We start from the raw sequence: 57,671 nt of genomic DNA, 5'->3' as shown, positions 1-57,671 counted from the left end.
CGAGGAAAATTATCGTGTTTCTGTACTTCATCAGCGTGAATGTGAAGTTGAAGATTCATTGCCTGTTGATCCAGTTAACGAACTAACTTGTGCTTATCACAAGTTGCTCACTGAAATGAGCCCTGCTGAAGCGAAAGAATTGCTTGCAAAGCTTGAGTTTCATCCTGTATTTACCGCGCACCCAACCGAAGCTCGTCGTAAAGCCGTTGCAGGTAAGATTCGCAGAATTTCGCAATTATTAAGCGAACATCATCGTTTAGGTGGATCTGATAAGCGCGAAAATTATCGTCGTCTCTATAACGAAATTGATGCGCTTCTTCGTACTTCTCCGATTGCTTTAAAGAAGCCGACTCCGGTTGAAGAAGCGGATACTATTCTTGACATTTTTGACGCCACTTTGTTTGACACGATTCCAGTCGTGTATCGTCGATTTGACGATTGGCTGCTTGGTAAGAAGGCTGGATTAGTTCCTCCGCGTTGCCCTGCATTCTTCCATCCAGGAAGCTGGATTGGTTCAGATCGAGATGGCAATCCTAATGTGACAGCTAAAGTGAGCCGTCAAGTCGCTCGAAAGTTTAGCGATCACGTGCTTGCAGCTTTGGAGAATCGCACGCGCGAAGTTGGCAAGTGCTTAACTATGGAAACTCGCACAACTCCTCCAAGCGTGGAGTTGCTTGAATTATGGAATCGTCAGCGCGAAATGAGCGAACAGCTTACAGAAAACGCTTCAGACGTTTCTAATAGTGAGCCACATCGTGCAGTAATGTTGGTAATGGCTGACCGTTTGCATCGCACTATTAGCCGCGATACGGATTTGATGTATCATTCTTGCGAAGATTTCATTGAGGATTTGCAAATTGTGCAACGCTCTTTGGCAGAAGGCGGAGATCCTCGTGCTGCATATGGTCCTTTGCAGGATTTGATTTGGCAAGCGCAAACCTTTGGATTCCACATGGTTGAAATGGAATTCCGTCAGCATTCTCTCGTGCATTCTCGCGCTTTGGAAGATATTCGCGAACATGGATTGCATGGCGAACGCGGTCCGCTTCAGCCAATGACTCGTGAAGTACTCGATACGTTCCGCGCTTTGGGTGCAATTCAAAAGCGCAACGGAATGCGTGCTGCTCGACGCTACATTATTTCCTTCGCAAAATCTGCTCAGCATGTGCGCGATGTATTTGAGCTTAATCGTCTTGCATTCGCTCACCCACAGGATGCGCCAACAATCGACGTCATTCCACTGTTTGAGCAGCTTGAAGATTTGCAGAATTCCGTAAATGTGCTTGAGGAGATTATTAAAATTCCTGAAGTGCAAGCTCGTCTTAAGGCTACTGGTCGCAAGATGGAAGTTATGCTTGGATATTCGGATTCTTCCAAGGATGCTGGCCCTACTTCCGCAACGCTTGCTTTGCATTCCGCTCAGGAGCGAATTGCTCAATGGGCTAAGAAGCATGATATTGATTTGACACTGTTCCACGGCCGCGGTGGTGCTGTTGGTCGCGGTGGCGGTCCTGCAAACCGTGCAGTGCTTGCTCAGCCTGTTGGCTCCGTCAACTGCCGTTTCAAGCTTACTGAGCAGGGCGAAGTTATTTTCGCACGATATGGCAATCCAATTCTTGCTATTCGTCACGTTGAATCCGTTGCTTCTGCAACTTTGCTTCAGTCTTCGCCAAGTGTTGAGAAAACTAACACTGATATGACGAAGAAGTATGCAGATATGGCTGCAAAACTTGATGTTGCAGCTCATGAGCGCTTCCTCGACTTGCTGCAAACGAATGACTTTACTCCATGGTTCTCTACGGTTACGCCGCTTAGCGAAATTGGCTTGCTCCCAATTGGTTCTCGTCCTGCCAAGCGTGGTTTGGGTGCGAAGTCGTTGGACGATTTGCGAACAATCCCGTGGGTGTTCTCCTGGGCTCAGGCTCGCATTAACTTAGCAGCATGGTACGGTTTGGGCACGGCTTGTGAAAAGTTTGGTGACTTGGAAACTTTGCGCAGAGCTTACGAAGAGTGGCCGCTGTTCAGTACTTTTATTGACAATATTGAGATGTCTTTGGCTAAGACAGATGAGCGTATTGCTCGCATGTACTTAAGCCTTGGAGATCGTGAAGATTTGAGCGATAAAGTACTTTCAGAAATGCAGCTTACTCGCAAGTGGGTTTTGCAAATTGTTGACGACAAGTGGCCTTTGCAGCACCGTCACGTGCTTGGCCAGGCTATTCGTGTGCGCTCGCCTTATGTTGACGCGCTGTCTGTAATCCAGTCGCTTGCATTGCACAAGCTTCGCAACAAGGTAGACAAAGAAGAGCTTAGCGAAAGCCAGCAGGCAGAGTTCATCTACCTTATTCTTTGCACTGTTTCTGGTGTTGCTGCAGGCTTGCAGAATACTGGATGATTTTATAAGTTTATATGATTAAGAAAAGCCTTCGTGCTGCTTTATTAGCTGTGCGTTGGCTTTTCTTTTTATAATCATATTTTATAAATTTTGTTAGCTTTTATAGCATATTTTCTATTTAACACAGTAACGATAGAATATGTTTTATAAGTCGAAGTGTTTTTCAAAATTTGTTGATAGCTTGTATTTGTCATCTTTGCGCAAGCGCATCAATACAAGGAGGTAATAATGCACGAGACAGTCAAAGAAGATCTTTTAAAAGAAGATTCACTTTTGGCTACATCTGTGTGGAGCGCGATGCTAGCTGGTAATCGTAAGTTTGCAGAAGGCTCATTAAATTGCCATGGACTTAGTGAAGAAACGAGATTATCTCTTATTGAAGGTCAGCATCCTGGAGCTGTTGTTCTTTCCTGTGCTGACTCGCGCGTGGCTCCAGAATTTGTGTTTGGTGCTGGTTTAGGTGATATTTTTTCTGTCCGCACTGCAGGCGAAGTGCTTGATGATGCTGTAATTGCATCTTTAGAATACGCTGTAAGCGATTTGGGAGTAAAAGTGCTTGTTGTTCTTGGACACGAGCATTGCGGTGCTGTACAAGCCGTTTTGCCGAATGTGCAAAAGCTGGTTTCTAAATACGGCGAAGATGAAACAAGCGAAATAATTGAGTCTAGCGGGTCAATATTGCTTCGTTCTTTAGGGCCGGCTGCGCTCGCAGGTATTGAAGAAGACTTGAGCACGGACGATATTGAGCGCATTCACGTGTCTAATATGTTGGCTGAAATTTGCGATAAATCTCAAATTATTCGTGAAGCCGCTTTTAACGATAACCTTATGCTAGTTGGCGCTAGGTATAGAATGAGTGATGGTTTAGTAGAGGTTCTTTCATGCTAAGTAGCATGTAGTCGCATTTTTAACAGAATTATTAATACGTTGTTAGGTTACAGATATGAATCAATCATCTAAAGATACGCTTGATGCAAATTCTGCAAATTCTGCAAATTCCGCTAATTCTGCGAACTATCTTTTCTTGCTTGTCGGAGCTCCTTTAGTAGCTTTTATTATTGCAGCTGCTCCTGCTTTACAAGGGCAACATCCTTGGTTTCTCATTGATACAACAATTCGAGGTGTTTCCGGCTTGTTGCTACAAGCTATACCTTTTACGCTCATAGGTGTGCTTGTTTCTGCTGCAGTAGAAACTTGGGTAACTGCTGATTTTATTGAGAAACATGTTCCAAAATCTACAGCAAATGGTTTCTTGGCTGCCATATTAGCCGGCGTCTGTATGCCGGTTTGTGATTGTGTAGTCGTTCCAACGTTTTCTCGTTTAGTTGCAAGAAAACTACCATTGCCGTGCGCCATAACTTTTCTATGTGTAGTTCCTGTTGTAAATCCAGTATCTGTATTGGCAACATTTTATGCGTTTTCTGACGCTCCAGCTGTTGCTATTATGCGTATTGCGCTAGGTGTTGGTATTGCATTACTGGTTGGATTAACTTTTGTTATATTTCCTTCGAAAATCAATATTTTGCGTAAGAAAATTTTAGTAGAAAACGAATCTTCTTTACATTGTTCTTGCGAATTGAATAACGAAAGTGATCTCACAAAAAGTAATATTGAAAAGCATAGTATTTCTGCGCAAATTCGCAAATATGTGCAGCATATACATCAGGATTTAATAAAATTAATTCCAATTATTGTATGTGGAACTATAGTTGCTTCTGTAATTCGCGCATGGCTCGGAGCTGATCCTGCTTCTCGCGTGCAAGTGAGTAATGTTTTCATTGCTATTCCTGTAATGATGGCTATTGCGTACGCAAGCTCTCTATGCTCCAGCTCAGATGCTGTAATTGCAAGAAGTTTAGCAACATCATTGCCTATGTCGTCGGTGCTAGTATTTCTGCTGTTTGGTCCTATGCTTGATTTAAAGAATACGCTTATGCTCGTTGAGGATTGCCGTGGTAAATTTGTGTGGCGCTTAACATTAACTATTGCTTTTGCGTGCTTCCTAGCGTCATTATTAGCTCACTGGGCTTGGGGGTTCATCGCATGAAAAAGCAAAAATGTGTTGAGCATAATGCTTGTAAAAAAATCACTTTAGCTCAATTGGTAGAAGCTATTTTATTGCTATTTTTTGCAGTCATAATTGCGGAAGTTACTTTAAGCGGTAGATATACGCTTTTTACTACGCCTAGAGCATATTATTATTTGTTAATTACTGCTATTTTGCTATTTATTTTGTCTATATGTGCTGCGATTGGATGGTTTTCTGTTTCTTCGCGCGATGTTTGGCGTATGTTTGTAGCTTTCGTTGTTCCTGCGCTACTTATTATTGTTCCTTTGCGTTACGCTCAAAATATTAGTGTAGATGGATTCGACCAGTATGCTGGCGGTCGTGCTATTGCTATTCGTAGCCAAAATTATCCTTTGCCAGGATTGTATGAAAAATCTCATGAGATAACAGTTGATGATGATGATTTCGGCTCCTGGTATGACGAAATCGATCATAATGCTGCAAAATATGATGGATACGCGATTACTCTTACAGGTTTTGTCAGCAGAGATTCTACGTTGAATGCAAATCAATTTAGGGTATCTCGTCAGCTTATGTCATGCTGTATTCTCGACATGTCTCCGTTTGGATTAGTTGCCGAAAAATCAAATATTGGCGAAATTCAAGATCATGAATGGGTGCGTGTTCGTGCACGCGTTTCTAGAGGCAATATTGGCATTCCTGGATATCAGCATCCTGGAGTTGTGCTGCACGTTATATCAATGCAAACAGCTCAAGCTCCAACTGGATATTTTTATCGCCCATAAATAATTTATCTTCGTTAATGGTGATAATTATTTTAGAATTGTTGATATCGCATAGAAGTAAACTAAGATAACAAGTATGGCGATTGGTTTTAATATTCTACTCATTATGATTTTTTTGCTATTTGGTTCCGTATTTGCGGCAACCGAATTAGCTTTAGTGAGCTTGAGAAGTTCGCAAATTGATCGCATGGAATTGCAGGATGCGCGTGGTGCTAGAGTTGCAAAAATTGCCCGCGATCCTAACACTTTTCTATCTGCTCTACAAATTGGAGTAACTCTTTCTGGCTTTCTTTCTGCATCGTTTGGTGAGTCTGCTTTAGCTCCGTATGTTGTGCCGGTTGTATGTTCATGGGGTGTTTCTTCGCACGTTGCTGGTCCACTTACAACAATCTTTCTAACTCTTGTTATTTCTTACTGTTCTATTGTTATTTCTGAATTAGTTCCAAAACGTATTGCTATGCAGCGTGCTGAGCAGATTGCGCGAGCGGTTGTGCCGGCGGTTGATGTTTTCTCAAAGATTTGCAAGCCTTTAATTTGGCTTATTGGAAAGAATACTAACGGTTTTGTGCGCATTCTTGGCTTTGATCCTAATGAGAAGGAAAGCGAAGTTTCTGACGAAGAATTGCGTGTTCTTGTCAATAGCAATAAACGTTTAAGTCAGGATGAGCGTACTATTTTGGATGATGTGTTTGATGCGTCTGAAACTATTGTTGCTGAAGTAATGCGTCCTCGTGCTGATGTTGAGTTTTTGGATGGTTCATTGAGCCTTGAAGAAGCTGCCGCGAAAATTCGTGAGCTTCCGTATTCTCGCTACCCTGTTATTGGCAAAGATTTTGATGATGTTATAGGTTTTGTGCATGTTCGTGATTTGCTAGATGTGCGTGATCCAAATGCAAAAACTGTTGCAGATGTAACTCGCGAAGGAATTAGTCTTCCTGGAACTTCCAAACTATTGCCGAGCCTGGAACTTCTTCGTAAACGTGGTATTCATTTGGCTGTTGTCATCGATGAATATGGTGGAACTGACGGTATTGTTACGCTTGAGGACATGACAGAAGAGCTAGTTGGAGATATTCGCGATGAATATGATTTGCCTGGTGAAACTGAGCAAAATAATGTGAATAAAACAACTGCTTTTGTAAATGGTGTTGCAAAAATTGATGGCGGTATGACCATTGAAGATTTTGCTGACATTACCGGCATTGAGCTTGAGGACGGTCCGTATGAGACTGTTGCAGGCTACTTTTTAGCGCATACTGGTTCAATGGGAAGTGTTGGAGCTGTTTTGCATGATGCGGATGGTTACGATATGACTGTGACTGCGGTTGATGGTAGGCGTATTGCGACGATTGAAGTGCGTCGCCGCGCGTAGTTTAAGCCATAGCAGTAGAATAATAACGGTATTAACAAACCTAAGGAAGGATAGAACATGGCTTTGTTGCATATTTTGCCAGGTCTCGACGAAGCGGCCAGTGAAAAGGCTGTTGCCATTTTACAGAATCGTTTAAGCCACGAGCAGGAAGCTGCTTTGGTGCTCAAGCATGCGCATTGGAATGTTACTGGTCCAGATTTTATTGCAGTGCACGAAATGCTTGATCCACAGGTTGCTGAAGTTTTGGCGCAGGCGGATGAAACTGCTGAGCGAATTGCAACTTTGGGCGGCTCTCCACTTGGCCGCGCAGACGATGTTGTTGCTGCTCGCACATGGAAGCGTTTTGCTTTGACTGGTCGCAAGTCTACAAAGGAGTATTTGCAAGCGCTTATTGAGTACTATAACGATATGATTGCAGACGATCGCAAGGCTATCGCGGAACTTGATGAGCTTGATTTAGTTAGCTCAAATATTATTCAAGATCATGTTCAACAGTTGGAAAAGTTCCAGTGGTTCATGCGTAGCCATCTTGATTAATTATTCTCTGTTTAATTTTTTTGATTCAAACCGCAACACGCTGTTTTCTTTTTATGGCGTGTTGCGGTTTGACATTTTCTGTGTCTGTGCTAATGTAACTACTTGTATGTTTTAGGCATACGAGTTGGGCCCGTAGCTCAGGTGGTTAGAGCGCATCCCTGATAAGGATGAGGTCGGAGGTTCAAGTCCTCCCGGGCCCACGATAGAATGACATCATTCTTTCGAATGGGGCTATGGCGCAGCTGGTAGCGCATCTGCTTTGCAAGCAGAGGGTCAGGAGTTCGAGTCTCCTTAGCTCCACGAACAGGGTTCTGATTGATTTTTCAATCAGAACTTTTTGTTTATCAATTTCTTTCTTGTCGCGTGCCCATTCAATTTTTGGGGAATAACCCAATTTTTTACTGATTACCCCTAATAAAATTAGGGTGACACCCTGATATTTGTCAGTGTTGTAAAAAATATAAAAATGTTTAAATAGTTGAATCTCTTCCCAGAGATTGCGGCATATATTTTGCTGTGGAACTATACACAATATATTGTTAACTTGAAAGGTATTAAAGAGAGATGAAAACCATAAAGGTTTTCATTTTAGACGGAAGGATGTAAAAAATGATTTATAAGATAAAACAAAATATTGCTGATATTTCTGCTGGCGTAGTTTCTTTATTAGTAGCTTCATTTGTTAAAGGTCAAGGTTGGAATATTCAAAATATTATGATTTGGCTTGCAACATTCGTAGCAACATATATCACACTACGTCTATTATTTATGCTTTTCAAAATTGTAAGAACTCTTTTCACTAAAGAACAGTAAATTTTAGGGTTATAGGCCGAATCTATGGCAAATAAATTGGCCTATAACCTAAATTTTAAAAAGATATGAAGCATAAACTTATTAATTTAATAATTCAAATAGTACAATTAGTAATTGTTGGAACTCATTATGGTGCTTTTTTGGAAGCATAATATTTACATGAGAATGCTTCTCATCAAGGCCTATTGGTATACTAATCACATATAAATAAACATGAATATCTTTACGCCGTGTATTGAGTGCAGCTAAATCAAATCTGCTCTCAATGGGTTAACAAGGCGTGAAATCGTGTGTTAGCAGCGTCTTAAGCGGTTAACCTGATCAGCGTAAGGAAAGTGTATGCGTAAACTTTTAGCATATTGCCGTCGTGCACCTCAATTAACAGTCGTAATTCTTGCTTTTCCGTTTATTGCGGCTTTGTACTCGTATAATTTGCCTATATTAACTACTTTCTGTGAGCAAATATCTAATCTTTCGCAGCAAATCTTTGATTTCTTAAATCTTGGTTGCGATATTTCCATAAGTCTTAGTATCGGGAAAACTATTATCGCTATTCTCGTTTTGTATACCAGCCTTATTTCTTTGCGCAACATGATTAAAAATTTATTGCGCGGAACTTTAGGCATTGATTTGCTAGCTTTTGTTGCATTACTTGCAACGCTTTGTATTGGTGAGTTTTGGGCAAGCTATTTGATTGTTGTAATGGTTTGGACGGGAGAGGCAATTGAAGATTTTGCGCATATGAAAGCCCAGCGCAATCTGTCTCTTTTAGTAAGCGCAGCTCCAAAAACTGCTCATCTTATGACTTTGCCAGGTATTGAGCATGAAATGGATAATAATCAAGCAAATGATGAATCATACGAACCGCCATGTTTGAGTGAAAATCAGTGCAAGCCTAGCTCGTGTGTTCTGTGCCGGCATGCTGAATTCAGAAAAGTGGATGCCGCTAATTCTAAGCAATCTAATATTAGCGAGCAAAATTGCGACTATAAACACAATATTTGTCCATTTTTGCAAGCGTCTACAGACGGCGAAATCTCCTCAAATTTGCAGCGTTACAAAACGGTTCCAGTTGATGAATTAAATATTGGAAACGTAATTATTGTGCTTCCTGGCGAAACTGTGCCAGTTGATGGTGAGCTGTTAAGCGGTTCTGCAATTTTAGACACAAGTGCTATTAACGGAGAATCCGTTCCTAGAGAAGTCTATGCGGGAGCTGCAGTGCTTTCAGGCTGTGTAAACGGTGGAGTTGTGCTTATTATGCGCGTAACAAAGCTGTCTAAAAACTCGCAGTATCAGAAAATCATGCAGCTTGTTGAGTCTGCTAGGTCTTCTAAAGCTGCAGTAGTTAGATTTGCAGACATGTTATCTGTGCCATTTACTGTTTTGTCTTTTGTAATTGCTGGTTTTGCTTGGGGCTTTTCTGGAGATGCTCTTAGATTTGCGCAAGTGCTAGTTTTGGCAACTCCTTGCCCGCTGCTTATTGCGGTGCCGGTTGCGTGCATGGCTGGAACTGGGCGTTTAGCGAAACTTGGAATTGTTGTTAAAAGTCAGGATGTGCTTGAGCAATTAAGTCGTGTAACAGATGTATTTTTTGACAAAACTGGCACGTTGACTGTAAAACAGCCGCAAGTTGTAAACGTAGACGTAATCGATACTACGCAGAAGGCTGATCGTATTGTAATGCTCGCAGGTGTTCTAGAGACGTATTCTCAGCACATACTTGCAGGTGGTATTGCTAAAGCGGGAGCAAGCTTGTGGGAAAATGCTCACCCATCGTCGGTTCCGCAGCTTCCTAGCGTGCGAGAATACCCTGTAGTGCACAGTGTTAAAGAAACTGCAGGTCAGGGTATTCAGGGCGTTGTAGACGGTATTTTAGTACGTGTAGGCAGACGCAAGTACGTTACAGAGCAAAACGCGAATCAAACTATAGGCAAATCTCTTGCAGCAGACGAAATGGCAACCTACGTGTCTTTTGACGGCGTGCTGGTAGGAAGAATCGTATTAAAAGACGTGCCGCGCGATAACGCGAAATCAACCATTGACGCATTGTGTACACTTGGTGCACGCTCAATATCTATTCTTACTGGCGATAGTTTGCAAGCTGCAACAACAATTGGTAAAAGTGTTGGAATTGAAACAATATATGCAGATTTACTTCCGCAAGATAAATTAGCGCATGTAAAAAAACATAATTACAATGCGTATAAAAATAAGCAAAATTCAACTGTAACAATGATGGTTGGAGATGGTGTAAACGATGCTCCAGTGCTTGCAGCTGCCGATATTGGCGTAGCAGTAACGGATGGCACAGATACGGCAGCATCTGAATGCGCACAGGTAGTTATTATGAACAATGATATTTCTTCTGTTGCAAGCGCAATAAGAGTAGCAAAACATACTAAACGCGTTATGGTTCAGTCAGTATTGATGGGCATTGGATTAGCAATTATAAGTATGATTTTTGCGGCTTTCGGTTTTATTCCAGCAGTTATTGGCGCAATGATGCAAGAAGCAATTGATGTTGTTGCTATTATGTGGGCTTTAACAGCATTGCGCGAACGAAAATAAAAATATTTTTTGGCAATATTTTTACGATATTCATTACGACATCTTTAATAATATTCGTTTGAGTATGTTGTAAGACGAAGTAATGCGCTAGTCTAATTATGAAAGCATACGAGTTAGCTGCAAACGGTAACGGCTCAAGCTTGTACGTAACTTATTTCTGGCGAAGAATTACATATAAACGCTTTACAGTTACGCTGCTGAGTGATTGAGGCAACCTATGCTTGTAGGCCGCGCTAAATAGCGCGAAAACGGCGAAAAGTGCCGTATAATACAGTTCAATATGGGGATAATAATGGAAAAAAATAACTTAAACGAAAATGTTTCACAAGAAACATCTCAACTGCGTATTGCTGTAATAGGAGCAGGCCCTGCAGGAGTGTACTCTTCCGATATCTTCTTACGTCAGATTGCAAAGCGTGGAGAAGAATTGGGATTAGGCTCTAGCGCTCGCATTGATCTTTTTGAAAAATTGCCAGTGCCTTTCGGCTTAGTGCGTTACGGAGTAGCTCCTGACCATCCAAGTATCAAATTTATTGCGGATGCGCTTGAAAAGACGCTTGATAATCCAAATATTCATCTTTATGCAAATGTTGAATTTGGTAAAGATATTGCATTAGAAGATTTACTTCATAGATATGATGCTGTGTTATTTGCAACGGGTGCTGTGAAAGATAGGCCTCTTCGAGGAGTTCCAGGTGCCGATTTAGACGGAGTGTACGGAGCTGCAAAATTCGTAGAATGGTACGATGGATACCCAACTAGCAATCGAGAATGGCCGCTTGAAGCCAAGGAAGTAGCTGTTATTGGTGGCGGAAATGTGGCAATGGATGTTGCTCGTGAGCTTTTACGAGATCCTGATTATTTGCGCGCTCATACGGATATTCCAGATGACGTGTATGAGGGATTGCAAAAAAATAAAACCCAAACCTTGCATTTATTTATTCGTCGTGGAGTTGCCCAAGCAAAATTCTCTGTTCAAGAATTGCGCGAAATGGAAAAGTTATCCGGAGTGCAAATTGTTATTAATGAGGATGATTTTGAACTTGACGATGAGACTATTGAAGTAGCCGGTAACGATAAGCTCACGCGTCAAATGGTTGAGGAGCTTTTCGCTATTCGCGATATGGCTGAAGATATGGAAGATGGCGGAAACGTTGATTTTGAGGGGAAGCCAGCCAACAAACGCTATATTATCCACTTCAACTGTGCGCCGGTAGAAATTCTTGGTGAAGATGGACATGTGAAGGCAATACGAGTTGAGCGCACGACTACAAGCGCCGATGGCAAAATGACTCGTACTGGAGAGTTCGAGGAATACGCCGTTCAAGCTGTATACCATGCCATTGGCTACCATCCTGCAGAAGTTGCAGGTATTGCTTACGACGAAAAGCGTACTTTGCTTGCAAATATTGATGGGCGCTTAGTGGAGTCTGTAGAAAATGGCGAAGTTCGTGAGCGATTGTATGCAACTGGCTGGGCTAAGCGTGGGCCGGTAGGATTAATCGGCTCTACAAAATCTGATGCTCTTTTGATTGTTAATAATATGCTTGAAGATTTATCTAAAGCTGGCAATGCTAGGCGAATCGCACCTGATCGCGATGAAAATTCTATAGATAAATTATTGGCAGAAAAGGGCATTAAACCAATTGATTACGCCGGTTGGAAGCGAGTTGACTCTTATGAGCGTGAACTTGGAGCCAATGAGCAGAGAACTCGAAAGAAAGTTGTTTCAGCTTCTGAACTTGTAAATATTGCTTTAGGTAGCAAATAATGCCCTAAATAAACTGAAAATATTACTTAGTATTTAAGTTTGTAGTTAGTAAATACGCAGTATATATTCAGAAAAATTTAAGTTCGCATTATTAAGATAGCTCATATGTTGAAAGGCTTGAGAATACACTATGGCAGCTTAAAAGCCGCACTATTTTTTGTTGTTGTGTGGCTTTTTCTTGCCTTATGTTGGGTTCTTACTGGCTCGCATCTGTCTTCACTAATATGGTTCATTATTCCTGGTATTGCATTTAGTGTTTTTGCTTATTGGTGCTCAAGTAAGCTTGCGATTATTGCTATGCATGCTACAGAGGTTAGTGAAGAAGAAGAGCCTGTGCTTTACGCAATGGTTAGAGATTTATCTGCTCGAATTGGTAAACCTATGCCGCGAGTAATGGTTTCTCCCTACGAAAGTCCTAATGCTTTTGCAACTGGTAGAAGTGAGCGTCATGCGAGTATATGTTGTACTCGTGGTTTGATTAATATTCTTAACGAGCGCGAGTTACGTAGTGTTATTGGTCATGAATTAACTCATATTTATAATCATGATATTCTCGCTTCTTCGCTGGCTACTGCTACAGCAACAGTATTAACGTACGTTGGTTCTTGGCTTGTTTATGTCGGTGATACATATCGTCGTGATATTCGCAAGTATTGCAAATTTATTGGTAAATTTTTGAATATTTTATTCGCTCCTATTGCTTCTGTTATTATCAATGCAATTATTCCTGGTTCGCGTGAATTTGACGCAGATAAGGGAAGTAGTGAAATTACTGGAGATTTTGCTGCGCTTGCTTCCGCACTTAATAAAATTACTTACGGCATGCAGCTTCACGAGATGAAATCTACTGCTGGATTGCAGGCTGTTGCTTCTTTGATGATTATTTGTCCGTGGAATAATAACGCTCCTGCGCTTGTGCGTTTGTGTACTGCGCGTCCTACTGTTCAGGATAGGATTGGGCGTTTAATGAGCATTGCTGCATGAATATTTTGTTTGTTGAACTTGCTTGTCTTGTTTATTGAGTTCATAAACTGATTCCTAAATATTGAAGCGGTAAGCTGTGCATGATACCCTTAGATGGTTGTTGAAACTAGTTTGCTTTTAGTTACAGCATGCGGATGTAGTTCATCGGTAGAATGGAAGCTTCCCAAGCTTCAGAGGCGGGTTCGACTCCCGTCATCCGCTCCATTCAGATTGTAAAATTGTATAAGTTGTAGTTTTTGTACATTGGATGTATAAAAACTACAACTTACGCGTTAGTTAAACTTTCTTTTTCTTGCAATTGTCACAATTGTGCTAGCAAACAGCATTAATGCAACGCTAAATACAATTGGAATTATTTGTATTCCAGTACGAGGGAGTGCATTATTGGCTATTGTGGATTGTTTGTGTAAATGAGGGTCTTTCTTTACTAAAGTATTCGTCCACGCAACTTGTTTACCGTTTTCGTCAATAAGGACAATCGTATGATTGCCTTTATATTCTTCTGGGATAACTACGTCGAATACAATTCTGCCATATTCATTAATGTGAACTGTTACATATTTCATTCCATTTGCGCTATAAAGAAGTTTAGGGTTGGAATATATGTAGGCATAAGCTTTTACTGCTTTTTCTAGTTGTAATCTGCGCATGAATTCTGATGTTGCATTTACTGTAACAGTGATATGGTTATTTTTTCCCGCATAAGCAATGTTATTATTCCCGACGGTGAGAGTGTTGCACAACGCTGGAAGTAAATCTGCAATACTCTTTGGTGCTGATGGAATCTGTTGCTGTAATGTGTGTGATTCTGAGTTTGCGTTAAGCTCTATGTGGTTTTCGCGCATAGAATCGTTACTAACTGCAGGAGTTTGTAGAGTTTTGGAAGGATGTGTTGGTTCGGGAAATCCCATGCTTGGAATTTCCTTATGGTCTTGATCGAACTTATTAGTCTGTGGGGTTGTGCTATTTGCAGACTTATCAGGTTCGCCATTGCTAGAGTGTTCACTGTTGTCAGAATGAGATTCTGGTGTTGGTGGAACAGGTTGTGACTCTGGTTTAGGCGCAGGCGTTGGTTCCGGTGTTGGTGGTACAGGTGTCGGAGGTACGGGAGTTGGTGTTGGAGTTGGTGTCACTGGCGTCGCTGGTGTTAGCTCGGTCCATGGTGTTGATTTCTTTGCAGGAATTAACTCGGACCACGTAATACTCTTTTTAGCTGGGTTTAGTGGTGTTGCTGGAATGATTTCTACAATGTGAGCTTTAAGAGTTACTTTCTGTTTTGCTTTGTTTGCAAAGGTTATTTCTACAATAAATGTTGTTTCTCCAGTGTTTGTTGTGTTTGGTTGTTTTACAACTTGTACTGTGCTGTTTTCTGGTAAGTTTTTTAAGTATGGTTTGAAGTCGAAATTATCGGGGATTTTATTGTCTTTTTTGACTTCTATTTTCTTGCCGGATTCAGCAGTAACATTTGGAAGTTCCTCGATATTAGCCAATCGTTTATGAATAGTTATTGGAATTATAATAGTTTCTAATATTCTACCAGATAGTACGAGTAGTATTTTCCCTTCGTAGTTGCCGCATTGAGAAGTGTCAATTTTGTCGTATTCTGTAATGTCTGTAATGGTAGAGCCTTGCGGTATATCGTTAGGATTAAGAAGATGCTTTATTGTTGTGCCTTTTGGCAATGGATCATTTTCCATAATGTCAATATTCGTAATTTTAGGTTCGAAAGCTTGTTCGTCAGTTTTAATAACTGGCTCGTTAACTAATCCGTCGAGTGCATCAATTTTGCGACCGGTTCCCTCAATTTTATTGCGTTCGCCAACTGTGAATCCTGGGAAAGTATTCATTCTAGGCTCAAAGTAGCTTCTGGATCCATGACCGGCTCCAGAACTTCCTACGCTTATTGCACCTTCGAAATTTCCTATTCCGCCTATTACTGTATCATTATCAACTTTATAATGAATGGCATAACCTTCTTTAGTTAGTTTATCGCCAAAATTAGATGTTTCCCAAAGCCATTTGTTGAATATATTTCCTTTAATCCTTGGGGCGTTAAAAGTATAAGCTTTAATGTTAAAAGTGGCACCACTGCTTTTAGCTCGAATTAAGGCTCTTTGTGCTAAGTATCCGCCTAAAGAGTGACCTGTAACATATAAATTGCTTACAGTGTTCTTTTGTTTATATTCATCAATTAATTTATCTATATCAGCAGCTTGGCCTGGGTTTGAGCCAGTTCCAAGCAATACGTCATTCCATACGTCAGCGCTGCCTTCAGTTCCGCGGATTCCAAGAACTTGCACGCCGTTTTGCTCAATAAATGGATACGCAGGATTTACATTTTCAAACAATATGGCATCAAATCCACCCCTATAATGGTATGTTTCCTTGACTTTCCAGAATGGCGCGAGCTCGTTGTGCATAAGGCGGTACTCATTGCGATTTTTGTAAATGTCAGTGAGTGGTTTTGAATAGTCAAGTACTTTTTTGACATAATCGTCATCCCTGTACACAAGTTCCATAAACAGCGCCATGTCTCGGGGACTAATATCCCACCTGCGAGGATTGTTATCGTTTTTGTCGTCTAAGCCATCGCCGTCGGTGTCCTTAATAAGCGGATGTGAATTATATCCGTAATATGTTCTTCCGTCTTTCACGTAAGTGTAAAGTTCTTCGCTGTTCTTCAGACCGTCGCCGTCGCTATCTGCATTTGGATCTAGCTCGGGCTTGTGATATAGCAATGAGTCAATCTGATTATTTTCCAAACGAATTCGACCAGTAGAAATGTCGTGAGCGGTTTGTGCGGTAAGAGGTATGTGCACTGGTGACGTTTCTTCTGCCGCTGCGGTTGTTGCTAACGAAGGTATGTAAACCAGCGATGAAATGATCAAACCAAAAGTTAATACAATTCCACTAATTGTGTGAATGGTACTTACTTTTCTCATACTGCTATTCCTTACTTTTTTGTACAGACTTCTACTTTATTTTGAAAATATTTTTGCGAGCAGCGCAACAGATTTAGCTCAACTTGTTGATTCTATCAGTTTTAACAACTTTATAAAATTGTATCTAGTTGAATCAGATAATTTTAATAAGTACCAAAAGTTAATACTTAAGCTTATGCGGTGTAATAGAAAAGAATTTCATTAGATTAATTGATATAGAAAAAGCGCTGAGCTACTTGTGATATTAATGAATCATTGGTAAATCAGCGCTTAGCTTATTGTTAATAAATTACACGAGATAGCTATCTATTGCTGGTGCTAATTAATAATCATTAATTAGCAATAATTAGAACGTGCGAACATCGTAGAAGTTGTTAAGTTCTTCCATCCAACGTCCAGTGCCAGAAATATCTCCTCTAGTACCTACGGTGAAACCTGGGAAATTGTTCATACGAGCCTCAAGATAGCTTCGAGAGCTATGTCCTTGCGCAGAATTGCCGACGCTTATAGCTCCAGCAAAATTGCCAACAGAACGAATAACCTTGTCGTTGTCTACTTTGTAATGAACAGCGTAACCTTCTCGAGTGAGCTTATTGCCAGTATTGGCGGCGGTACGTAACCAACGGTTGAAAATATTTCCCCAAATTTGTGGTGAATTGAATGTGTAAATTTTCTTAATCCAGTTGTAGCCTTTGCCTTTAGCGCGAATTAAAGCACGCTGTGCAAGATATCCTCCGAGGGAATGTCCGGTAATATACAAATTGCTAACAGTATTTTCGCGACCATAACGCTCAATCAACTGCTCAACATCTTTAGCTTGATCTGGGTTATGACCTACAGCTATTGCAAAATCATCATCGTAATCATTAAATTGGGAAGTTCCACGAATTGCTAGTACTTGAACAGTGCCTTGTTCTAAGAATGGGTATGGACTTACATTTTCAAACAAAATAGCATCAAATCCTCCCCTTTTGTGGTATGTTTCCTTGACTTTCCAGAATGGTGCAAGCTCGTTGTGCATAAGGCGGTACTCATTGCGATTTTTGTAAATGTTGTGAAGCGGTTTAGTGTAATCGAGTACCTTATTTATGTAATTATCATCTCGATAAGAAAGTTCAGAGAATAAAGCCATGTCTCGGGGACTAATATCCCACCTGCGAGGATTGCTGTCTTGATTATCTGGAATACCATCGCCATCGGTATCGTTCATCATAGGGTGAGAATTGTACCCATAATAAGTCTTACCGTCTTTAGTGTAAGTGTAAATTTCCTGACTATTAGTTAAGCCGTCACCATCTAAATCAGCTTGTGGATCAAGAGGCTTCTTGTGATATAAAGACATATCCAAAGCCCCAGGTAAATCTAAGCCTATAGTTCCATTTGCGATTTGTTTAGCTGTTTCAGCAGTAAGTGGAGTTTTTGCATAATTATCTGCGGTTGTTGCCATTGCTGGCATTGCGAAAGCAGATAGGCTCAAGAGCATGCATAGGCTAGTTAAAAACCCTGTTACTGCATTGCGTTTCATAGTATCCTCCCATATTTTGTTTAGTTTTGTAGTCAACAAATGTATAGGACGACTGTTTACGATTTGTAGCACCTCTTTGTTAACTACGTGCGTTATATAAATTAATCGAAATTTATTTTGCCGCCACAATTGCTATTCTACACAGTTCATCAATTGTATAGTCTACATAAACAAAAGTCCATACTTCTAAATAAATGTTGTTGCTCCTTTTTTGTTTACTAAAATCATTGACGATGTGTATAAGAGTCATAGAAAACATCTATATAACTAGAATTATCAATAGCCATAATCTATTCTTAATAATGAAAATAAAAGCGCAACGAAGGCGCAAATGACCTATTTAGGAGAATGATATGAGTTTAATGAACACACATATTCTTCCATTCAAAGTAAATGGTTATAAGAATGGCGAATTTGTTGAAGTAAGTGATACTGATGTTCTTGGCAAATGGGCAATTTTCTTCTTCTATCCAGCTGATTTTTCATTCGTATGCCCAACTGAATTGGAAGATCTTGCAAACCACTATGAGGAATTGCAAAAGCTAGGCGTTGAAGTTTACTCAGTCTCTACGGATACACATTTTGTACACAAAGCATGGCATGACGATTCTGAAGCAATTGCAAAAGTAAAGTACACTATGTTGGGTGATCCTTCCGGAGCTCTTTCGCGTAATTTTGACGCTTGGAATCAAGAATCCGGTTTAGCTCACCGAGCTACATTCCTCGTGAATCCGCAAGGTGTGATTCAGTTCTTTGAGATGACCGCAGACGGAATTGGTCGTAACGCCGACGAGCTGCTTCGTAAAGTTAAAGCAGCACAGTATATTGCAGCGCACCCAGGCGAAGTTTGCCCAGCAAAATGGGAGCAGGGCGAAGAAACCTTGGAACCTTCTATCGATTTAGTCGGCAAAATCTGATTTTTGCAATTAAATATTAAAGAATATTTTTTTAAAGAATCATCTCAATGCGTAGGGAGCTACGTTCATAGTTTCCTACGCATTTCTCTTATTTTTGCTTGTGACTAAAATTGCGGAAGGAAGTAAACTATGTCTTTGTTGAATGCATCATTAACTGCTCAGCTTTCAGAATTACTAAAAAAGATGGTATCTAAAATAGAAATCATTTCTTACGTTGATAATTCTGAAACATCTCAAAAAGTTAAATCCTTACTGGAAGAAGTATCTCAGCAAAGTGACAAAATCAGTATTTCTGAAGTAAATAATAATGAAATTAGCAATGTAAAGCGTAAACCAAGCTTTGAATTGCGTAGAAAACTAGATAATCCAGTAAATGGAGAATCTACTGTATCGGTTAGTTTTGCGGGATTGCCTTTAGGGCACGAATTCAGCTCTTTAGTACTAGCACTTCTACAAGTAAGCGGCTATGCGCCAAAAATTAGTGATGAGCAACGCGATGCAATACTAAAGCTTGGTTCACACAATGTGACAACATACATGTCGGTAACTTGCCTGAATTGCCCAGAAGTTGTGCAATCGCTTAATACCATTTCTGTTATTAACCCTAAAATTCAGCATACTGTAGTTGAAGGTAGCGCTTTCCGTGAAGAAGTAGATAAACTCGGTGTAATGAGCGTGCCAGCAGTTTTTGAAAATGGCAAACTTGTTTCCTCCGGACGGGCAGGAATTGACGAACTTGTATCTGTGCTTGCATCACAAGAAAAATCTGTTGAGCAAAATGAGAATGGCAATAATGGTAATAGCGTTTCTTCGGCAAATGTTGCGCTCGCAGAAAAAATGAATTCGCAAAATCCATACGATATTGTTATTGCTGGCGGCGGTCCTGCTGCTTCTGCTGCCGCAATTTACACTGCTCGTAAGGGTTTGCGTACGGCTATGATTATGGATCATCGTGGCGGACAGGTTGTAGAAACTGAAAGTATTGAAAATCATATTTCCCAAACGCATACGACTGGTTCTCAACTAGCAGCAGATTTAACTAAGCATATTTCTCAATACGATATTGACGTATTTACTCCTGATTGGGCAGACTCGCTCGATTTATCTAAGGAACCATATGGGTTACATACTATTCATGCGCGTTCTGGCGGATCTTTGAAAGCGCGTGCAGTGATTATTGCAACTGGCGCGACTTGGCGTACGTTGGGCGTTCCTGGAGAAGATGAGTATAGGAATAGAGGCGTATCATTCTGCCCTCATTGCGACGGCCCACTTTTCAAAGATAAGAATGTTGTCGTTGTTGGCGGCGGAAATTCTGGTGTTGAAGCTGCTATTGATTTAGCAGGAGTTGCAAAACATGTGACGGTGGTTGAGTTCATGGATGTGCTTAAAGCTGATCAAGTATTGCTTAATACTTTGCATAAATTACCTAACGCTGAAGTTATTACGAGTGCTGCCGTAAGTAGTATTGAAGGTAATGGTAGTAAAGTTACTGCAATACGTTACATAGATCGCAATAAAGCAGACGATGATGAAAACAGAGAACATATTGTTGAAACCGATGGGGTTTTTGTGCAAATTGGTTTAGCTCCGAATACTCGTTGGCTTGTAAATAATATTTCTCTCAATAATCGAGGAGAAATTATTACGAATCGCGCTGGATGCACTGATACTCCGGGTGTTTTTGCTGCTGGAGATTGTTCAGACGAACCGTATAAGCAGATTGTTACAGCGTATGGTTCTGGAGCCAATGCTGCGTTATCTGCATTTGACTATCTTATCCGCAGCCCGCAAAATAAATAATTTATAAAATTTATTATGCAATAAATAATGGGGGGCGTCTTATGAATATTAGAGCGTTAGAATATCTAATAGCTTTTGCACAAGAAGGAAGCTTTACCAAGGCGGCTGTTCGTATGCGCGTCTCTCAGCCTACTCTTTCAACGCAAATTAAAAAACTTGAAGAGACTTTAGACGTAGAACTTATTGAGCGCACTCCCGGGAAACAAATCTTAACTCCTGCTGGGAGGGAAGTGGTTTATTACGCTAAACGTATTCAGGCAGATATGTCACGTATTCGACAAGCTGCAAGACGCTCAGAAGATCCATGGTCATCTACAGTAGTTTTGGGTGTGTTCCCAACGTTAGGACCATACTTACTTCCAAGAATTATGCCTGCACTCAGGCGTTTAAAACCAAAACTTACTATTCGTTTTATAGAAGAAAAATCAGCGAAACTTATTGATTTGCTAGATAGTGGTCAAGTCGACGCAGTTATATTAAGCGAAAGTTTGAATGCGCCTTCAATAAAAGTGTGTCATGTTTTTGACGAAGATTTTCTTCTTGCGACTTCTACAAATTCTTTGCTAGGACACGAGAGTAAACCAATTGAACTTTCAGATTTGTCTACTCAGAAAGTGCTTTTACTAGAAGATGGGCATTGTATGCGTAGAAGCATGCTCGATGTATGCCAAAAAGTGGGGGCGAAACAATCAGAATTTAGGGCAACGTCGTTAGAAACTTTGCGATATATGGTTGTAGGTAGCAAAGATGTGACATTATTGCCGCGTCTTGCAACTGTACCTCCAATTGTGCAACCAGTTGGTTTGATGTTGCGTGAGTTTAAGAATCCTAAACCTTATCGATCGTTATATTTGAATTGGCGCGCAGCTTCTCCAGTAGACAAAATTATGGAAGGATTGTGCACAATAATTAGTTCAGCATGCTCTGATTTGCATAAAAAATAAGTGGGATATTCTGCTTAAAAATAAAAATAGGCACTTCTGTATGCTATGTTAGCTACAGAAGTGCCATGTTCTTCTTCTCTTACTTTTTATTCTCACTTTATTTTGAGAATTATCTGCCTCGTTTTATTTGCTGTGTTTTATTTGTTGCTAAATTAATGATTTATAATTCAATTCCAAGATAGCGTGCTACTTGATTCACATCCTTATCTCCACGGCCGGAAACTGTTACTAAAACAATGTCATCCTTACTCATCTTTGGAACCATCTTCATAGCTTGTGCTATTGCATGTGAGCTTTCCAAAGCTGGGATGATTCCTTCAACTCTAGAAAGTGCGCGAAAAGCTTGAACTGCTTCATCATCAGTGATTGCGTAGTATTCTGCGCGACCAGAATCCTTTAAATATGAGTGTTCTGGGCCGACTCCAGGGTAATCCAATCCCGCAGAAATAGAGTAGGCTGGAAGCTCGTTACCGTCATCATCCATAAGAACATAAGTTTTCATGCCATCCGTAATGCCAACTTTTCCATTCGTCATAGTAGCAGCATTTTGAGGAGTATCAGCGCCTTTACCTGCGCCTTCAGCACCAATCAATCGTACAGACAGATCATCAATATATGCTGCAAAAGAACCAATTGCATTAGAACCGCCACCAATGCAAGCAATTACAGCATTCGGCAATCTGCCTTCCTTTTCTAGGATTTGCCTTCTCGACTCTTTGCTAATAACGCTTTGAAAATCGCGAACCATTTGTGGATAAGGGTAAGGTCCCACTGCGGAGCCAACGATGTAGAAGGTATCATCCAAGTGCTGTGCATAATCCATAAATGCTGCAGTTACAGCATCTTTTAAAGTTTTTGTGCCTTCTTGAACAGCATGAACTTTTGCACCGAGCAAAGTCATTCTAAAAACGTTAAGTTTTTGGCGTTCGCAATCAAGTGCGCCCATAAAAATTTCGCATTCCATACCGAATCGTGCTGCTGCAGCAGCAGTGGCAACGCCATGCTGACCGGCTCCGGTTTCAGCGATAATGCGCTTTTTACCCATGCGCTGAGCGAGTAAAATTTGTCCGAGAACATTATTCATTTTGTGAGCGCCGAGATGGTTTAAATCTTCGCGCTTTAAATATACTTTTGCGCCGCCTAAATATTTTGTGAAAGATTCAGCATAGTATAAAGGTGTTTCGCGACCGTCGTAATCTTTTAATAATCCAGCTAATTCATTGCGGAACTCTGGATCGTCTTTGTATTGTAAGTAAGCTGCTGCTACTGCGTCGAGTGCTGGACGAATCATATCTGGTACGTACTGTCCGCCAAATTCACCGTAATACATGTTTTGTTCAACTGCGTTTACCATAATTGTGCCCTTCTTGTGCGTGCCGAGGAAATCGGCATTAAGTTTGTTCTTTATTATTTTTATGTTGATTATTTTGTAAATTTGAAGGGCGTGTGCTCAGATAACAAAAAAGCTGGATGGCAGCTTATATGCCATTCAGCTCAAATAATGTTGATGATGAATCCGGCATAGCCCCGTTGATTGTTTAAAATCAGCAAGCCCACACCGATATGTGAACTCGCTTTTAACTACGCCAGCTGCGCCAGAAACGAGTATTCATGTTCATCAACCTCCAATCTTGTTGCACAAGTTTAGCCTTAGCTGTGACAATGTCAACCTTTTAGTGTTAATTCGGCGTTTCGTGCAGAAAAAATTTAACCCCGGCGTCTATGCGCCGGGGAAACAAAGGAGAGAAGAAAAGAATAAGTTTTAGGTGCTCTACACCTGTCTTTTTGTCGACAATATTATACAATCACACTATTCTGAGCAGAACAGTAACGCTAACTGATAATTACCTGAGAATTATCTACTTTTCTTCTAAATCTTGCTATTTTAGGAACTACTTTTCTAAAAACGGAATCATTTTTCTAAAAATATTATTCGCTTAAATCAGCACGATAGAAATGCTCATACGAACGTGACGGAGTTGGACCGCGCTGACCTTGATAGTGCGATCCGTTAACGGCTGAACCGTATGGGTTTTCACATGGTGAGCTTAACTGGAAGAAACACATTTGACCAATCTTCATGCCAGGCCAAAGTTTAACTGGCAAAGTGCTAACGTTTGAAAGCTCCAAAGTAATATGACCTTCGAAACCTGGATCGATGAAGCCAGCTGTGGAATGTGTCAAAATACCAAGGCGACCAAGCGAGCTCTTGCCTTCCAAGCGCGCAGCAATAGTTGCGTCAAGCTTTACATATTCCCATGTAGCTCCTAGAGCAAACTCACCAGGATGCAAAATCCAAGGCTCATTAGGAGCTACCTCGAACTGTTCTGTAAGTTCACCCTGATTTTCTGCAGGATCAACATACGTGTAAGCATGGTTGTTAAATAAGCGGAAAAATCGGTCAAGACGTACGTCAATTGACGCTGGCTGTACCATTTCCGGAGTCCACGGGGTCAAATCAATATGACCCTCATCATGAGCTTTGAGAATGTCGCGATCAGACAACAGCATGACGTCAAATCTCCTTGTGATGTATCAACACATAAACAACTTCATTGTTCGCACGAAATATTTTGTTGCTTATTTTGTACGAAAATTGCAATACAGACAATTGTAGCGCGTGCCGCGGTCTGTGATTATGATGCAAGCTATTTCCTGAAAACAAATAAATATTCATGAGCAATCAGCAAAAAATTTTATAGAAAATAAAAACACAAAACGCGGCACAGAAACGTAGGTTATGTAAAAAACTACGTACTGTACCGCGTATTTGCAAAACAGCTTAATAATGTATTTTATTAAGCGGCAATAGTTAAGGCGTTCGCTGCTTTACGTTTTGCAATGAAACGAAGCACGCATTTACGCAATTCGGAAGCAATTAACACGACCATTGAAAGACCAAGGCACTCAAACCATTCCGTTACACTCAAAGGAACAGTGCCAAATGGCTCATTCAAGAACGGTATGTAAATTACAGCCAACTGAAGCACAATAGAAACTGCTATAGCACCCCAAAGCCAACGATTTGCAAATAAGCCTACAAATACGCTTTGTGAGTCTGAACGAGATGCTAACGCATTCAGCATTTGCGCAAACACAAGAATTGTAAAGCCCATTGTGCGAGCGTGAGTAAGCTGAGCAGCGTGATCCATAATTCCAACAGAACGGTCTGTAAAGAATCCGCCTGCCAAATGCATATCCATACCGATTAACGTAATAGCAGCCATGATTATGCCGATAAATACAATATCTCCCCACATTCGTCGGTCAATAACGCTATCGGTAAGCTTTCGAGGCTTTCGATCCATTACGTCGTCAGTTTGCGGATCAACGCCCATCGCGAGTGCAGGAGCTGCATCCGTAAGCAAGTTAATCCACAAAAGCTGAGTTGCAAGCAAAGGCAAAGTTACACCAACAGAGTTTGGCTGTGTAATTCCCAGTGCGCCAGCGAAAACAACGCCGCCGAAAACAGTACAAACTTCGCCAACGTTAGAACTGAGCAAGTATCGCAAGAATTTACGAATATTGTCGAAAATTCCGCGACCTTCGCGCACTGCTGCAACAATTGTAGAGAAGTTATCGTCAGCCAAAATCATCTTGGCAGACTCTTTAGTTACTTCTGTACCAGTAATGCCCATAGCAACGCCAATATCGGCAGACTTTACGGCTGGAGCATCGTTTACGCCGTCACCAGTCATAGCAACAATGTTTCCTTGACGTTGGAGCGAAGAAACGATAGCTAACTTGTGCTCAGGGGCTACTCGCGCGTACACGCTAGTTTTACTGATAGCTTCATCAAAAGCAATATTATCGTCGTTGCGTGAAAGCAATTCGTCAAGTTCGTCGCCTGTAAGTGCATGCTCATCTTTTCCAATAATTCCAAGATCTCGAGCAATACGCGTAGCCGTAAGAGGATGGTCGCCTGTAATCATAACAGTACGGATTCCAGCGCGATGAGCTTGAGCTACACTATCTCGAACTTCAATTCGCGGAGGATCAATAATTCCAACCATACCATTCCAAATCAAATCAGATTCTAGTACGTCACTTTGTTCCGCAACGTCCGCGATTTGACCTGCAGCGTTAGAAACCATGCCATCAACTTTTGAAAGACTATCGACTCCAAGCGGCCTATAAGCCATTCCAAGCGTGCGGTAGGCTTCTCCAGAAAGACGTTCAACAGTTGCTAAAATATCTTCGCGATCGCCGTCAGTAAGCGGACGCACGGCACCAGCTACTGCAATACGCGTGCAATAAGAAAGCAACACGTCCGGAGCGCCCTTAGCGCAAACAATCAGATTTCCAGAATCTGAACCATCTTTAACAACAACAGACATACGTTTGCGTTCAGAAGTAAAAGGTACTTCCGCAACTCGAGTCAAATGAGCGTAACGTTTGTCCGCTTTTGTTTTACGAGCTGCTACTACTAGCGAAACTTCTGTAGGGTCTCCCACGGGCTGCCAACTTTTAGTAGTTTCGTCATAATGCAAATCGCCGTCGTTAGCCAAACATCCGGAGCCTAACGCGCCTAATACTTCTGTAGCAAGATTTTGTGGTACTGCTAAATCTGCGTCCGCAGAACCAATTAATATCATGCGTCCTTCAGGCTTGTAACCGCTTCCTGTAAGCTGAACTTCGCCGCTAGGTGTTACTACGCGTTCAACAGTCATCTCGTTTCGAGTTAAGGTGCCTGTTTTATCGGAGCAAATAACAGAAGCAGAACCAAGTGTTTCCACGGATGAAAGCTTTTTTACAACAGCATGATGCTTCACCATTCGTTGCACGCCAAGCGCAAGAACTACTGTCAAAATCGCAGCTAAACCTTCTGGAACAGCAGCAACAGCTAGGGAAACAGAAAGCAGCAGAGAATCAATAATATCTTGAATACTGTGGAAGCCTTCAATCAGCCACATGGAAGCAAGAACAACAGCTGCAATAATGCACACCGCAATTCCAAGAACTTTAGAAACGTGTACCATTTCTTTCTCGAGAGGTGTTGCTTCGTCATCTGATTTTGAAAGCATATCCGCGATTTTGCCAACTTGTGTGCGCATACCTGTAGAGGTGACTACAGCGCGACCGGTTCCTTGCGTAACAGCAGTTCCGTTGAAAACCATATTTGTGCGATCGCCTAAAGCTTTTGCAGACGAAAGCGTATTCGGACGTTTGCTTACTGCAACAGATTCGCCTGTAAGACTTGCCTCAGCTACGCGTAATGAAGCCGCTGCTATAAGTCGACCGTCTGCAGACACGGCATCTCCTTCGCCAAGCACTAAGATATCGCCTGGCACAACTTCTGCAGTATTAATGCGCACCACGCTACCATCGCGCAAAACTGAAGTTTGCGGAGCACTCATTCTAGCTAAAGCTTCGACTGCTTCTTCTGCTCGCGACTCTTGAATGTAGCCAAGCACTGCGTTTGCAATCAAAATAATGATAATTACGATTGAATCAAACGGCAGAATCTCTCCACCGCTGTTTCCTTTATGTTGTGCGCGCTCAACAAACCACGCAATTGCAGAAATAATAGTTGCTGCAATAAGCAAGTAAACGAGCGGATCTTTAAATTGATCAAGGAACCGTTTCCATGCTGGAATTTTAGGAGCAGCAGCAAGTGCATTTGGGCCGAATTGATTAAGTCTTTTTGCAGCTTCCTCAGAGCTTAAACCGCATGTAATATCTACGTTAAGTGATTTAGCTACTTGCTGAACATCGCACAATGATGGATCTTTGCTATTAGCTGAAGAGTCAGCTGTTTTATTGGATTGATCAAGAGCGTGATCAACCATATCTTCCCCCTTGGGAGTGCCGCGGAGTAGTCAATAATCGCAATGCTAACGCTATTTTTAGCGCTTCGTATTGTAACTATTGCGCGGTTGTGGAATATTGCAATAGTTTGCAACAATTAAGTACCGTTCTATTATGCCATACAACGCGCCGAGCTTAGAATCAGCAGACTTTGCCAGCTTCAGAAAGCTATTAAACAATGCCTTGGGGGCATGTGAGAATAGGAGTATGACTACGAAAAAAGGGCCGACCAAGGGGTCGGGTGGAAAACATCGCAATGCTTTGCGCGGAAAAGGTCCTACTCCGAAGGCTGAAGATCGCGTGTATCACAAAGCTTATTTTGCTAAGAAAGCTGCTATTAAGCGCACATTTGCAGATCCGCGTTTGGCTGCGCGCCGCAGAGTGGATAAGCTTGGTAGCGATTCAGATGAGTTGGTAATTGGTCGCAATGCTGCTTTAGAGGCGTTAAGAGTTGGAGTTCCAAGCACTCAATTGTATGTGGCTAATCGCATTGAGCATGACGATCGCACGCGCGAAATCGTGAAGTTAGCAGGCATGCAGGGTTTGCGTTTGCTTGAAGCGGATCGCCTTGAAATGGATCGTATTGCGCATAGTACGAATCATCAGGGCATTATTTTGAAAGTTCAGCCTTACCAGTATCACTCTTTGCAAGAATTGGTTGAACGAGCGGAAAAGAAGGCGCGCGCAATGGAAGCTGCTGATTCAGATTCTGCTCGCATTAATGCTCGACCATTGTTTATTGCTTTGGATGGCGTTACGGATCCTCAAAATTTGGGTGCTGTTATTCGTTCTGCAGCAGCTTTCGGTGCTAATGGTGTGATTTTGCCTGAGCGCAGAAGTGCTTCCGTAACTGCTGCTGCTTGGAAGGTTTCTGCTGGTGCTGCAGCTCATTTGCCAGTTGCTAGAGTTGTTAATTTAAATAAGGCAATTCAAGGTTTGCGAGAGCGCGGATGGTATGCAATTGGTCTTGATGGCGGCGGCGATAAGCTTGTTGGAGAAACTGGCTTTGAAACTGATCCGTTAGTTGTTGTGCTCGGCTCTGAAGGTAAGGGCATGAGTCGCCTTACGAGAGAAGCGTGCGATGCTATTGCTGGAATCCCAATTTCTAGCGCGGTTGAATCTCTTAACGCTTCTGTTGCAGCAGGCATCAGTTTGTACGCTGTTGCTAACGCTCGTCGTTTGGCTGCATTGAATCAAAACTGAAATTTTCAAACTTTAAAATCACGCTTGCACTGTATTGTTACGGTGTTAGCGTGATTTTATTTGGTTGGGGCTTTGGATTTGCTGAAGTTTAGTACTTACGCAATTTTGAAAGAAATAATTAAATAGAAATATGCATATTAGCGAAAATACTATAGAAGAAAATAAAACACTTATGAACGAAAATACTGTTACAAATACAGGTACAAATACGAACACAAGTACGTCAAAAACAAAAAAAACTTTAAATGTGACAAAAACTTTAAAAACAACAAATAAATTATGGTTCGTAAAGAATGCTCGTTCGCTTATTTTTATTGCATACCTATCTGTCGTCGTAGCAGTTATGTGCTTCCACGAGCCTTGGTTTGATGAAGCTCAAAGTTGGCTTATTGCACGCGATTCTTCGTTTGCTGATTTGTTAACTCTTCGACCACATTATGAAGGCCATCCGCCGCTTTGGACTTTGCTTCTTTCCATACCTGCAAAAACAGGAGTTCCATACGAAATTGGTCTTAAAGGCGTGCAACTTCTATGCACTGCGCTTTTGGGTGGCTGGCTTATTTTCCGCGCGCCTTTTAGTAAATTGGCTGTGTTTTTGCTTCCGTTTACGTATTTTTTGTGCTTCCAATATGGCGTTACTTCACGCCCGTATGCTCTTCTTTGCGCGGCTTTGTTCATGGTTGCGCATTATTGGAAACAATCTGATTCTAAGTCTTCTGATACTTGGAAACTCGCTTTAAGTCTTGTACTTTTATGTGCAATCAGCGCGTATGGCATTGCTTTAGCAGCAGGTTTTGCTTTTGCGTGGATTTGGAGAGTTGTAAAATCTGCAGGAATTAAAAAAGCTTTCGCTGAAATAGTCTCTAACACTAACAGATTAGTAAGCTGGATAATCCTTGCTTTAGTTGGAATTGCAAGCATTATTTGCATTTGGCCTGCTGCTAACGCTTTCGCATCGCGTGAAACATTCGACGGAAATTCTCCTCTTACGCAATTCTTGTCATTTATTTTCGTTATGCCATCAGAAAGTATGTTCACTCAATTTGCTGGCGATGTTTCTTTACGTAGACTTATGCTAAGCGTACCTTCCGCGATTATTTGCGTTATTATTTCGATTTTAATATGGTCTTTCGCTGTAAGAATCGCTTATCGAAGAGGCATGCTTGTTTCTTTGATACTTCCTTACTTGACTTTTGCGGCAATTGCCACGCAATATTTCACTTTGCATCACGCAGGAATCGTTTTTGCATTCTTCGTATCTCAACTTTGGATGTGTATTGCGCGTAAGCCACTGGAATCTAAAGATATTCCGGCGATTATTTTTAGGTTGTTCAAAGCTGCAAATAAAGCTGAAAATAGCAATAGTAAATCTGCAAGTAAATCTGCCGGAAGCAAAGTTATTGCTGGCATTATTATTGTTGTTTTATTATCCCCAAGCTTGATTTGGAACGCGTATTCTTGCGTTAACGATATTCGATTCGACTATTCAGGTTCGCGCGCACTTGCGCAATTTATTAAGCAAAATCATGCTGAAAACATGCGATTCGTAACGTCTTGGCTACATCAAGATGAAAAAACGGATAAACAAGGTAATGTTATTGTTCCTGAATTTGAAGATATTCATCAATATTCGTGGCAGCTTATTACAGCAAATCCTTATTTCTCGAAGAATCTTATTGATTGCAGTTATAAGAATAGCTCGTTTATTACAAATGAGCAGCCATCTCAAGAACAGGCATCAAATGAAATGGGTGCTTGCAAAGCAAAGAAAGAACCTAAATTCTTTGTCACAGAATCAGATAAGCCTTGGTATTATTTTGTGTATTTAAACTACAATATCGACCATTATACTGAGCATACTATTGCTAAAACAAAATCATCTTGGAAAGCAGGAGTCTCAGAAGGAAGAATTATTGTATATGAGCGCAAAAAATAATTAGCGCATTTATATAATTATATTTAAATATATTTAATTACATTATGAAAATGCCCCTGCGTAAGTTAACTAACTTATTTAGGGGCATTTTTATTACAGTGTCTTACTTTTTAATAGTAAAACATGCGGTTTTATTTACCAGAAACCGAATGGATCAAATATTCCACCATCGTCACCATCGTCATCTCCACGTTGTTGTAAATCGTCATCGTCACCATCGTACGAGTTACTTCCGCGTTTTTTACCAGGCTTCTTTTGGTTTTTCTTTAATTTCTTTTCTTGCTTATTTGTGCCATTAACAGCAGTTTCTTCTTGGTTGAATGTAACTTGCAACTTAAGTGTGTTGCCGTTACGAACTATTGTGAGCGTAGCTTTTTGATTGAACGCTGTTGCTCTCACATACCCGAGGAGTGCGTAATTATTGGATACAGGCTTATCGTCAAAGGCAACAATGGTGTCATTGGCTTTGAGTCCGGCTTTTTCAGCAGGGCTTCCTTGATTGACAGAAACAATTTGAGCTCCTCCGCGAGTAATTCCTTCGGACTCAACTGCTGTGCTTTTAATCATGATCCCTAGTGCTACGTGCTTTACAGAACCATTCTTAATAATTTCTGTAACTACTCGTTTCACCAGATTTGCTGGAATTGCAAAGCCGATGCCGATAGATCCTGTAGTCTCCCCTTGAGCTGATGTCGCTGCAATAGAAGAATTAATACCTATGACCTTTCCGGCAGCGTTAAAAGTTGGACCGCCTGAATTTCCTGGATTAATAGCTGCATCAATTTGTACTGCATTAGTTACAATTTCAGAGCGGCTTTGGTCGTCCATAACTGATACTGGACGATTTAAAGCCGAAACAATGCCTGTGGTAGCTGTATCGTCATATCCAAGCGGATTTCCGATTGCCATAACCGGTTCGCCAACGGAAAGCAGATTAGAATCTGCAAATTGGACTGTCTTTAAATTATTTGGTGAATTGTCTAATTTAAGTACTGCCAAATCAGTAGTTTTATCTGCTCCGACTAATGTAGCTGAATAAATTTGACCATTAGAAAGGGTTACTTGAATTTCTTTTGCATTAGCAATTACGTGATTGTTTGTTACAACATAACCTTTTGAATCAATAATTGCTCCAGAACCCTTCCCCATGCCTTTCTCTAAACGAGTTTGTATAGAAACAACGGCTCCGGAAACATTTTTTGCAACTCCTTGCCAATCCGGAGATTGTCCGCCTTTAACTACTGCGGTCCCAGGGCCAGAAGAATGAGAGCCGATGTTTGCGAAAGAGCCGCTTTGTGGAATTGAAATAAGACCTTGCGAGATTACAAATAGAACTACAACTACGCAAACTATTGCAGAAATTGCGGAGGATAAAATGGCAACAAAAGCAGTTGACGAAGAGCTTTTTGTTTTTCTTTTGTTACCTTTTTTGTTTGTGTCGTTTGTATTTGCTGCATTTGTGCTAATAATGCTTGTTTTTGCTATATTTTCATTTTCTTCGTTACTTGCATTATTGTTAAAATTCTGTTGCGCTGGTGTTTGATTGCCAACTTCATTATTTGGGTAAGAATTATTGTCTGTGCCGTAATTATACGGATTTCCGAAGCCGTTAAAATTATTATTTCCGTAGTAATTTTGTGATCCAATGTATTGCGTAGGAGCATTATTGATATTTGTATTATCCGCATCGTTATTTTGGTTTACGGCGTAATTGTTAGCTGGATACTGTGTAGTGTTTGTACCAACTTCATTTTCGTTATTTGTTGGGCCGTAAGCTCCGAATTCAGGAGCTGGGCTATATGTTTGTGCTGTTTGCGTTGGTTGTGCTGGTTGCGTCGGCTGTTCCTGCTGCTCGTAATATCCATTATTTGCAGTTTCATTGGATTCCTGCTGATTTGCACCATACATATCGTCAGCCATTCATCCTCCTTACAAAAGACTCTTAACACACCATAATAAACCATGCCATTATCTATGTAAGAGATAGTATGTTTTTTTATAATTTTTTAAATAATTTGCCTTGTAAATTTCATAAATTTTGCAAATTAATTTGGATATTGTCACGGAAAAATATAAATTGTGTGTGTTTTTTATTTATACTCGTCATGCCTTCTAATAAAGTAAATGCTATGACAAGTCTTCTTGAACATCCACGCGGAGCTGAGCCTGGGAAGCCTGGTGACCGCAAAGAATTTTCGTTTACAACTAAAACGCGACTTTCCAATACTGCTGAAGGTAAAGGTCGTGACGGTGCTCGCTATGGGCGCACCGGCGTAATTCACACGCCTCACGGGGATATTCAGACCCCAGCATTTGTACCTGTTGCAACGCAAGCTGCAATGAAGGCAGTGTTGCCAGAAAGCATTAAGGATTTGGGCGCTCAGTGCATGCTTTCAAACGCTTTTCATTTGTACGAACGTCCTGGGGCGGATGTTCTTGACGAAGCTGGCGGATTGGGAAAGTTTATGAACTGGGATAAGCCAACCTTTACGGATTCTGGCGGTTTTCAGGTTCTTTCTTTGGGTGCTGGTTTTAAGAAGACCCTTGCAATGGACGTTACTGGCATGAAGTCGGACGATGTTATTGCAGCCGGTAAGGAGCGTATGGCTTTTGTTGACGAGGATGGCGTAACTTTTAAGTCTCCTCTTAACGGAGCTAAGCACCGTTTTAGTGCTGAAATTTCTATGGGAATCCAGCATAAGCTGGGCGCGGATATTATGTTTTCTTTCGACGAGCTTACTACTTTGATGAATACTCGCCGATATCAAGAGGAATCTGTAGAGCGCACTTTCCGCTGGGCAAAGCGTTGTGTTGCAGAGCATCAGCGTTTAACCGAGGAGCGTGTAGGCAAGCCGTATCAAGCATTGTATGGCGTTGTGCAGGGTGCTAATTATGAGGATTTGCGTAGGCATGCGGCCGAGCAGATTGCTTCTTTAGATTTTGATGGCGTAGGCATTGGTGGCGCTATTGAGAAGCGAATTATTGGTGATACTTGCGCTTGGATTTGCGATGCTATGCCGGAAAATCGCCCACGCCACGTGCTTGGTATTGCAGCCGTGGATGATATTTTTGCTTGCGTTGAAAACGGCGGAGATACTTTCGACTGCGTGGCTCCAGCTCGCTGCGGAAGAAACGGAGCAATTTTTACTCGTCATGGTCGCTACAACGTAAAACGTGCAGAGTTTAAGCATGATCAGCGTCCGCTTGAAGAAGGCTGCGATTGCTACACTTGCACGCATTATTCCAGAATGTATGTGGATCATTTGTTGCGCGCTAGTGAAATGAATGGATTTACGCTTGCAACCATTCATAATGAGCGTTTCTTTGTGAAGCTGCTCGACGATATTCGAGCTTCTATTGACGGCGGATATTTTGAAGAGTTCCGCGATGAGACTCTTGCACACTATTACGAAAACGGTTCTAAAGGCTGAGAGTAGTTTTGAGCGCAAAATGCTAGGTTAAATATTGCGAATTTATGTTAAATATGATAGCCTTGCACTTTGTATGCGAACGTGGCGGAATGGTAGACGCGCTGTCTTCAGGTGGCAGTGAGCGTATGCTCGTGCGGGTTCAAGTCCCGCCGTTCGCACTAGTTAAAAAGGCTGGAATTGCAAGGGCTTTGCCTCTTACTATTCTGGCCTTTTGTGCAAATATAGTGCAAATATAAGGCAACTATATTGCAACTGCAATGCAAAAAAGTGCGAGTATTGTACAAACTTTTATTTATTACAAGCGACGGTGATGTAATGAACACTAACGATGAACTAAATATCAATAATGTAGGTGACAATTCTTACGATCCACATATTGGTCGCGAATCTCACGTTGTGCCGGGTCGTTTTGGTGAGCCTTTAAAAGTTATGAATGCACAGTATTCGCAAGGGAATGCTTCAGCTCATCCAACGCATCCGCTGCTTTTGCTCCTTCACGGTTGGGGTTCTAACGAGGAAGATTTATTGGATTTGTTGCGAGTAGTTGCACCATATAATGATGCAATCGCTTTACGTGCTCCACTTAAGCTGGCAGAAGGTGCTTACAGTTGGTTCCACGATGCTGTGCCGCAGCGAGAAGATTTAGATTATGACATGTATGCTGCTGCAGCCGCAATAGACGAGTGGGTGCATGAAAATATTCCAGCGAATCGCGACATTGTGCCATTTGGTTTTTCGCAAGGTGCTGCGCTCGCGGTGCACGTTTTGCGTTTGAATCCTTCGCGCTACCGTGCGGCCGTTTCGCTTTCCGGGTTCATAGCGCCTAGTGTTCCTGCTTCCTCGGAAGAAATCGCATTACAAGATAACGATTTAGCTGAGCGTAATACTCCTGTATTTTTCGGCTACGGATTAGAGGATGGCGTGATTCCTCCTTACGAATTCTCGGCTGCTGCAGCGTGGCTTGAGGAGCACACTTGGCTTGAAGAACGTCGTTATCGCGGGTTGGATCACGCTGTTGATATGAACGAAATTGGCGATATTCGCAAGTGGTTCGTAACTCACGATATTTCTTCTGGGCTTATGTAAATTTACTTAGATTTATGTAAATTTATTCGATTTTGTTTTTCTTAATCTGTAAATTAATTTGTAAAGTGATTTCATGAATATGCGCGATGAGATAGTATTTGCAATGAATCAAGCCTTGAATTTGGCTCGAGAGTCTGCTTCTGCAGGCGAAGTCCCAGTTGGAGCAGTTGTGCTTGATGGTGGCGGTAATATTATTGGCAAAGGCGCAAATATGCGGGAGCAGAGCGCTGATCCTTTGGCTCATGCTGAAGTGCTTGCTATGAAAGATGCTGCTACCTCGCGTAAATCTTGGAATCTATCTGACTGTACTCTGGTAGTAACTCTTGAACCTTGCCCTATGTGTGCTGGAGCTGTGCTGCAAACGCGCCTTAAACGCGTGATTTTCGGGGCGTGGGATGCCAAACTTGGTGCGTGTGGTTCTGTATGGGATATTTTGCGAGATCCTCATGTTGGCTCACGTCCGGAAGTCATTGGTTCAGTATGCGAATCTGAGTGTGCTCAACCCTTGCGAAACTTTTTTGCGCATCAACGTTAGATAAGTGTTGCATTATTTTTTAATGTTGCGTTTAATTCAAGATAACGCAGTGCATGAAAAGTAATTTTTAGCGTGTTCCCCTTGTGTTCATTCTAGCAAAATGTTATAGTTGCGGTAACGTTACCGCATGAGGTAAGTTGAAGAAACCGACAATTGTGGGAACGTTATCTCAATTGCGGATTCTATTCAGCGCTGATGAAGCTGCTCATTGAGAATAAGATTGCACAGAGGCTCTTATGCATGGTTGCATAGTGCTGTTTTTCTCCAACGAGAGGAGTATATGGAAAAACGTAGTATAAAACATGGAGTACAAGCTAAAATCAAAACATATCGATAACAGTGCAAAATTGTTAACACTGGTTGAGCATAAGAGATGAGCTGGAGGTGTCATGTCGTACATTACGATTCGCGATGTTGCGCAACGTGCTGGTATATCAGTATCAACTGTTTCTCGCGCATTGAATAATACGGGTCGTATATCGGCAAACACTAAGGCGAAAGTTGAGCGTGCAGTTGCGGAACTAGGTTATATACCAGATTCTCGCGCTCAGGCGATGCGGTCATCTCGTACTAAGACAGTGGGGCTACTTGTGCCAGATATACGCAATGCGTATTTTGCTGAGCTTGCGTATACTGTGCAAGACTCGTTGTTTGATGCCGGCTATTGTGCGTTTATTGGAACATCTTCTGAGAGTGCAGCTCGTCAAGATTCATTCATTACAAGTATTCTTTCTCAACGCATTGATGGTGCGATTATTGTGCCTCAAGGTGAGGAAACTGATGCTATGAGAATGTTGATGGAGCAGCATCTTCCACTTATGTTTATGGATCGACATGTGGAGTCTCGGACTGGCGATTTGACGCATGTGCCAGTTGTGGATTCGGATCCAGAGCAAGGTATTCGTGAAGCATTATTGGATGTTAAACAACATGGTTTTTGCTCAGTTGGCTACGTGTCGGGTCCAATTATCGCTTCACCGTCACTGCAAGAACGTGAACAAGTATTTCGTACAGTGGCTTCGGAGATATTTGGCGAAGAACATGTATTTGTAGAATCTACGGGATTTGAACAATCCTCATGCGCTAGCGTGTTGCATCGCATGATTAGCGTTGGTGTAAAAGCGCTTATTGTCGGTTATTCGCCAGATGCGCTGCGAGTGATGGATGTAATGGCTCGTGAAGGATTAGTGATAGGCAGTGACATTTCACTTATCTCGTTTGATGATGTTGAAATATTCCGCTTAGCAACGCCGCGTATTTCTACTATTTCGCAACAAGTTCAGCGCATTGGTCGTACTAGTGCTGCACTTTTTTTGGATATGTTAGAACATAATGTTGATGTTCAATCGCAGCGAGTAGAAACTATGTATATTCCGCGTGAATCGTTAGGAAATGCGTAGCTGTAAGGCTGTTATTCTATAGCTTGACACTATTGTTATTGATTTTTGTACCGTGACTTTGTAAGCGTGTGCAGCAATCACCTGAGCGTACCGTTGTTGTTACGTTTTTGCATGCACATTGCGGCATAATTCTCATCCAAAGTACAAGCGTAATGTAGCGTAATTTATTGCATTTTCGTGGCAGCAGTGGTGCTGTAGCGAAGAAAGAGGTAAGACATGACGGAACTATCGCTAGTAGGAGTATCGAAAATATTCGGTAATTCTACGGTAGTTGACAATGTGTCTGTAACAGTAAAACCAGGTGAAGTGCATGTTCTCCTTGGTGAAAATGGTGCGGGCAAGTCAACAGTTATTAAGATGATGAGCGGCATTTATCAGCCAGATAAAGGTCATATTGAGATCAATGGTGAAACAGCGCGAATTCCTAATGTGGATACTGCTCGCAAATTGGGCATTGCTGTGATTCACCAAGAGTTAAATTTGGTGCCAGAACTTTCTATTATGGAAAATTTGTTCCTTGGTATGCTTCCTACGAAAGCTGGTTTTGTTAGTCGCGCGACGATGCGTGCTCGTGCGGAATCTGCATTGCAAGTTATCGGTTTAGATGAAGATGTCAATAAGCCAATGGGACAACTTGGTGTAGCTCGTCAACAGATGGTAGAAATAGCCAAAGCACTTATGCAGCATGCATCTATCCTTATTCTTGATGAACCAACAGCTGCTCTAACAAAACCAGAATGTGAACAGTTATTTAACATTATGGAAGATTTAAAATCCAAAAATGTTGGAATGGTGTTTATTTCTCATCATTTAGATGAAATTGCGCGTATTGGTGATGTTGTAACCGTACTTCGCGATGGCAAATACGTCGATACTGTTGATGCGCAAGTTCCTGAGAAGGAACTTGTAAAACTCATGGTAGGTCGTGATATTACAAATCAATTCCCTCATGGCAAACGTAGTCAAGGCAAAGAGCTGCTAAAAGTAGAAGGCTTAACGCGAAAAGGTACGTTAGAAAATGTATCCTTCAGCGTTCATGCTGGCGAAGTTGTGGGTCTTGCAGGTTTGGTAGGTGCTGGTCGTACCGAAGTTCTTCGTGCAATATTTGGTGCAGATAGTTATGATTCAGGTTCAATAACTGTTGATGGTAAATCTATTGCAAAAGCGAATATTGCAGGAAGCATCGCAGCTGGTCTTGGTTTAGTCCCAGAAGATCGTCGAGTACAAGGGTTGATTCTTGAAGCATCTGTTGCAGAAAATTTGGGAATTTCTACATTAGTTCCTACAGCACATGCAGGATTTGCGGATTTGAAAGGGCAGCGTACTCGCGAGGAAGAAACTGCAAAAAAATTGCGTATTCGTATGGCAAACATTGATCAACTCGCTGGTTCGCTATCTGGCGGTAATCAACAAAAAATCGTGTTCGGCAAATGGTCTATGGCGAACGTGAAAGTGCTATTGCTGGATGAGCCTACTCGTGGTGTTGATGTTGGTGCTCGTGTAGAAATTTACGAGTTGATTAACAGTATCGTAGAAAATGGAGGTGCTGTGCTGATGGCATCCTCAGATTTGCCTGAAGTGCTTGGCATGTCAGATCGCGTATTGGTGATGTCGAACGGCAGAATCAGCGGTGAATTAGCTGCAAGCGAGGCTACGCAGGAAAGTGTGATGGAACTTGCAGTGACTCACCTTAATACATCTGGTATTTGAGCATACAGGAATGAGTAAAACCTTACTGCTTTCAATATGAAACTGATACATGAGCCATATTGAAATCTTAAAAATTAAAGTTACCAATCAAACGTAAAACTTGCATACAACAATTTATTGCACACAGCAGTGCAGTGAGTTATAGCAAAATTTGTTAAAGGAGTATAAATTATGGCTGCTACGAGTAGTGCAAAATCTGAGCATTTGGGATACGGTGCAGTTGATAAAGGATTTTTGCCTGCAGCGAAAAAGTTTGCATCACGCAATGGCGCTCTTATCGGCTTGATTATCTTGTGTGCTGCGCTTTCGTGCGCCACGCCAGCATTTTTGACAAGTGTGAATATTCTCAATGTGGGTATTCAAGCTGCGACAGTTGCTATTTTGGCATTCGGTCAAACCTTTGTTATCGTGTCCGCTGGTATTGATTTGTCAGTAGGTGCGGTGGCTGCAATTTCTAGTATGTTGGTTGCGTATACAGGCGTTTCTATGGGTTTGCCACCAGTGTTAACTGTTGTTGTAGGCATAGTAACCGGTGCGCTTTTTGGTCTTATTTCAGGTGTTGCAAACGCTTTTCTTAAGTTACCGTCGTTTATTGCTACATTGGCAATGATGTCTGTTGCGCGTGGACTTACCCTTGTTGTTTCAGACGGTCGTCCTATTTCCACTTCTGGCATGGTGAATTTCTTTGGTGCCAAGATATTAGGTATTCCAATGCCAATTGTGATGATGATTATCATGGGTGTTATTGCTGCAGTAATACTGAACTTCACCACTACTGGTCGTTCTATGTATGCTGTTGGTGGAAATATGGAGGCTTCTCGCCTTTCTGGTATCAATATTCATAAAACGCAAATTATGGTGTTTGTTTTTTCCGGTATTTTCGCTGCCATCGCTGGTTTAGTTATTGCCGGTCGTTTACATTCCGCTCAGCCTCAGGCTGCCGCTGGCTATGAAATGGATGCTATTGCTTCTGTTGTTATCGGTGGTGCTTCGCTTTCGGGCGGTAAAGGTAAGATTTCTGGCACTTTCGTAGGAGCAATTTTGCTGGCTGTAATTCGTAATGGCTTGAATATTTTGAATGTTTCCTCCTTCTGGCAGCAAGTAGTTATTGGTTTGGTTATTGCCTTTGCTGTGAGCCTTGACACTTTGCGCCGCAAGGAAGATACGCACTGACAGCAAATTAATACTTTTTATAAACTTGATCTTCTCGTAGGAAGGAGGTGAATCTTGCAAATGTTGATTCGTAAGTGGCGAGTAATCAATATTTTCAGCAAGAATTGAGACGATTTGGAATATTATAACTGAACTTTATAACTCAAAACTACGTAACAATAAGGTAAAGAGATGGTGAAACATCAGCCTTATGTCACTGCAACATTGTGGATTTATCGAACTAAAACTTGCGGTAGCACAGGGCAATAATCAAAGGAGATATGATGAATTATCCAATTATGCGTCGAGGCGTAAAGATTGCTTGCGCGGTTGTAGCAGCATCTGCACTTATTGTCAGCATGAGTGCATGTGGTAGTACTAATAGTGGCGATAAAGTCGCATTGCTAGTTTCTACTTTGAACAATCCGTTCTTTGTGGATTTGCGTGATGGTGCTCAAGCTGAAGCAAAGAAACTTGGTGTTGATTTGCAAGTTTCCGACGCTCAGAATGATTCTGCAAAGCAGCAGGATCAAGCGCAGAATGCTCAATCACAAGGTGCAAAAGCTGTTATTATTAACCCTGTAGATTCTGATGCTGCTGGTCCTGCAGTTGCCCCGTTGCTAAGCGCGAACTTGCCTGTGATTTCTGTTGACCGTTCTGTAACTGGTGAAAAAGTTACTTCGCATATTGCTTCCGATAACGTTGCTGGTGGTGCTCAGGCTGCTGACACGCTAGCTAATAGTATGGGCGAAAAGGGTGAAGTTTTGATTTTGCAAGGTATTCCTGGAGCGGCTTCTACTCGCGACCGTGGCAAAGGATTCAAAGATCGTATTAAGAAATATTCAAATATTAAAGTTGTAGCAGAACAAACTGCTAACTTTGACCGTGCTGAAGCATTAAATGTGGCTACTAATTTGTTGCAATCGCACCCGAATGCAACCGGCATTTACGCCGAAAATGACGAGATGGCATTAGGTGCCATTCAAGCATTAGGAGCTAAAGCTGGTAAAGAAATTAAAGTAGTCGGTTTCGATGGCACTGTTGACGGTATGAAAGCTATTAAGGCCGGCGCAATGGCTGGAACAATTGCTCAGCAGCCAAAGGAACTTGGTCGTTCCGCCGTTGCTGCTGCTGTAAAAGCTATTAAAGGGCAAAGTGTTCCAAAGACTGAACCAATTACTGTGAAAACAGTGACAGTAAAGAATGTGGGTGATTTTGAGTAATACATATTTTGCATAAAACTATGTAATTCTGTATATAAACATTAAAGTTTATGTTGAGTAGTTTTATGGATTAATATAGCTAATGCAAAATTTATATGGTGTTGAGAGCATTCATGATGCTTTCGTGAAAATAATCGCAACAGTAAAATTTATTAATACCGTATGCTTTAGTGTTCTCAACGCCATTGTTTTCTTAATAAGATTTTTTATCATATATGTTCGTGGTGGCGCACTTGTTATGAAGGTGATGATCATTGTTGATGTCACTTTCATGAGCCACGATATGGGGTGAATTATGTTAACTCATGGTATTTTGAACGCACAATTAGCAGCTGCTATTGCAAAATTGAGGCATAAGGATCAATTTGTTGTTTCTGACTGTGGCTTGCCTGTCCCAGCGGGCGTAGAAGTTATTGATTTAGCTTTGGTTTTTGGAATACCGCGATTTCCTGATGTGCTTGCGTCAATAAAGGATGATCTTGTTCTTGAGTCTGGTATTATGGCGGAAGAAGCTTGTGATGATGTTCCAGAAACATGGATCAAGGATTTGCTTGGTGTGCCATTGACTTATGTGCCGCATGATGGCGAACGAGGGTTTAAGGCTCTTGTTTCGCAAGCTAAATTCGTGATTCGAACGGGTGAGACTACTCCGTATTCTAACGTGTTGCTGCGTTGTGGCGTTCCATTCTAAGCTTTGTTTTGCGCAATATTTAGGGAGAATTATGTGTAGTTATCATATGCTTGACTCGTTAGAGAGTTTAGAAAAGATTAAAGTCATTCAGCCTGTTAACGTGGCTTTGCAACATGAGACATTGCCTGCGTTACGAAATATGAAGATGCCTACTGTAGCGATAGTTGGTTCTATGAATGCGGATTATACTATTGTTGCTAATCGTCTTCCTATGCCTGGTGAGACCATTAAAGGTAACGAAATACGAATACTGCCTGGAGGTAAGTCAGGTAATCAGGCAGTATCTGCTGCAAAGCTTGGTGCGCACGTATGTATGTTCGGTGCTGTAGGTGATGATGCTAATGCTGATTTTCTTACTGGTGCTTTGCGAGAATCTGGTGTTGATACGACGTATGTACGTCATGTACCCAATTGCAACAGTGGCGCAACAGTGATTACAGTGGATGCGCAAAGTGGCGAAAATACTATTGTTTATGCGCCTGGGTCTAACTCGCAAGTTGATATTGATTATATTCAGTCGCCATCTGTGCAAGCTGCTATTACTAATGCAAAAGTATTAGGGCTTTGCTTGGAAAGTCCATTAGAATCGGTTACGATGTGCGCTCGCTTAGCGCATGAGCATGGCGTAAAAGTTTTGCTTAATAATTCGCCTTTTTTGGATACATTACCGCAAGATCTTATACGATCTGCAGATATCTTACTGGTCAATGAGCATGAAATGGCACAGCTATTGCATATTTCAGAACCAGATAGCGGTGATTGGGATTCATTTGATTGGAAGCATACGCTTCATGCAATGCATGAGTTTGGCTTTAATGAGGCAATAGTAACACTTGGCTCACGTGGGTCTATGGTTTTGGATTATGCTGATAATTCGGTGCATCGAATTATGGCTCAGCATGTCAATGCCGTTGATACTACGGGTTGTGGCGATGCTTTTATGGGTACTGTGCTTGCGTGTTTGTCTGTGGATATGCGGTTGGTTGATGCAGCGTCACTCGCTTCTTATGTAGCTGCATATGCTGCTACTGGTTTTGGTGCACAAGCTTCTTACGGTACAGTTGCTCAAATTCGTCAATTTTTTCACTTGTAAGTAGGTGATGCATGCATAAATTGTAAGTATATTCAGTTGACGTTCGCGCCTTGCCGATGCGCAGAATTTTGACATTCTTCTAAAACTGTGTAATATGCTATAAAAACCAAAAAGCAGTTGGCTGATTTTAGTCACTACAATCAGCCTTACTGCTTTTTACTATATTTACAGTCGCTTCGACGAATTTTCATGTATGCACGAATTTCGCCTAAGCACATTTTTACCTAAAAGGAGGTGTCACTATGAGTGGCATGAAATATGCAATGATCGGTTCGGGAGCTATGGGATATCGCTATGGCGTTTTGTTGCAGGAAACGGCTGGCATTCATGTTGATTTCATTGATGCCTGGGATGAGAATGTGAATAAAGTTCGCGAGCAAGGCGGCGTAATGGTGAGCCGTGACCATGAAAACCGTCATTTGGTGCCGATTAATATGTATACGCCTGAAGATTATGACGGCGATCCAGACGTGTGGATTGTGTTTATGAAGCAAATGCAGCTTGCGGAAATGTTGGAGCGTTGTAAGCATCTGTTTAAAGAGCATCAGGTTGTGTTTGCTGCTATGAATGGCTGGGGTCATTTTGAAAAGTTGCAGCAGTACTTCCCGGATGATCATATTTACGGCGGAACTGCCATGATTGCAACCGTTTTGAACGGTCCAGGCGACGTTGATTTTATTGGTAAAGTTGGCGTTGGAACTATGAATATGTGCGCGTTGAACGAGCAGGTGAGTGACGTTGAGCTTGCTATGCGAGACGACTTTAAAGCTGCCGGATTGAATCCTACTATTACGGAAGATTTCAAGGGTACGTGCATGGCGAAGGTAGTTTTCAATTCCGTAGTTAACACTTTGTGCACAATGTATCAGATTCAAATGGGTCAGTTTATTTCGTACCCTGGGGCTATGGATATGGCTCAACAGCTTATTAACGAAGCGTACGACGTGTGCGATCGTGCCGGAATTCGTATGGTTAATACGCGTCAGCAGGAGCTAGAGGCTATCGATTACGTAAGTCGCGTTGCAAATCCTCTGCACTATCCTTCTATGTACCAAGATATGAGTCGCGGACGAAAGACTGAAGTCGATTACATTAATGGTTACATAGCAAAGCTCGGTCGCGAAAATGATTACGTTTGCCGCACTCACGAATTCTTAACTCACGGCGTACACTTAGCGGAACTTGCTTTTAAATTGCACCATCAGCAATGATTTGGAGAGCATTCTACAATTCGTAACATGAATGAGAAGGAGGCGCGGCTCGCGGTTTTTACTGCGGGTCGCTTTTTATTATCCGCGCGTAACATCTAATATGCTGATAAAATTTAGAGTCTAAAATAATAAATACTACTAAATAAATAAAATTATTTGTAATGAATAAAACTGTAATAAAAATACTTATTAACGTAAATTGATGGGGATTAAATGACTACTTTTGACAGAGCAAACTTGCCAGAATCCGTGCGCACAAACGGCGCTACTCCAAACCCTTGGTGGGCGAATGCAGTTGTGTATCAGATTTATCCACGAAGCTTCCAGGATACGAACGGTGACGGCATTGGTGATTTGAAGGGAATTACTTCGCGCCTTGATTATTTGGCTGATTTAGGCGTTGACGTGCTCTGGCTCAGCCCTGTTTACAAGTCCCCACAAGACGATAACGGCTACGATATTTCCGATTATCAAGATATTGATCCGCTTTTCGGAACTTTGGAAGATATGGACGAGCTGCTGGCTGGAGCTCACGAGCGCGGTCTTAAAGTCGTGATGGATTTAGTAGTAAATCACACTTCTGACGAGCACGCTTGGTTCCAGGCTTCAAGAGATGCTTCTAGTGATTACGCTGATTGGTATTGGTGGAGGCCTGCGCGTGAAGGTTGTGTGCCTGGTGAGTCGGGTGCGGAGCCGAATAAGTGGGGTTCGTATTTCGGCGGTTCCGCGTGGACTTACGATCCGAAGCGCGGAGAATACTTCCTTCACCAGTATTCGCCAAAGCAGCCAGATTTGAATTGGGAAAATCCCGCGGTTCGCGCTGCCGTGTACAAGATGATGAATTGGTGGATGGATCGCGGAATTGATGGCTTCCGCATGGATGTGATTACGCAAATTTCCAAGCATGTTGATTCTGAAGGTCGTTTGCCGGGTGAAGATGGCTGCCAAATTGAAGATTTGCCAGCTGGTGCTGACGGCTATTCTTCGCCATTCCCGTTCTGCTCGGACGGTCCTCGTTTAGACGAATTCTTGCGCGAGATGCGTGCAGAAGTTTTCGACGGTCGCGAAGGTTATCTTACTGTTGGCGAGGCTCCGGGAATTTCTCCGCACCGTAATACTTATATTACTGACCCTGCTCACAGCGAACTTGACATGTTATTCCTGTTCAATCATGTGGATATCGATTGCGAAAACGGTACTAAGTGGAATCCTGTGCCGCTAAAGCTTACGGCATTAAAGAGCGTGATGGCAGAGCAGCAACAAGCGGTAGCGGATGCTGGTTGGGCGAGCCTGTTCTTTGATAATCACGATCAGCCGCGTGCGCTTTCTCGCTGGGGTAGTGAGGCTAGCGAGGAGATGCGCGTGCGCTCTGCTAAGGCGATTGCCATGCTTCTTCACATGCACCGCGGCACGCCTTACGTGTACCAAGGCGAGGAAATTGGTATGACTAACGCGCACTTTACGCGTCTCGAGCAGTATCGCGATTTGGAAGCGTTGAATATGTTTAAGCAGCGCGTAGAAAAAGCGCATATTCAGTCTGCTGAGTCGATGATGGATGCGCTCGCAAAGCGCGGCCGCGACAATTCTCGAACTCCAATGCAGTGGAATGCTTCTAAATACGCGGGATTCATGCCTTTTAATGTTCAGTCGGTAAATAACGCAGAGCCGTGGATTAGTGTGAATCCTAATTATGTGGATATTAACGCAGCAGAGCAGATGGAAGATTCAGATTCCGTTTACGCTTTCTATAAGTATTTGATTGCGCTTCGTCATTCGGAGACGATTGTTTCTGCTGGTTCTTGGGATTTGGTTGATGCAGATGACGAGTGCGTGTATGCTTTTGTGCGCGAGCTTAAATCTGGTTGCGAAAAGCAGGAAGATTCTGCAGAGACTGCTGCGGAATCTGCTGCAAATTCCGCGGAATCTACAGAACGCATGCTCGTAATGGTTAATATGACTGACTCAACTGTGCCTATCCCTACGCAGAGCGCGCAATTATTGCAAAATCGCGCCTCTAACGCTTTTGTGGGGCGTGACGTAATGGTTACAACCTACGACGTGAATCACGCGCTTACATCGCTTAAAAACGGTACGCTTGCGCCTTGGGAAGGTATAGCTGTTACTTTGCAATAGTTTTAATAGCATTAATTTGCAATAATCACTTTGCAATAGTTTCGTCTACTAACTTTGGCAGAGCTTTCGCAATATCTTCGCGAATAATACGCTCTGCCAAATAGTCGTATTGCGTAGAGCCCAGGTTCATTATCGTAATCGGCACTCCAGCGCGCGCAGCTAACGGCACGAGGCTGGCAGCTGGAAATACTTCCAGCGTGGAACCAATAACCCACAGCTCGTCCGCTTTAACTATTGCTTGCGCACTGCGTTCCATAGCACCTTCTGGAAGCGCTTCTCCAAAATAAACAACGTCTGTTTTTATGAGACCGTTACAAGGCATATTGCTGCGGTACGGCAGAGTGCGTCTGCAATGCGGATCCGGGTGCTCATCTAAATCTGCCATAATATCGGCAGTTTTATAGCTCGCGTGGCAGCTCATGCAGTGCGAAGTTCCGATGCTTCCATGCAAGTTCACTATAATATTTGGGTTATTGCCAGCTTTTTCGTGAAGCGCATCAAAGTTTTGGGTGGCTATAAGGTCGAGCATTCCTGCCTTCTCGAGTTTTACAAGTGCTTTGTGCGCAGTCCCCGGCTGTGCGTTCCAAACGGGAGACTCTTTTTGCCAGCGCCAAGAGTAGACGCGTTCCTCTTTACTGCTTAAAAATGCGTCTATGTCATAAACGCTCATTTGCTCTGGGTGTTTAGTCCAAACTCCATCTGGACCGCGAAAGTCGGGAATGCCTGCGCTTGTGGAGATTCCTGCGCCTGTGAGCACAACAATGTGGCGTGCTTTATTGTTCGATTGCTTGTTGCTCATTCTTCTGCTCCTTCTTTTATTAATGTCTGTTAATACCCTATTCTTATTTTCTTATTTTTCTTTTTTTATGCGCTTTACGCTTTTTGTGTTTTTATGTGCTTTGTATGCTTTATAAAAGTTTATTTAATAAGTATCTATTTATATAGGTATTTCTTATTCCGTATGTATTCCATATATCGCACTCATATATTTTTGTGTATATCTAATCGTATATCTCATTTTTTCTGTTTTTATTGTGTATTTTTCGCGTTGATTCTGTATTAATTGCGTTTTTTGCTGTTTTGTTTGGAGTATGGCGGTGCGACACTCCCGGTTTTGATGTTTTTGGGGCTATTCTTGATTATTTTTTGTTGGTTTTGATTATTGTTCCTGGTCTTGTGTTGGTTTTTTGGTGTTTTTTCGCGATTTTCGACACGCCGGTGTTTTGGCTTGTTTTCAATGGTTTTGGGGTGTTTGTTTTTGGTGGGTTTGCGTTTTAGCGTGGGTTGGTGTAAGTTTATCTCTTGCTGCTCAGCGCGGCTGGTTCTCCTCGGTTGAGGTTGATGGGCCGGCTGGTGTGGTGGTGGTTTGAGAACTCAAGAGCGTGTCTGTACTACTTATTAGTTAATTATTGCCAGTTCATTGCCTGCCTTGCAGATTGCAGGGTGCCTGAGAGATGGTTAAATGGTGGTGAGGTTTTTGTTGGGATGTTCTTTCCTTAAAGAATGTCTCGTCTTTTTCTTTTTAATATTGGAGCCTTTTGTTGGCTCTTCATTGAAGTTTTTTCGTGGAGGGTTCGATTCTGGCTCAGGATGAACGCTGGCGGCGTGCTTAACACATGCAAGTCGAACGGGATCTGACCAGCTTGCTGGTTGGTGAGAGTGGCGAACGGGTGAGTAATGCGTGACCAACCTGCCCCATGCTCCAGAATAGCTCTTGGAAACGGGTGGTAATGCTGGATGCTCCAACTTGACGCATGTCTTGTTGGGAAAGTGTTTAGTGGCATGGGATGGGGTCGCGTCCTATCAGCTTGTAGGCGGGGTAATGGCCCACCTAGGCTTCGACGGGTAGCCGGCCTGAGAGGGCGGACGGCCACATTGGGACTGAGATACGGCCCAGACTCCTACGGGAGGCAGCAGTGGGGAATATTGCGCAATGGGGGAAACCCTGACGCAGCGACGCCGCGTGCGGGATGAAGGCCTTCGGGTTGTAAACCGCTTTTGATTGGGAGCAAGCTTTCGGGTGAGTGTACCTTTCGAATAAGCGCCGGCTAACTACGTGCCAGCAGCCGCGGTAATACGTAGGGCGCAAGCGTTATCCGGAATTATTGGGCGTAAAGAGCTTGTAGGCGGTTCGTCGCGTCTGGTGTGAAAGCCCATCGCTTAACGGTGGGTCTGCGCCGGGTACGGGCGGGCTAGAGTGCAGTAGGGGAGACTGGAATTCCCGGTGTAACGGTGGAATGTGTAGATATCGGGAAGAACACCAATGGCGAAGGCAGGTCTCTGGGCTGTTACTGACGCTGAGAAGCGAAAGCGTGGGGAGCGAACAGGATTAGATACCCTGGTAGTCCACGCCGTAAACGGTGGACGCTGGATGTGGGGCCCATTCCACGGGTTCCGTGTCGGAGCTAACGCGTTAAGCGTCCCGCCTGGGGAGTACGGCCGCAAGGCTAAAACTCAAAGAAATTGACGGGGGCCCGCACAAGCGGCGGAGCATGCGGATTAATTCGATGCAACGCGAAGAACCTTACCTGGGCTTGACATGTGCCTGTCGACTGCAGAGATGTGGTTTCCCTTCGGGGCAGGTTCACAGGTGGTGCATGGTCGTCGTCAGCTCGTGTCGTGAGATGTTGGGTTAAGTCCCGCAACGAGCGCAACCCTCGCCCTGTGTTGCCAGCGGGTTATGCCGGGAACTCACGGGGGACCGCCGGGGTTAACTCGGAGGAAGGTGGGGATGACGTCAGATCATCATGCCCCTTACGTCCAGGGCTTCACGCATGCTACAATGGCCGGTACAACGGGATGCGACATGGTGACATGGAGCGGATCCCTTAAAACCGGTCTCAGTTCGGATCGTAGTCTGCAACTCGACTACGTGAAGGCGGAGTCGCTAGTAATCGCGAATCAGCAACGTCGCGGTGAATGCGTTCCCGGGCCTTGTACACACCGCCCGTCAAGTCATGAAAGTGGGCAGCACCCGAAGCCGGTGGCCTAACCCTTTTGGGATGGAGCCGTCTAAGGTGAGGCTCGTGATTGGGACTAAGTCGTAACAAGGTAGCCGTACCGGAAGGTGCGGCTGGATCACCTCCTTTCTACGGAGTTTTTGTGCACGCTCGGTTTGAGTGTGGTTACTGGTGTGGAAAACAATAGTTGACGTTTTTAGATGAGTTTGTTGGGCATGCTTTTGGGTTCCCGGATTGCCACCCCCCTTTGTTTGGGGTTGCGGTCCTTGACTCACAGGATTTCAGGTTGATGCTTTTGAGTGTTTGGCTTGGGTTTTGTGGTGTTGTGGTGGTTTGAGAACTGGATAGTGGACGCGAGTAAAATGCGAAACTTTTTTGGTTTCGATTTTTTTGCTTTTATCAATTTCAACCGGCTCCTTTTGTTGGAGTCGCTTGATCGTTTTGTGATCGTTTAGTGTGATGATTTTTTGTCTAGAGAATTTTGCTGATGGGTTCTTACTTTAGTGTTTGTCACTGGTAAGGGCGTATGGTGGATGCCTTGGTAGACAGGACCGATGAAGGACGTGACGGGCTGCGATATGCCTCGGGGAGCTGCCGAGTGGGCTTTGATCCGAGGATTTCCGAATGGGGAGACCCGGCCACTGTTATGAGTGGTCACCACAGTTTTTGTGGGGGGTACGCAGGGAAGTGAAACATCTCAGTACCTGCAGGAAAGGATACTCCGTGAGTAGTGGCGAGCGAAAGCGGATCAGGCTAAACCGGGTGCGTGTGATAGCCGTCAGGTGTTGCGCATTCGGGGTCGTGGGATGGACTGTTCAGCCTCTGACGGGGTTGAGGAGAGTGATAAAATGTCGTGCTAGGTGAATGGGATTGAATTCCCAGCCGTAGAGGGTGATGGCCCCGTAGCTTGTCGTGCGATGTCTCTTTATGTTTATTCCCAAGTAGCGCGGGACTCGTGGAATCCCGCGTGAATCTGCCCAGACCGTTGGGTAAGCCTAAGTATTCCTGTCTGACCGATAGTGTACTAGTACCGTGAGGGAAAGGTGAAAAGCACCCCGGGAGGGGAGTGAAATAGTTCCTGAAACCGTGCGCTTACAATCCGTCGGAGCCTTCTTTGTGGGGTGACGGCGTGCCTATCGAAAAATGAGTCTGCGAGTCAGTGGTATGTGGCGAGGCTAACCCGGGTGGGGGAGCCGTAGCGAAAGCGAGTTTTAAAAGGCGTTTGAGTCGCATGTCCTGGACCCGAAGCGGGATGATCTAGCCCTGAGCAGGTTGAAGCGCGGGTAAGACCGTGTGGAGGACCGAACCCACCTAGGTTGAAAACTGGGGGGATGACTTGGGGTTAGGGGTGAAAGGCCAATCAAATTCCGTGATAGCTGGTTCTCTCCGAAATGCATTTAGGTGCAGCGTCGTGTTATTGCTTACAGGGGGTAGAGCTACTGGATGCTTGCGGGCCCATACCGGGTACCAATAGCAGCCAAACTCCGAATACCTGTTAGGTTTATCACGGCAGTGAGTCGGCGGGGGATAAGCTCCGTCGTCAAAAGGGAAACAGCCCTGATCGTCGTCTAAGGTCCCGAAGCGCGTGCTAAGTGGGAAAGGATGTGGAGTCGCATAGACAGCCAGGAGGTTGGCTCAGAAGCAGCCATCCTTGAAAGAGTGCGTAACAGCTCACTGGTCTAGTGGTTCCGCGCCGACAATGTAGCGGGGCTTAAGCACGCCACCGAAGACGCGGCTGCATGATTTGTTTCATGCGGGGTAGGAGAGCGTCCTGTATGGGGTGAAGCGGCAGTGTGAACTTGTCGTGGACTTTACAGGAGTGAGAATGCAGACATGAGTAGCGAGAGACGGGTGTGAATCCCGTCCGCTGAATGACTAAGGGTTCCGGGGCCACGTTCGTCGTCCCCGGGTGAGTCGAGTCCTAAGGCGAGGCCGACAGGCGTAGTCGAATGGATGAACGGGTTGATATTCCCGTACCGGTGTTACACCGTTCGAACTGAATCTGAGAGTACTAACCTTCATTTGCTGGTTGATTGCCTTTCGGGGTTGTTGGCTGGTTTGTGTTGGGACTGTATCGGTAGTAGGTTAGCGTGGGAGTGACGCGGGTAGGTAGCCGGCTGCGGAGGTGGTTTTCCGTGGCTAAGCGTGTGGGCTGTCTCCTAGGTAAATCCGGGGGATGTTAAAGCTGAGGCGTGATGGGTAGGCTGTAAGGCTGATTCCGGTGATCCTGCTTGCCAAGAAAAGCTTCAACGTGAGGTGTGATTCCGCTCGTACCCTAAACCGACACTGGTGGTCTGGTAGAGTATACCGAAGCGATCGGGCGAATCCTGGCCAAGGAACTCGGCAAATTACTCCCGTGCCTTCGGCATAAGGGAGACCCCTGATGGTGATGTTTTTTACAAGCGGAGCTGTTGGGGGTGGCACAAGCTAGGGGGTAGCGACTGTTTACCAAAAACACAGGAGCGTGCGAAGGCGTAAGCCGCTGTATACGCTCTGACGCCTGCCCGGTGCCGGAAGGTTAAGAGGATCCGTTAGCTTCGGTGAAGCGGTGAATTTAAGCCCCGGTAAACGGCGGTGGTAACTATAACCATCCTAAGGTAGCGAAATTCCTTGTCGGGTAAGTTCCGACCTGCACGAATGGCGTAACGACTTCCCCACTGTCTCGGCCAGGAGCCCGGCGAAATTGCAGTACGAGTAAAGATGCTCGTTAAGCGCAGAAGGACGAAAAGACCCCGGGACCTTTACTATACCTTGGTATTGTCGTTAGGTGTGGATCGTGTAGCATAGGCGGGAGGCTGTGAAGCGTGGGCGCTAGCTTGCGTGGAGTCGACAGGTGAAATACCGCTCTTTCCATATCTGGCGTCTAACCTCGACACGTTATCCGTGTCAGGGACAGTGCCTGGCGGGTAGTTTAACTGGGGCGGTTGCCTCCTAAAGAGTAACGGAGGCGCTCAATGGTCCGCTCAGCCCGGTTGGCAATCGGGTGTTGAGTGTAATCGCACAAGCGGGCTTGACTGTGAGACTGACGGGTCGAGCAGGGACGAAAGTCGGAGATAGTGATCCGGTGCCGGCGTACGGACGTGGCATCGCTCAACGGATAAAAGGTACCCCGGGGATAACAGGCTGATCATTCCCAAGAGTCCATATCGACGGGATGGTTTGGCACCTCGATGTCGGCTCGTCGCATCCTGGGGCTGGAGCAGGTCCCAAGGGTTCGGCTGTTCGCCGATTAAAGCGGCACGCGAGCTGGGTTCAGAACGTCGTGAGACAGTTTGGTCTCTATCCTCTGCGCTCGTTGGAATGTTGAGGAGACCTGCCCATAGTACGAGAGGACCTGGGTGGACGAACCTCTGGTATGCCGGTCGTCACGCCAGTGGCGCTGCCGGTTAGCTACGTTCGGAAGGGATAACCGCTGAAAGCATCTAAGCGGGAAGCCTGCTCCAAGATAAGCATTCCTTGCACTTTAGTGTGTGAGCCCCCATGTAGAACACGTGGTTGATAGGCTAGATGTGGAAGCCCTGTAAGGGGTGGAGCTGACTAGTACTAACGGGCAATGGTGACATTCTTCCTCACTTTTGTGAGTGGGGAGGGTGAGTTCCTCATGAGTATTATTCTTCTAGCGTTAATGAGTACTGAATGTTTTGCTTAACGATCAGTTGGTAAGAGAGTTTTTATTCGCGTTCATGTCCGGTTCCCAAACCGCCACGTGTTGCCACTCAATGGTTTTGAGTGTATAATCTAGTTTTGCGGTGGTCATGGCTCAGGTGAGACGCCCGGTCCCATTCCGAACCCGGAAGCTAAGGCCTGACACGGCGAGGGTACTGCACTCGATAGGGTGTGGGAGACTAGCACGCTGCCGCATTATTTTTCTAGCGGGGAGTTTTCACTCCCCGCTTTTTTATTTTCGTATACTACTGTTTTTGTAATCCTCCAAACTCTGGACAACGCTCGCGCTATAAGTGCTCACTGCTGAGCTTGCACGGAAAGTCCACTGGACTTTCCGTCTGAGCAAGCTCACGCTCCGAATTGCTTTCGCGCGCGCAATGCTGCGCTCAAGCAGGTCGTCGCGCAAACGCGAGGAAAGTACTGCGTGCGTATTTGGTGCGATATACTAAAAGCATGACTACACAAACTTTTGAAGTACTCGCAAAGTCGCGATTTTCTGCACGTGATTTTCTAAATAAGCCAGTCGATTCTAAAATACTTGAAACTATTTTGCAAACAGCTGCACAATCGCCGAGCTGGTCTAACACTCGTGGCTACATGCTCGCTATTGCTCAAGGAGAACGCAAGCAGCAGCTTATTGATGCTTATACGCAAAAATGCAAAGCAATGTTTCGTACTAAAGACGCTACCCTTAGCGAATACGAGCGCATGATAGCCCAGAAAATGAGCCAGCCGGATGGAGATTTTCCTGTAATGGCTCCGTATCCGCAATCGCTTAAAGAGCGCAGTGCGCGTTTAGGGTTGGCGTTGTATAAACATTTAAATATTGATCGTAAAGATTTTCCTGCTCGAAATGCTCACACTTTGCGCAACTTCCAGGCGTTTGGTGCGCCAGTTATGGGATTTGTGCTTGTACGCCGTGATTTTCTACCATTTGCTGCGCTGGATGCTGGAATTATGCTGCAAACGTTACTGTTGGCTGCCAAAGAGCAAGGCGTAGATTCATGCCCGCTTGGCGTTCTTGCTACATGGCGTTCGCCGCTTGACGAAGTATTCGACATTCCGCCGGAGTATGCGCTGATTACTGGTTTTGCGTTAGGGTATGCGTCTGAAGCGCACGTAAATGCTTTCCGTGCGGAGCATCCGCCAATCGAGCTTGCGCAGGAAAAGTAACTTCGCATAAACCAATCTATCTTGCAAAGCGCAAAGTACTTTGGAAAATATCAGATAGAATTGCTAAATATGTCCTATTTTCGCTAATTCTATCTTGCAAAAACCAAAGTACTTTGCTAAATTGAAGATAGAAGTGGAAGGAAAAGGAATGCGAATGATTTTCAATCGTCAAAGTTACATAAGGAAACTTAACCAGCTTAGTTGGAATGGTCTGGTTAAAATCATTACTGGTGTGCGCCGCGCGGGAAAGTCGTTCATTCTTAACGAGCTGTTCTATAATTCTCTTATTTCTCAAGGTGTTTTGCAGAAGAATATTATTCGGTTTGCCTTTGATGCAGACGAAGATATTGATCGTCTTGAGCCATTCGCAAATGGCGAGCCAGTAAAAATCGCAGATAAAAAACTTGGCTACGTTATAAATGCTAAAGTGTTCCGTCGCTACATTGCGTCGCAAATAAATGATAGTGACAAGTTTTACATTTTCCTCGACGAAGTGCAATTGCTTGACAATTTTGTTGGTACACTTAACAGTTACTTAAGGCATGCAAATTTAGACATATATGTTACTGGATCTAACTCCCGTTTTCTTTCATCAGACATTGTTACTGAATTTAAGGGGAGAAGCACAGAAGTTCACGTTCAACCTCTTACTTTTGCCGAATACATGGAAAGTTCTAGCAAAACGGTTTCGGAATCTTGGGCAGATTACATTGTTACTGGCGGAATACCGCTTGTAGCTAGAATGCAAAATGTTGAGGAACAAATAAACTACCTTGAAAATCTTGTTAAAGAAACTTATTTGAAAGATGTAGTTCAGCGAAACGGCGTGCGAAAAGAACAGGCTCTTTCTGAAACTTTGCAAGTAATAGCTTCATCAATAGGTGCTCCTGTTAATCCAAGGAAACTTTCTAACACGTTTATTAGCCACGGATATGGGGAAATTACTTCAGCAACTGTTAGTCGTTTCATAGACTATTACAGTGATGCTTTTCTTGTAAGTAAAGCTCAAAAGTATAATATTAAGGGCAAAAAATACATTGATTCCTTGTTCAAAATTTACTTTGAAGACATTGGAGTGCGCAACGCTTTGCTTAATTTTAGGCAAATCGAAGAGTCGCATATTATGGAAAATGTTATATACAACGAATTAAGATATCGCGGATATAACGTGGATATTGGCGAAATGAATATTGCCGAAAATACTGGTCGAAAAGATAAAAATAACCATGATATTTATGCGCAAAAATCTTTGGAAATAGATTTTATTGCTACTTTGGGAAGTGAAAAATATTATATACAATCTGCGCCCGCTATGCCAACGGAAGAAAAATCATTGCGAGAGAAACGCTCGCTTTACTATATTGATAATTCCTTCAAAAAGATAGTAGTTACGAAAAATGGATTGCATGCTACAAGAGATAATCGTGGGGTAGTCACCATGGACCTATTTGATTTTTTGCTTAATGAGGATAGCCTTAAGCTGTGATTTAATGCAATGCGGTTGGGGCTATGCACAAGCAAGTTGCTCAGTAGTGTATAAACTCTATGCAGAACAAATCAATAGCGGATAAATAAGTAAAGGTCAAGCTGTAGGATGTGTGGCTACAACTTGACCTTTGAAAATTGCGATATGTTTTTAAGTTAAAATCGTAGTCTAATGCTTTTATTTATTCTTGGCAATTCCAAGAGCTTTTGAACTTTCATCCTTGTCAAGGCCTATAAATAAAAGCACGATTATGCCAATAATCAGCGGAACATAACCGTATCCAGATCCGTGGATTATGCCGAATATTTCCATAAGCCCATTTGCTATTACGACTAGTGAAGATACTATAAAATATAGCTGCGCGCACCACGGTTTTTTAATGAGAAACATGGTTGCAAGTCCAAATAATCCAGCGATAATTTGAGGCACTCCCCATAGATAATCATTACGCATTACAATCAGCGCAATTCCGCTAGCAAGAAATACGCCATTGGCTATTGTCCAAAATACGGATGGAATTTGTGCTTTTGTATATTCTGAATTACTCATATTTTTCCTACTATAGCAGCATCATAATTGCTTTTGTTACAACCCAAGCCATCCAATCTGGCATCCCTGCTGATTTGCAGGCATTATAAATTCCGTCTTCAATCTTTCCAGTCCAATGCTCCAAAAATTTTATAAGCTCATTTAATCCTAAATGACTTTTAATGAATTGTTTAACTTGCTTAGGTAGTTTATGATAAATAGTTTTAATTGTTTTAACTACAAGACTAATTTTTCCACGTTCTTGTAATATGTTACGAAGCTCTGCTTGCGTTGGTTCTGCGTTAGATGCTGGAATTTTAATGAGATATCCATTAACTACATACACGCGGTAACCATCTTTTGTTGTGATGTGTTCGCATGCTATGTTTTTTTCAACGGTGCTATCTGTTGGCTCAAGAGCGAGTGCAGTAGAAGAAGGAACAACAATACTGCTAAAAATTAATGAAGCAGATAATACGCATGCTATAGCTAACTTCTTCATAATATGCCTTTCTGTACGAGAAGTAACTGTTTATGCCAAAAATCTTGACAATTTATAAATTAATGGCGTGCTAAAAGGTAAACAATATCTTGTATATGAAAACCTTTACAAATAATTACTATCTAAAACTGTTTAAGATTCATTAATCTTTTAAACTGAATCAGTAAGGCATACTATCTATATAGTTATGTTTATTTTTTAAAGGTATAACTGCATTACATTCCCAATACTTACCAAAGGCTCGAAAATAGAGTGAACCGCCTAAATGCTTTATGGTATCGCGATGAAGCAGAAGTCCTTTTTGAGATACTGAGCGAATTGCATCTTTACTTTTTCCGCCCAAAAATCGAACATTGAACTGTTTTATAACAATTTGTTTTTTACGTATCGAAATTCTGATGTAATAAACTAAAGAAGCATATTTTCGCATGTTCAAATATAGTTCTTCGATTAATTCAATAACTTCACAGATGATTTCATCGCTAATGTCTTCAGGAATATCGTTACTAGATATATTGCATATGGATCTTCCTTTTAATCCACAAGATGTATTGATTGAGTCGTTCATTTGTAGTGTATCTTCGATGTGCTGAATGAACTCGCTTCGAGCATCTTGCTTAGCAGTATTTCCACGTAGAATGTCGATAATATTATGTCCTTCTTCAAAAGCCTGATCTGCCAAATCATTTATTGCCTCAATAGCACTTCGCTGTTTTTTAGAAATAGACTTGTCAAGTAATGCTATTTTACTTTGTAGTGCAATATCTGCAATCTTATTAGTTAATCTATCGTGCATTCGCACAGCCAGATGAAGATTATTAATTGTTTGCTTATCTTTTTCATAAAGAACCATTTTTTGGTGAGAAATACGCAAAATAATACCAGTGCAAACGCAAAATATATTTATTAAAAGGTAAGCAATAAGATACTTGAAAGATAAAGTTGATAGGTATCGGTATGCAACGTAGTGTAATGCGTCTATTACTAAGAATAAAGGTAGTGTAAATTGAATCGGATATAAATACGAAATAAAAACAAATGATATGATGAGCCCGAAAGTTACTGGTGGAAGATTCAGACTAGGAATAGCAAGAATGCTGAGATGCACAAAAATATAGCACATGCTCATAAAATGCGGAAGCAAGCAAAGGAACAGATTTATAGCAGCAAGAATCATGTAAACTATAACAAGTTGTATTGTGCTATTGTCGCTATTCGAGTAAATATACGCATCCATTGCGCTCGACAAACATCCCAATAGTAAAAATGTTTTATTGTCAATAAGCTTTTCTCGTAAACGACGCATTAAGAAAATAATCATTGTGTATCATTTCCTAAATATTCATCATGCAGCCA

Annotated in this window: 40 protein-coding genes, 4 tRNA genes and 3 rRNA genes (2 of these 47 cut by a window edge); 36 read left to right on the top strand and 11 right to left on the bottom strand. The window is 42.7% G+C overall.

The features are described 5' to 3' along the window. The 13 genes from HXT57_RS06270 to HXT57_RS06210 all read left to right on the top strand — a co-directional run. Positions 1-2,395, top strand: partial view of a phosphoenolpyruvate carboxylase gene (locus tag HXT57_RS06270; protein ID WP_285089485.1) — the 3' portion only. 362 nt of this gene lie to the left of the window's left edge; the window shows 2,395 of its 2,757 coding nt (coding positions 363-2,757); its start codon lies beyond the left edge, outside the window; the stop codon is at positions 2,393-2,395. Positions 2,396-2,623: 228 nt separating this feature from the next. Then, a complete protein-coding gene (locus HXT57_RS06265) occupies positions 2,624-3,283 on the top strand; it encodes a carbonic anhydrase (protein WP_004109491.1) in 660 nt (219 codons plus the stop codon). Between the two features lie 55 nt (positions 3,284-3,338). Continuing rightward, entirely contained in the window at positions 3,339-4,442 is a 1,104-nt protein-coding gene (locus tag HXT57_RS06260) for a permease (protein ID WP_004109487.1), read from the top strand. Beyond that, positions 4,439-5,209, top strand: a complete 771-nt coding sequence (locus HXT57_RS06255; RefSeq protein WP_004109484.1) for a TIGR03943 family putative permease subunit — start codon at positions 4,439-4,441, stop codon at positions 5,207-5,209. Before HXT57_RS06260 ends, HXT57_RS06255 begins: the two co-directional genes overlap by 4 nt. A 76-nt stretch (positions 5,210-5,285) precedes the next feature. After that, positions 5,286-6,581: a hemolysin family protein gene (locus tag HXT57_RS06250; RefSeq protein ID WP_012913683.1), complete on the top strand. Its 1,296-nt coding sequence runs from the start codon at positions 5,286-5,288 to the stop codon at positions 6,579-6,581. Between the two features lie 57 nt (positions 6,582-6,638). Then, the gene (locus HXT57_RS06245) at positions 6,639-7,118 is read left to right on the top strand and encodes a Dps family protein (protein ID WP_012913682.1); all 480 of its coding nucleotides are present in this window, start codon (positions 6,639-6,641) and stop codon (positions 7,116-7,118) included. Between the two features lie 126 nt (positions 7,119-7,244). Then, positions 7,245-7,318: transfer RNA gene (locus HXT57_RS06240), tRNA-Ile, on the top strand. A gap of 27 nt (positions 7,319-7,345) precedes the next feature. Beyond that, positions 7,346-7,418 (top strand) — tRNA-Ala (locus HXT57_RS06235). Positions 7,419-7,727: 309 nt separating this feature from the next. After that, positions 7,728-7,931, top strand: coding sequence for a hypothetical protein (locus tag HXT57_RS06230; RefSeq protein WP_012913681.1), 204 nt, complete (start codon positions 7,728-7,730; stop codon positions 7,929-7,931). A 339-nt stretch (positions 7,932-8,270) separates the two neighbouring features. Then, positions 8,271-10,502 (top strand): heavy metal translocating P-type ATPase, encoded by a 2,232-nt coding sequence (locus HXT57_RS06225; protein WP_421783551.1) that lies wholly within the window; start codon positions 8,271-8,273, stop codon positions 10,500-10,502. A 292-nt stretch (positions 10,503-10,794) separates the two neighbouring features. Then, positions 10,795-12,273 carry an FAD-dependent oxidoreductase gene (locus tag HXT57_RS06220; RefSeq protein WP_103013741.1) on the top strand — a complete coding sequence of 493 codons (1,479 nt, stop codon included), beginning with the start codon at positions 10,795-10,797 and terminating at the stop codon, positions 12,271-12,273. Between the two features lie 105 nt (positions 12,274-12,378). Next, positions 12,379-13,257 (top strand): M48 family metalloprotease, encoded by an 879-nt coding sequence (locus tag HXT57_RS06215; protein ID WP_076002503.1) that lies wholly within the window; start codon positions 12,379-12,381, stop codon positions 13,255-13,257. Positions 13,258-13,387: 130 nt separating this feature from the next. Beyond that, positions 13,388-13,461 (top strand) — tRNA-Gly (locus HXT57_RS06210). Between the two features lie 68 nt (positions 13,462-13,529). Here HXT57_RS06210 and HXT57_RS06205 read toward each other — a convergent pair. Next, positions 13,530-16,199 carry a Rib/alpha-like domain-containing protein gene (locus HXT57_RS06205; protein ID WP_421783549.1) on the bottom strand — a complete coding sequence of 890 codons (2,670 nt, stop codon included), beginning with the start codon at positions 16,197-16,199 and terminating at the stop codon, positions 13,530-13,532. 346 nt (positions 16,200-16,545) lie between these two features. Beyond that, on the bottom strand, positions 16,546-17,724 hold the full coding sequence (locus tag HXT57_RS06200) for a lipase family protein (RefSeq protein WP_415697903.1): 1,179 nt from the start codon (positions 17,722-17,724) through the stop codon (positions 16,546-16,548). A gap of 353 nt (positions 17,725-18,077) precedes the next feature. On the opposite strand from HXT57_RS06200, the gene ahpC reads away from it, so the two are divergent. From ahpC to HXT57_RS06185, 3 genes are all read left to right on the top strand, one after another. Next, positions 18,078-18,641 carry an alkyl hydroperoxide reductase subunit C gene (gene ahpC / locus HXT57_RS06195; RefSeq protein WP_012913675.1) on the top strand — a complete coding sequence of 188 codons (564 nt, stop codon included), beginning with the start codon at positions 18,078-18,080 and terminating at the stop codon, positions 18,639-18,641. A 129-nt stretch (positions 18,642-18,770) separates the two neighbouring features. Continuing rightward, positions 18,771-20,444, top strand: a complete 1,674-nt coding sequence (gene ahpF / locus HXT57_RS06190) for an alkyl hydroperoxide reductase subunit F (RefSeq protein WP_012913674.1) — start codon at positions 18,771-18,773, stop codon at positions 20,442-20,444. 41 nt (positions 20,445-20,485) lie between these two features. Continuing rightward, on the top strand, positions 20,486-21,388 hold the full coding sequence (locus tag HXT57_RS06185) for a LysR substrate-binding domain-containing protein (RefSeq protein ID WP_004109449.1): 903 nt from the start codon (positions 20,486-20,488) through the stop codon (positions 21,386-21,388). 160 nt (positions 21,389-21,548) lie between these two features. Here HXT57_RS06185 and trpB read toward each other — a convergent pair whose 3' ends face one another. The 3 genes from trpB to HXT57_RS06170 form a co-directional block, all read right to left on the bottom strand. After that, positions 21,549-22,742, bottom strand: coding sequence for a tryptophan synthase subunit beta (trpB, locus tag HXT57_RS06180; RefSeq protein WP_004109446.1), 1,194 nt, complete (start codon positions 22,740-22,742; stop codon positions 21,549-21,551). Between the two features lie 575 nt (positions 22,743-23,317). After that, positions 23,318-23,899 (bottom strand): dCTP deaminase, encoded by a 582-nt coding sequence (gene dcd / locus HXT57_RS06175; RefSeq protein ID WP_012914564.1) that lies wholly within the window; start codon positions 23,897-23,899, stop codon positions 23,318-23,320. 287 nt (positions 23,900-24,186) lie between these two features. After that, on the bottom strand, positions 24,187-27,177 hold the full coding sequence (locus HXT57_RS06170; protein ID WP_004109440.1) for a cation-translocating P-type ATPase: 2,991 nt from the start codon (positions 27,175-27,177) through the stop codon (positions 24,187-24,189). A 226-nt stretch (positions 27,178-27,403) separates the two neighbouring features. Between HXT57_RS06170 and rlmB the strand changes: the two genes are divergently transcribed. Both rlmB and HXT57_RS06160 read left to right on the top strand, forming a co-directional pair. Then, positions 27,404-28,399, top strand: coding sequence for a 23S rRNA (guanosine(2251)-2'-O)-methyltransferase RlmB (rlmB, locus tag HXT57_RS06165; protein WP_064621762.1), 996 nt, complete (start codon positions 27,404-27,406; stop codon positions 28,397-28,399). A 130-nt stretch (positions 28,400-28,529) separates the two neighbouring features. Beyond that, a complete protein-coding gene (locus HXT57_RS06160; protein ID WP_116773605.1) occupies positions 28,530-30,335 on the top strand; it encodes an ABC transporter ATP-binding protein in 1,806 nt (601 codons plus the stop codon). 135 nt (positions 30,336-30,470) lie between these two features. Here the strand turns inward: HXT57_RS06160 and HXT57_RS06155 are convergent, their stop codons facing one another. Further along, a complete protein-coding gene (locus tag HXT57_RS06155; RefSeq protein WP_012914561.1) occupies positions 30,471-32,255 on the bottom strand; it encodes a S1C family serine protease in 1,785 nt (594 codons plus the stop codon). A 185-nt stretch (positions 32,256-32,440) separates the two neighbouring features. Here HXT57_RS06155 and tgt point away from each other — a divergent pair, with 185 nt between their 5' ends. The 12 genes from tgt to HXT57_RS06095 all read left to right on the top strand — a co-directional run bounded on the left by tgt (position 32,441) and on the right by HXT57_RS06095 (position 46,000). Next, complete coding sequence (gene tgt / locus HXT57_RS06150; protein ID WP_004109431.1) at positions 32,441-33,766, top strand: tRNA guanosine(34) transglycosylase Tgt; 1,326 nt, start codon at positions 32,441-32,443, stop codon at positions 33,764-33,766. Positions 33,767-33,841: 75 nt separating this feature from the next. Further along, positions 33,842-33,924, top strand: a tRNA-Leu gene (locus tag HXT57_RS06145). A 157-nt stretch (positions 33,925-34,081) separates the two neighbouring features. Then, a complete protein-coding gene (locus HXT57_RS06140) occupies positions 34,082-34,852 on the top strand; it encodes an alpha/beta hydrolase (protein WP_119522487.1) in 771 nt (256 codons plus the stop codon). 73 nt (positions 34,853-34,925) lie between these two features. Beyond that, the gene (locus tag HXT57_RS06135) at positions 34,926-35,387 is read left to right on the top strand and encodes a nucleoside deaminase (RefSeq protein WP_116432008.1); all 462 of its coding nucleotides are present in this window, start codon (positions 34,926-34,928) and stop codon (positions 35,385-35,387) included. A gap of 389 nt (positions 35,388-35,776) precedes the next feature. Continuing rightward, positions 35,777-36,787: a LacI family DNA-binding transcriptional regulator gene (locus HXT57_RS06130; protein WP_004109425.1), complete on the top strand. Its 1,011-nt coding sequence runs from the start codon at positions 35,777-35,779 to the stop codon at positions 36,785-36,787. Between the two features lie 216 nt (positions 36,788-37,003). Beyond that, positions 37,004-38,497, top strand: a complete 1,494-nt coding sequence (locus tag HXT57_RS06125; protein ID WP_033888531.1) for a sugar ABC transporter ATP-binding protein — start codon at positions 37,004-37,006, stop codon at positions 38,495-38,497. Positions 38,498-38,668: 171 nt separating this feature from the next. Continuing rightward, positions 38,669-39,670 carry an ABC transporter permease gene (locus tag HXT57_RS06120; protein ID WP_004109423.1) on the top strand — a complete coding sequence of 334 codons (1,002 nt, stop codon included), beginning with the start codon at positions 38,669-38,671 and terminating at the stop codon, positions 39,668-39,670. A 263-nt stretch (positions 39,671-39,933) separates the two neighbouring features. Beyond that, positions 39,934-40,872, top strand: coding sequence for a D-ribose ABC transporter substrate-binding protein (locus HXT57_RS06115; protein WP_415697962.1), 939 nt, complete (start codon positions 39,934-39,936; stop codon positions 40,870-40,872). 295 nt (positions 40,873-41,167) lie between these two features. Beyond that, positions 41,168-41,563 carry a D-ribose pyranase gene (gene rbsD, locus HXT57_RS06110; RefSeq protein WP_004109421.1) on the top strand — a complete coding sequence of 132 codons (396 nt, stop codon included), beginning with the start codon at positions 41,168-41,170 and terminating at the stop codon, positions 41,561-41,563. Positions 41,564-41,609: 46 nt separating this feature from the next. Further along, on the top strand, positions 41,610-42,656 hold the full coding sequence (locus tag HXT57_RS06105) for a ribokinase (RefSeq protein WP_004109420.1): 1,047 nt from the start codon (positions 41,610-41,612) through the stop codon (positions 42,654-42,656). Between the two features lie 242 nt (positions 42,657-42,898). After that, positions 42,899-43,867, top strand: a complete 969-nt coding sequence (locus HXT57_RS06100; RefSeq protein ID WP_012914555.1) for a ketopantoate reductase family protein — start codon at positions 42,899-42,901, stop codon at positions 43,865-43,867. Between the two features lie 213 nt (positions 43,868-44,080). Beyond that, entirely contained in the window at positions 44,081-46,000 is a 1,920-nt protein-coding gene (locus HXT57_RS06095) for an alpha-glucosidase (RefSeq protein WP_415697902.1), read from the top strand. 25 nt (positions 46,001-46,025) lie between these two features. Here HXT57_RS06095 and HXT57_RS06090 read toward each other — a convergent pair whose 3' ends face one another. After that, complete coding sequence (locus tag HXT57_RS06090; protein ID WP_004109414.1) at positions 46,026-46,799, bottom strand: SIR2 family NAD-dependent protein deacylase; 774 nt, start codon at positions 46,797-46,799, stop codon at positions 46,026-46,028. 424 nt (positions 46,800-47,223) lie between these two features. On the opposite strand from HXT57_RS06090, the gene HXT57_RS06085 reads away from it, so the two are divergent. From HXT57_RS06085 to HXT57_RS06060, 6 genes are all read left to right on the top strand, one after another. Next, positions 47,224-47,370, top strand: a complete 147-nt coding sequence (locus HXT57_RS06085; RefSeq protein ID WP_162720529.1) for a hypothetical protein — start codon at positions 47,224-47,226, stop codon at positions 47,368-47,370. A gap of 192 nt (positions 47,371-47,562) precedes the next feature. After that, a 16S ribosomal RNA gene (locus HXT57_RS06080) occupies positions 47,563-49,089 on the top strand. A 377-nt stretch (positions 49,090-49,466) separates the two neighbouring features. Further along, a 23S ribosomal RNA gene (locus HXT57_RS06075) occupies positions 49,467-52,526 on the top strand. Positions 52,527-52,705: 179 nt separating this feature from the next. Continuing rightward, positions 52,706-52,822 (top strand): 5S ribosomal RNA (rrf, locus tag HXT57_RS06070). Together the 16S, 23S and 5S rRNA genes form the textbook arrangement of a ribosomal RNA operon. 257 nt (positions 52,823-53,079) lie before the next feature. Further along, the gene (locus HXT57_RS06065; protein WP_041160617.1) at positions 53,080-53,799 is read left to right on the top strand and encodes a nitroreductase family protein; all 720 of its coding nucleotides are present in this window, start codon (positions 53,080-53,082) and stop codon (positions 53,797-53,799) included. A 154-nt stretch (positions 53,800-53,953) separates the two neighbouring features. Beyond that, a complete protein-coding gene (locus HXT57_RS06060) occupies positions 53,954-55,285 on the top strand; it encodes an ATP-binding protein (protein WP_415707550.1) in 1,332 nt (443 codons plus the stop codon). A 177-nt stretch (positions 55,286-55,462) separates the two neighbouring features. On the opposite strand, the gene HXT57_RS06055 is transcribed toward HXT57_RS06060, so the two are convergent. The 4 genes from HXT57_RS06055 to HXT57_RS06040 all read right to left on the bottom strand — a co-directional run. Continuing rightward, the gene (locus HXT57_RS06055) at positions 55,463-55,834 is read right to left on the bottom strand and encodes a hypothetical protein (RefSeq protein ID WP_004108219.1); all 372 of its coding nucleotides are present in this window, start codon (positions 55,832-55,834) and stop codon (positions 55,463-55,465) included. Between the two features lie 10 nt (positions 55,835-55,844). Beyond that, entirely contained in the window at positions 55,845-56,315 is a 471-nt protein-coding gene (locus tag HXT57_RS06050; RefSeq protein ID WP_004108217.1) for a hypothetical protein, read from the bottom strand. A gap of 160 nt (positions 56,316-56,475) precedes the next feature. Then, positions 56,476-57,636, bottom strand: a complete 1,161-nt coding sequence (locus HXT57_RS06045) for a hypothetical protein (protein WP_004108215.1) — start codon at positions 57,634-57,636, stop codon at positions 56,476-56,478. Then, on the bottom strand, positions 57,633-57,671 hold the 3' end of the coding sequence (locus HXT57_RS06040) for a response regulator (RefSeq protein WP_004108214.1). Its footprint extends 633 nt past the window's final position; the window shows 39 of its 672 coding nt (coding positions 634-672); the start codon falls outside the window, past its right edge — the gene reads right to left on this strand; its stop codon occupies positions 57,633-57,635. The genes HXT57_RS06045 and HXT57_RS06040 overlap by 4 nt, the downstream gene beginning before the upstream one ends.

Origin of the sequence: Gardnerella sp. KA00771, assembly GCF_049244045.1 — a bacterium.
Taxonomy (GTDB): domain Bacteria; phylum Actinomycetota; class Actinomycetes; order Actinomycetales; family Bifidobacteriaceae; genus Bifidobacterium; species Bifidobacterium swidsinskii.
The sequence above is the reverse complement of the archived record's forward strand: the minus strand, read 5'-3'. Positions and strand labels throughout refer to the sequence as shown.

What these genes read in the sequence shown, in the direction of transcription:
- rbsD (WP_004109421.1), top strand. Translation starts at nt 41,168, where the DNA reads ATGTTAACTCATGGTATTTTGAACGCACAATTAGCAGCTGCTATTGCA.
- HXT57_RS06135 (WP_116432008.1), top strand. Translation starts at nt 34,926, where the DNA reads ATGAATATGCGCGATGAGATAGTATTTGCAATGAATCAAGCCTTGAAT.
- HXT57_RS06245 (WP_012913682.1), top strand. Translation starts at nt 6,639, where the DNA reads ATGGCTTTGTTGCATATTTTGCCAGGTCTCGACGAAGCGGCCAGTGAA.
- HXT57_RS06225 (WP_421783551.1), top strand. Translation starts at nt 8,271, where the DNA reads ATGCGTAAACTTTTAGCATATTGCCGTCGTGCACCTCAATTAACAGTC.
- rlmB (WP_064621762.1), top strand. Translation starts at nt 27,404, where the DNA reads ATGACTACGAAAAAAGGGCCGACCAAGGGGTCGGGTGGAAAACATCGC.
- HXT57_RS06230 (WP_012913681.1), top strand. Translation starts at nt 7,728, where the DNA reads ATGATTTATAAGATAAAACAAAATATTGCTGATATTTCTGCTGGCGTA.
- HXT57_RS06140 (WP_119522487.1), top strand. Translation starts at nt 34,082, where the DNA reads ATGAACACTAACGATGAACTAAATATCAATAATGTAGGTGACAATTCT.
- HXT57_RS06065 (WP_041160617.1), top strand. Translation starts at nt 53,080, where the DNA reads ATGACTACACAAACTTTTGAAGTACTCGCAAAGTCGCGATTTTCTGCA.
- HXT57_RS06120 (WP_004109423.1), top strand. Translation starts at nt 38,669, where the DNA reads ATGGCTGCTACGAGTAGTGCAAAATCTGAGCATTTGGGATACGGTGCA.
- HXT57_RS06105 (WP_004109420.1), top strand. Translation starts at nt 41,610, where the DNA reads ATGCTTGACTCGTTAGAGAGTTTAGAAAAGATTAAAGTCATTCAGCCT.
- HXT57_RS06185 (WP_004109449.1), top strand. Translation starts at nt 20,486, where the DNA reads ATGAATATTAGAGCGTTAGAATATCTAATAGCTTTTGCACAAGAAGGA.
- HXT57_RS06260 (WP_004109487.1), top strand. Translation starts at nt 3,339, where the DNA reads ATGAATCAATCATCTAAAGATACGCTTGATGCAAATTCTGCAAATTCT.
- HXT57_RS06115 (WP_415697962.1), top strand. Translation starts at nt 39,934, where the DNA reads ATGAATTATCCAATTATGCGTCGAGGCGTAAAGATTGCTTGCGCGGTT.
- HXT57_RS06100 (WP_012914555.1), top strand. Translation starts at nt 42,899, where the DNA reads ATGAGTGGCATGAAATATGCAATGATCGGTTCGGGAGCTATGGGATAT.
- HXT57_RS06125 (WP_033888531.1), top strand. Translation starts at nt 37,004, where the DNA reads ATGACGGAACTATCGCTAGTAGGAGTATCGAAAATATTCGGTAATTCT.
- ahpC (WP_012913675.1), top strand. Translation starts at nt 18,078, where the DNA reads ATGAGTTTAATGAACACACATATTCTTCCATTCAAAGTAAATGGTTAT.
- HXT57_RS06050 (WP_004108217.1), bottom strand. Translation starts at nt 56,315, where the DNA reads ATGAAGAAGTTAGCTATAGCATGCGTATTATCTGCTTCATTAATTTTT.
- HXT57_RS06095 (WP_415697902.1), top strand. Translation starts at nt 44,081, where the DNA reads ATGACTACTTTTGACAGAGCAAACTTGCCAGAATCCGTGCGCACAAAC.
- HXT57_RS06155 (WP_012914561.1), bottom strand. Translation starts at nt 32,255, where the DNA reads ATGGCTGACGATATGTATGGTGCAAATCAGCAGGAATCCAATGAAACT.
- HXT57_RS06060 (WP_415707550.1), top strand. Translation starts at nt 53,954, where the DNA reads ATGATTTTCAATCGTCAAAGTTACATAAGGAAACTTAACCAGCTTAGT.
- HXT57_RS06265 (WP_004109491.1), top strand. Translation starts at nt 2,624, where the DNA reads ATGCACGAGACAGTCAAAGAAGATCTTTTAAAAGAAGATTCACTTTTG.
- HXT57_RS06215 (WP_076002503.1), top strand. Translation starts at nt 12,379, where the DNA reads ATGTTGAAAGGCTTGAGAATACACTATGGCAGCTTAAAAGCCGCACTA.
- HXT57_RS06055 (WP_004108219.1), bottom strand. Translation starts at nt 55,834, where the DNA reads ATGAGTAATTCAGAATATACAAAAGCACAAATTCCATCCGTATTTTGG.
- HXT57_RS06160 (WP_116773605.1), top strand. Translation starts at nt 28,530, where the DNA reads ATGCATATTAGCGAAAATACTATAGAAGAAAATAAAACACTTATGAAC.
- trpB (WP_004109446.1), bottom strand. Translation starts at nt 22,742, where the DNA reads ATGGTAAACGCAGTTGAACAAAACATGTATTACGGTGAATTTGGCGGA.
- HXT57_RS06200 (WP_415697903.1), bottom strand. Translation starts at nt 17,724, where the DNA reads ATGAAACGCAATGCAGTAACAGGGTTTTTAACTAGCCTATGCATGCTC.
- HXT57_RS06220 (WP_103013741.1), top strand. Translation starts at nt 10,795, where the DNA reads ATGGAAAAAAATAACTTAAACGAAAATGTTTCACAAGAAACATCTCAA.
- tgt (WP_004109431.1), top strand. Translation starts at nt 32,441, where the DNA reads ATGCCTTCTAATAAAGTAAATGCTATGACAAGTCTTCTTGAACATCCA.
- ahpF (WP_012913674.1), top strand. Translation starts at nt 18,771, where the DNA reads ATGTCTTTGTTGAATGCATCATTAACTGCTCAGCTTTCAGAATTACTA.
- HXT57_RS06045 (WP_004108215.1), bottom strand. Translation starts at nt 57,636, where the DNA reads ATGATTATTTTCTTAATGCGTCGTTTACGAGAAAAGCTTATTGACAAT.
- dcd (WP_012914564.1), bottom strand. Translation starts at nt 23,899, where the DNA reads ATGCTGTTGTCTGATCGCGACATTCTCAAAGCTCATGATGAGGGTCAT.
- HXT57_RS06250 (WP_012913683.1), top strand. Translation starts at nt 5,286, where the DNA reads ATGGCGATTGGTTTTAATATTCTACTCATTATGATTTTTTTGCTATTT.
- HXT57_RS06255 (WP_004109484.1), top strand. Translation starts at nt 4,439, where the DNA reads ATGAAAAAGCAAAAATGTGTTGAGCATAATGCTTGTAAAAAAATCACT.
- HXT57_RS06090 (WP_004109414.1), bottom strand. Translation starts at nt 46,799, where the DNA reads ATGAGCAACAAGCAATCGAACAATAAAGCACGCCACATTGTTGTGCTC.
- HXT57_RS06205 (WP_421783549.1), bottom strand. Translation starts at nt 16,199, where the DNA reads ATGAGAAAAGTAAGTACCATTCACACAATTAGTGGAATTGTATTAACT.
- HXT57_RS06170 (WP_004109440.1), bottom strand. Translation starts at nt 27,177, where the DNA reads ATGGTTGATCACGCTCTTGATCAATCCAATAAAACAGCTGACTCTTCA.
- HXT57_RS06130 (WP_004109425.1), top strand. Translation starts at nt 35,777, where the DNA reads ATGTCGTACATTACGATTCGCGATGTTGCGCAACGTGCTGGTATATCA.